Here is a 57,671-nt window from a genome sequence, read left to right on the forward strand (position 1 = left end):
CCATTCCTTTTTGGCCTCGGTTTCCCATACGTCTTCATACTGTCCCCACTTCCAGTACGGCATCCAGGAGCCGTCCTCCTGCTGACTGGCGACCTCGTAATCGAGGTTTTTCAGGACGTGCCGCTCCAGCATGCAGGCAAACGGGGAGTCCGGAGCCGGCGCAAACAAGAGCGGTTTGGCACAGTACCCGCCCCATTTGGAAGGATCGGTCGTAACGGTGGCGCGGATATGCGGGCGAAGAGCATCGAGAATGTGGCTTTTTCCGGGCTCGGGCATCAGGTCGGCAAGACGGAGGAAACAGAGCGCCTCGTGCATCTCAAGAGGACCTGATCCTTCAAGGTACGTAAATACCTGCTCGTGCCAGATCGGGAAAAGATCCGATTCAAGCACCTGTGGATAGCAGTGAAAGTAGCCGATAATTTCCGCACCGGGATTCGCTTCAAACGTCTCCGCCTTTTTCTCGAAATGCCACCACTCTGCATGGGGCGCCTCGTTCATTTCCCTGATTTTAAGAGGCCAGAAACCATACTCACTGTATACGGAGGTGAGATATCCCATCGCTTTCTGGATGAACGGATGCCGCCACGATGCACCAGCAGCTCTGGCATACTGAAGCGCCACAGAGGTGGAAATCGGGTTTGAGACTTTCGTCTGAATATCCGGCTCAATCCCGTGAGCCACGCCTCCGTCCTCATTTTGGTAGGGAGTAAGGGCTTCAAGGACGGCTTCAGCCGGCCCGTTGTAAAAGTAGTATTCGAATAGACGCTGATCGACCAGCCGTGCGTGCGTCGAGATAAAGTCGGCAGCCCGCCTGTAACGCTGCAGTGGTAGTTTTTTCATTGCTTCTGCTCCCTTTCGAAAAACGGCCGGGCACTGGGGTGCCCGCACAGAATATACTTTTAAGGATATACCCTTTTTCAGGAAGTTTTAGTCCGGAAGTTTTATTTTCCTGGTTTCGGTAGTGATAAAAGTCCGTAAAAACGGCCGGCATCAGAGCCTTAGTATATAGGATGGAGATCGAGAATAAGAAAACGGGGGCACTAAGGGCTTCAATTTAAATTAATTCAACTATTCTCCGGGAGACAGCATTGTGCTGGATGACGTATAGAATAATTAAAACAATAGACAACCCGGCTCCTCCCAAAAAGTATAGTATAGATAATTTAGGGTGTGAGTCCCGGAAAAGGAAAGTCAAACCGGTAGATAATATGATATACATTAAAGTTAAGGCAGTATTTCTTAATAAATCTATTTCATTTGTCAGCAGGGCCTGATACAGGACATCAACCTGAGCACTATCCAGAAAAAGTGTCTGGGAATTTAAGAATCCGTGATGAATCAGCGTTCCCTGTTCCGTCTGCTCGTACGAATACATATAAGGGAACCAATTAAAAAAGAACAAAATCAATGGCAGGATTGCCAGGAAAACAAAACCTGCTGTGAGCCCCATTTTCTTTATCATTTCTCTCCTCCCAAAACTCAAAGGAACTTTAATTAAGTAATGCTACCCGTTAGCACAAGAAGAAATTTTTAAACCGTAGACTATTCTCCAACAAGAGAGGTTTCATCCGTAAGAAGACTATCTTTTACCATATTCACATGTTCAATCATATGACCAATGTTACCTTCGCCTGCATATAAAGACATATCAAAAAAGTCTTTATTCAATTCCGACCAGTATAATACATTTTCATCTCCTGAAACTTTCACATCTCTCTTCAATCTGCCAACATAAACTTCAACATAACAATTTTGCAGATAATATTTAAAGTCCATTAAATGATGAAGTTTAACATCCTCTTTAGAAATAGCAGTTTCTTCGAAAAGTTCTCTGTATGCAGATTCAATTCCTGACTCTCCGATTTCAATTTTCCCTCCAACTAAATTACTTAACCCTTTATATGGATTCTTTAATCGTTTACACATTAATAATTGATTCATATCATTGTTGTAAATCATCAAAACATTATATCCTTGCACAAAACTACCCCCTTGTTAAAACTCTATGCTCCGTTAGTTAAATAAAAAATAACATCCACTTGTTGAAGGATTCTCCCCGTTTGTTTAAGTACATTTTTTCACAAACTCATCATAAGCAGGTGGTGTTTGAATGTGCTGAATCGTTATGCTGTTCTTTCTATAAAGTCCCTTGTAAATTAAGGCTTCTATTCTCGAGCAACAGGGATTTAGAGCATTATTTACGCAAAATCTTCTCCATCGCTTTTCCCTTTGCCAGCTCATCGATCAGCTTATCCAGATAGCGGATTTCCTGCATGGTCGGTTCTTCAATGTCTTCCACTCGAACCCCGCAGACCACACCTTTAATTAACTGCCGTGAAGGGTTCAGCTGGGGAGCTTCCGCAAAGAAAGTCTCAAAGTCTGTCTGTTTTTCCAGTAGCGCTTCCAACTCTTCCTGGCTGTACCCTGTCAGCCAGCGGATGATCTCATCGACTTCTGTTTTCGTACGTCCTTTTTTCTCAGCTTTTGCAACATAATGGGGATAGACATTTGCCACACTCATTGTATAGATGCTGTGTTTGGTCACGATACATCCTTCCTTTCTGGTTGGGCTGTTTAATGACTTATTCTGGATTATCCAAAGAAATCCTCCAATCTCCTGGCAGCACGACGAATCGTCTGTTTCTGACAGCCTTGAACAGGAGCGGTGAGTGGGCCACAGAAAAAAGGCTCCTCTTCCATAAAGAAGAGAAGCCTGAGGCAAAACGCCGTTATTTTGCCTGTTCCTGTTTTTCCTCGCGCTCCCAGCACTCGGTGCCGGAAAGACCTTCAATGCGGTCGGCATAAAAGACCGGTTCTTTGCGCGCCTTGCGCTGCTCTCCGTAATCCTTAAGTACCGCAACGGCAATTTTACCGAGTATGGCAATGACGAGAAGGTTCATCACCGCCATGAGTCCCATAAACAGGTCAGCCATCATCCATACCGTGCTGAGCTCAGCTGTGGCCCCGAGAAGGACCATCCCCATCACGGCAAAGCGGTAGAAGTTGATGATAAAGCGGTTCTTGCGGACAAACTCCATGTTTGTCTCGCCGTAGTAGTAGTTTCCTACGATCGAACTGAAGGCAAACAGGAGAATAGCCAGGGCGAGAAACGAGATGGCCCAGTCGCCGATATGCTCACTGAGTGCCAGCTGGGTGATGGCGATTCCCTCTTCGCCGCTGCCGGTATAGGCGTCGGTAAGAAGGATCACAAACGCTGTCGCTGTACAGATAACGAGCGTGTCGACAAATACACCGAGGGACTGCACGAGTCCCTGTTTGGCAGGGTGTTTCACGTCGGCAGTCGCAGCTGCGTTCGGCACACTACCCATACCAGCTTCGTTGGAGAAGAGTCCGCGCCGGATCCCCTGCATAAGCGCAGCACCCATACCGCCACCGACAACTTCCTCAATACCGAAGGCGTGGGAAACGATCAGGCTGATGATCCCAGGTAATTCCGTAATGTTGACAATGGTGATACCAAGGGCAAACACAAGGTAAATGAGCGCCATAACCGGCACAATTACCTGTGTCACTTTCGCTACCCGCTGGACACCGCCAAAGAAGACGAGTCCCGCGAGAAGGGCAAGCACAATGCCTGTCCACCACGGATTGATGTCGTAGGCATTTTCAAATGCACCGGAAATCGTGTTCGCCTGCACCATATTAAAAATAAATCCGAAAGCAAGTGTAATCAGAATCGCAAACGAAACACCGAGCCAGCGTGCATTCAATGCTTTTTCCATATAGTATGCCGGGCCGCCGCGGAAGTTTTTTCCGTCCTTTACTTTATAAACCTGGGCGAGGGTACTTTCAATGAACGCAGTTGCCGCACCGAGGAGGGCAATCAGCCACATCCAGAAAACAGCACCCGGTCCACCGAGGGAAACGGCAAGGGCAACACCAGCCAGGTTACCAGTCCCAACACGTGAGGCTGTACTGATACAAAAGGCCTGGAAAGAGGAAACACCCTGTTTACCCTCCCTGGAAATTGTACTTTTTTCCGTTATCACTTTGAACATTTCGCCAAAGTAGCGGAACTGCACAAACTTTGTACTGATCGTAAACCAGAGGCCAAGACCGAGGAGGAGGCCAATCAGAATCCACGTCCATAAAAAATCATCAATAAACCATTCCAGTAATTCCATGACTCTCACACTCCTTTATATTAGATAGGATCAATATATTAAAATATCATAGATTGTAAGCGACAAATCAGATTATGTAATGATTTACATAGTCGCCCGTAAAAAAACACAGGAGGCTGCCTGTGCTAGGAAAGTACGATCACTGCCCCGGCAAAAAAGACAATCAGCAAAACGATGCCCGCAGCTGTTGTGCCGGCAACTGTGCTCCCGCTGCTTTCATCTTCATTTCCTTCCTCACGACTGATGGTGGTGAATTTACCGGGAGCGGACGTGCCGTAGATCTGTGGTTTTGGCATGTCCTTACGGGTAAAGACCTTCACGATGAGTGGAATAAAGGCCAGAGCGATGAGGACGATAAGAAAGAGAAGGAAGTTGGCCAGACCAATCGGTGTGAAGTAGGACAAGACACCTAAAACAGCGGCGGCTGCCAGTGCACAGGCACCACCCAGGATGGCAGGTTTCACAAAATCACTCCTTTCACGCCTTCTGATCGTTTTCATGGGCTGCCTGAACAGCCAGCTTGTCGATTTCCTCAAGCTGTGCTTCAATTTTGGCCCGGGCCTCGAGGTATTCGTCCTCAATGCGGGCCGATTCGAGGCGGATTTCGTCCCTTAAGTCCTCAAGCCGTTTGCGCTTTTCAGCGTACTTCACATAAAGCTCCCGGCGTACGTCATCACCCGGGCGCCTGGCAGTCAGTACAGCCGCAATCCCGCCGATAACCGATCCGGTGATAAATCCGGTAACGGCGATGCCTGCCTTAAATTCTCCTCCCATATCCGTCACACTCCTTATCAGGTGGTAAATCCTTGTGAAATGAAGAAAGATGGCCTTTAAGCATGCTCGCTTGTAAGACCACCTGGTGTATTATTCGGTAAGATATTAAACCTTCATATGTTCCCGCTGGAGTTCGGCTTCTGCAGGTGTCTGTTCCACTTCGACTGCTTCGTTGAAGTTACCGGCTTCCTGCTCCCGGCGGATCGCCTGTTTCCGCTCCCGGCGCTTTTTCGTTAAGTAGTAAACGAAAGAGGCGGTCCGCATCCAGCCGCGTACGTCTTTTTCGTCGATCCGCGCAGCATCCTGCTCCAGTTCGCCTTTCTGGCGCTTCGTAATCTTTACGATGGAGGAAGAAACGGTGTGCACCGATTCCCCGACGTCATTGACGATATGAAAAAGAGGGTCAAGCTGTGAAAGCTTGTGGTTCACATCTGCTATCGTTTCGTTCGTATTGTACAGGGTGAGTTTCGTTTCACTCGTAATGTCCCCGATCTGACCTTCCAGATTTTCCACCGTCTTTGCGGTATGGGTGAGAACTTCTTCTGTTTTCTTCAGCACTTTTGCCAGATAAACGACGAGTCCGGCAAATGCCAGTGCGAGAATAAATACGCCAATGCCCAGAAAATCCATGTTTTCATCTCCTCTTTACAGTAATTATGTCTCTGTCTCTGTCGTGCGGTTTTCCTGAATCATGTCGAGAAACTCAGCGAGATACTCGCCAAGAAACGGAATCGCCTGTGACCAGGTAAGGATGGCAATAAGGAGACCGATAAAAATCGCGGTTCCGATCGTCAGTCCGACACCCCTTGCAACCCCTGCAAGGAAGTTCACCTTGACCACTTCTTTTTTATTCGTGAAATGGTAGGCAATATCCTTCATGTGGCCTTTTGTCGATATTTCCTCCATTTTATCGATCAGCTGTTCCATTCTGTCGTTCTGGTCCTCCCGGCGTTCGTCCCTCTTGCGGCGGTGTTTGGCCGGGACTTTGCGCTCCTCCTGCTCCTTTGATAACGGCATAACGGTCTCCTCCTGCACAAACAAGTCTTTAAATCCGTTACCCTCTGCTTTCGTTTTGTAAACGTCTGGAAGAGGGTCAGTCGATAAAATCAGGCCTTGTTTTTTTCACCTGCAGGGCGTTGATCTGTCCACCAGTGAGGAGGACGAAACCGACGAGATAAAACCAGATCATCAGGACGATGACGCTTGACAGGGTGCCGTGGAGAAAGCTGAAATTCGCCACGTTTTTTACGTAAAAGGACAGGCCGAACGAGCTCATCTGCCAGCCGAATGTGGCAAAAAGTGCTCCAGGGGCCACCTGTTTGAATGTCAGATCCACATTCGGTCCGATCTTGTAGAGAAGAGCGAGAACCCCGAACACGGTTGCGGTGCTCACCGCCCAGACGAGCCACTCCCAGCGGGCGAGTGCCGCACCGGGAATCTGAAACGCCTGGGCGACAAAGTCGTCGAGAGTAACAATGAAAAACGGCAGCACAAGCTGAATAATGATGGCTGCGATAATGAGCAGGGCAAACAGGAGCGACAGGGCCCTTGTATGTAAAAACGGCCGTTTTTCCTCCGCATCGTGGGCAAGGTTGAGAGCCCGGATGGTGGCGTGGAGGCTGTTTGTAGTTGCAAAAACGGCTACAAGAAGACCAAAGGACAGAAATCCGCCGTGTCTGACACCGAGGAGCATGTCCTCATTCCGTGTGATAATCTGATCGACCTCACCCGGGGTAACCGCCGCCGTGTACTCGAGCAGGAGCTGCCCGTCTATGGGAAAAAAACTGAGCAGTGCCAGGCTGAAAAGGAGGAACGGAACGAACATAAGGAGAAAATAAAAGGCCAGCTGGGCAGAAAGATCGAATACGTGCCCGTCTTTAATCTGGTTGATGAAGCGGACAATCCATAGCTGCACGGAAGTTCCTCCTTTCATTTTGCGGTTCCGGTGTTCTTAGGATGACCGGAAAAAGCCGAAATATGGCGGTGAATTTTTCTTGAAATTGTGACGGTTTCCAGTATCATGAAATCAGGTGGAGAGGAGAGGGAGAATGAACAATTTACGGTTGTTTGCAGCAGTGGTGTTTGCAGGGTGCCTGGTGCTTGGGATCGGCCTGTCGTTTCTGACCGGCGGGGGGACGCAGGTGGCAACTTCACAGGCAAATGAGAATGGAACGATCGGAACACTTGAGCCTCTGAGAGACCAGGGCGACAGCGAATGGATGCTCGATGTCACCAGTCAGCTCCGGTTCGGGGCCAGGCTTCAGATGAATGACAGTGCGTTTGAAGGGGCGGTAACGATGGTGACGGATATATACGAAGAGGGCGAGCACGTCGCTTTTTACTCTTCTGCTGTTTCCATTTATGATAAGGCTTTTCCACTGGAAAACGCGGTGAATCTGCTGTCTCTGCTTCCTGCGGAAAGACCTGAAGAGGAGCGTGAACGCTGGACCCAGGTAGTTGGGAGCGCTAATGACTACGGTACCAGCTGGCTTGATACGGAGACAGATTTCCGCTCTGAGGGTTATTCGTGGTCCAACCTGGAGGAACGGGTGCGGGTTCTCGACGGTGTGCCCCAGCCTTTCGGTGCCATCAGTACGACGGGGCGTTCGGTCTGGCTTGATCCGGAGGCGGATTTCGCTGAGGAAAGCCAAAGCGGGACAATCATTGTATTCAGTGCGTACGCATCGACTTCAGAGGACGAGGGGAATCTGAGTTATTGGGATGAGCGGGAAGAGTAGGGAACAGGAAAAACCCCGGAACTGCTGTTCATTACAGCAGCTCCGGGGTCATTTAGTTTATTACGGCTTTAAAAAAAGTAACCGAGGAACAGAAAGAACGCGCTGAACGAGACGACGCCCCAAAGGAAACTCCTTGCCTTATTGCCTTTTTTCCCGTCCTCAATGGAAGAGAGAAGCATCATCGTCCCAACCAGGAAAAGGGCCAGAGGCATAACATTGCCGTCTTCATCAAAAAAGAGAACGTAAAACGCGATGAGTAAGGTAACGACAGAGAGGCCGAGGCGGAAATATTTATACATAGCTGAGGTTTTGCTCCTTTCGTCATGGGCTGCTGGTTTTACCGTACCATATCAGTCGGAGTCTTACGAGGGATTGTATACAGGGCTGGGGAAATTACCTGTATCGGGGGGCAATATGGAAACGAATCTAGCCTGTTGGCGTTCATCCAGCGGTCTGAGCCTGACATATCGCCTTTAAAATCAGCACAGGGAAGGCCGTATCGGGGAGCGATATGGAGATTTGCTATATACGTGGGCGGGGAGGAAGTCTTCCGTGCAGGCCGTATCGCTTATGAAAGCTGCAATGAAGCGGTCTATCGGTTGCCCGGAAGATGCCGTATCGCGTGGCGATACACAGCAGATCGCCCCTGATATTTCGGAAATCGATCAAACCAGTTAGCTCGCTTCGACTATTTCCCCACAGTTTCGAGCATTTCCGGGGAAATATTTCAGCAGATTTCCCGGGCATGTATTTATAATGGAACCGATTTGAAGCGATTAAATTTGTATTTAGAGCGATTAATGCGCGCTTTACGGTGTTCAAATCCTGCTTTGGAGCGATTAGGTGACCACTTGGAGCGATTAGCCCATTCCGCAGCATACTCACAAACACAAATATCAGCAGCGAGATTCCAGCGCCGCTCCACATTAAGCCCCTCTCAAAACCAGAAGACGCGGAAATCCCGCGCCTTCATCGACTCCCTATTCGTAAACCATCGCCTGCTCGAGAAGCGAAGCCATCTCATCGAGGTGAGCCACCGTCGAAATATCCTCCTCCAGAAGAGGCAGGCGCAGCTGTGGGAGTCCCGCAAACACCGCATCCACCTGAGCGAGATACTTTTCCTGCTGCTGTTTCCGCTTCACAAAAAACTGCCCGTCCACGTCAGATGGAATCACTTTGTTCACCACAACGCCTTCAACCGGAATGTCATGACGGCGAAGCGTCTCCACGCCGCGGCGAGCTTCCTCGATCGGCAGCCGCTCCGGGTTCATGACGAACAGGAATCCGGTCACGCTCCCGTCGAGAAATATTTCACGGACCGATTCAAACTTCCGCCTCCGCTCCTGAAGTGTATCAAATATCGGATCGTCCACAGGCTCTCCGTCGTTTAACAGCTGGGTGTAGTGCTCGTTCGTTTTCCTGCGCCGCTCAAGCATCCCGTCCATCCAGACGCCCATCATTTCCGGGAGGCTCATGAGCCGCAAAGTGTGACCCGTAGGCGCCGTATCAAAGATAATCTGATCGAAGTGCGCCCGCTCGTCCAGTAATATAGAAACAATTCGGTCAAACATGGCTGCTTCATCGGCACCCGGTGACGACTTGGCCATATCCATCTGGCGGTGGACTTCATCGATCATCGTCGCTTTCACGTGCCCCTGAATATTCGATTTTACCTGCTCAATATAGCGCTCGCTTTCTTTTTCCGGATCGAGCTCCATTACCCACAGATCGCTCCGCACCTCCACAGGCTCATCGCCGAGCCGGGTGTGAAACAGGTCCCCCAGGTTGTGCGCCGGATCGGTGGAGATGAGTAGCGTCCTCAAACCGCGCCGGCTCGCGCTGACCGCAAGCGCCGCCGCGGTCGTGGATTTTCCCACTCCGCCCTTGCCGCCCACAAACAGCACCGGCTTCATCTGTGTAAAATCATGCATCTCTGTCACGTCCTTTCAGAAGCCTCAGCAGCACCGGAACCCGTTGATGGGCGATTTGTCCATCCCCATCCGCAGGTGCCACTCGTGGAACCGTTCAAGCATGTGGGGGTAGAGTTCGAGCGTATAGTAAAACGCCGGATTCGGAATGCCGAGCATGTCCGAATAGCAGAGAATAAAAAACAGATCGTCTTCGTCCCGGAGCTCCCGGGCGATTTCCGTCCGGTGCCCCTGGCGGAGCACCGCGTCGTACATCTCAATAATCTTTTTGAAATCCATCGCTGCCTACAACTCCCCGAAGTAAAAATTCCGACAAAACCTCAAATCCCGAAACCTACATCGAAGCATCCTGATCCCGCGGCGGCTGCTGTCCGTCCCTGCGCATCGCCTTATACGCCTCAAGGCAGATCCAGCAGGCAAACACGAAAATTATAGAACCGAGCAGGAACAGAAGCAGGTTCATTTCCGCGCCTCCAAGGCCCGACCAGTCAAAGATCACCTGACGCCCCATTGCCCAGAGAGTCATGGACAGGACAAACACCATCGGAATGAACGTCACCAGGTAGTTCCGTCCCTGGCGCTTCAGCCACAGCGTCACAAGTAACAGGGTAATCCCGGCAAGGAGCTGGTTCGACGTTCCGAACAGCGGCCAGAGGAGATACCCTCCGGAACCGAATCCCTGCGGTCCCTGGGGAAGAAGCGCAAGTGCGGCGGAAGAACCGACGGCAACTGTGGTAGCCACGTGCTTCTTCGTCAGCTTCTGCACTTTGTACTCGGCACCGAGCTCCGAGATGATGTAGCGCATGAGGCGCACAGCCGTATCGAGGCTCGTTGCCGCAAAACTTACGACAATAACAGCCACGATCGTCGTGGCAATATCCGGCGGAATAAAGATCCCGCCTGCAAGCTGGCCGGCACCCTGGATGAACGTACCGAGACCGATGTCACCGGCAGCCCCGAAGCTTGAGTAGCTCGAGAGAAAGTCACCCTGCGTGGCAAAGAACGTACCAACAGCGATGATCGTCAGAAGCGCCAGCAGTCCTTCACCGACAGCACCCAGGTAACCGACAAACCGGGCATCCGTCTCCTTGTTCAGCTGCTTACTGGAGGTTCCGGAGGCCACGAGCCCGTGGAAGCCGGAAATAGCCCCGCACGCAATCGTAATGAAGAGGAGGGGGAACCACGGCGTCGTCGCATCCGCGTTGTACATCGGCGCCGTCATCTCCCGGCTTCCCATGAAAAACAGTCCTAGATACAGAATGACAAGACCTAAAATCAGCTGGTGGGAGTTGATGTAATCCCGCGGCTGAAGAAGTTTCCACACCGGCAGGGTGGATGCGATGTACACGTAAATCATCAGAATCACGATCCAGACGAAGAACGCCATCGCCACACCGTTCAGACCGAACGCCACGATATTTTCCTCACCGCCGAAATAGCGGGGGAGGTCGATCTGAAGCGCCGGCACACGTGAGGCAATAATGGCCGCGATGTACATCGTGGCAAGGGCTGCAATCGACGGCAGCAGCATGTTTTTGCTTTTCCGGTACACGAGGTAGCCGATCCAGATCGCCAGCGGAATCTGAATGAACACCGACAGCACCGCTGACGGGAACAGAATGAACAGGTTCGCAATGACCCACGCAAAAACTGCATTAACCATAAGTACGAGAATCAGAATGATAAATAAGAACAGAATTTTTGCCCGCTGGCCGATAATTTTGTTCGCGAGCGTCCCGACCGACTGTCCCTTGTTCCGCACCGACAGGACGAGCGCACCGAAGTCATGCACACCGGCTGCGAACACCGTACCGAGCACAACCCAGACAAACGCAGGCCCCCAGCCCCAGTAAATCGCAATAGCCGGACCAACAATCGGTGCCGCACCGGCAACCGAGGTAAAGTGGTGACCCCAGAGGACAAACTTGTTCGTCGGCACAAAGTCGACGCCGTCCTTGTACTTGTGCGCCGGCGTTACGTAATCCGGGTCGAGCCTGTAAATCCGCTCAGCCACAAACTTCGAGTAGAACCGGTACCCGAGGAAGAACACGAACATCCCTGCGATAGCTAAAATAAATCCTTGCATGACCAATCCCCTTTCTCTTTTTTCTGTACGGGCTTGTCCGATGTCTGAAGTCCCACAGTCAGTAAACGCTTACAAACCTTCACCCTCTATTATTTTCTATTTATTCAAAATAATCAAACCATAATAATTTCCATGGGTAAAAAAAGCATTACCGGCACACACTAACAGAGAAATTATGGCAAAGGAGAGTGATTATGGTGGGACAAACGAAACGCAGCAAAGGACGTTGGATGACATGGAGAGGATTTCTTGTCGTAGCCGGAACCCTGTCAATGAGCACAGGGCTCATGGTGCTGTTCCCGGAAGGCGAGCACATGCACCGCATCACCGGCTGCATCCTTCTCGCCGGATTCTCCTCGATCAGCCTCCCCGGCGCCGTAAAGGAAGTCCGCCCGCGCCTCTACAAAGGCTGGATCAAACGCTACGGCGACTGGCTCGAAGGACCCCGGCCGCAGAACAAAGATCTTGAAGCCTGATCTTAAACTTTGGCTCTGTTAAAGTCTGTTGTTGATTTCCGCTCCCTGCGCTCCCTTTCCGCGGGCACCGCTTCAGCCTCCTCGGGAAGAGCACCCTGCGGGGTCTTCAGCCGGCGCTGTTCCCGCAGGAGTGTCGCGCGTTCGCTATAATCAACGATAGAAATATCAACATCAAGCTTTAACAGAGCCTAAACTTTAGCACACCGGAAAGCAGCCCAGTGAGGCTGCTTTCTTCATGTACTGCCGGAACATACATATAGACATCCCCGTACCACATAAAATGGAGAAAAAGGAGGGAGAGAAATGAGCGAACGGAACGAACCGGGATGCTACAGAATGGAAGTCGTCTACGACTGGGTCCAGCGAGCCGTCACACTCCCCCTGCAAAAAGAAATCCCCATCCAGTCAGCCCCCCTGAGCGAGCAGATCCACTCCAGGTTCCACGTCACCACTCCCGAACCGTTCGCAGAAATCGACACTACCCCCACGTTCCTGGAAAAAAATCAGATCCGTTTTGAAACCGAAGTCACCTGCAGGGAAGTCCCACAGGCATCCCCGCAGCAGATCGTTCTGCCGGTGCACGGAAGCGAAGTGCCGCTCGAAAAAAGATTCTTCTATAAAGAAGGCACTCTCACCGTCACCTGGGAGCATGACGGAGACTGCCAGACAGCTGATATTCCATTTCGTCTTCTTGAGAAATTCTATCTGTACGCCCCTGAAGGGACAATGGTCTCCTGCAGCGCCGAAGTCGTAGCGGCCGACGTGTTCGTCAGAAAGGAAAGCGGCCGCTATATCGTGATGGCCGAACTGATCATCTGCCAGGAAGTTATGGTCACAGCACTTTCTGTTGTACAGCTGAAAGGAGTTTTCTGCTATCCGAGAGCCGATGTGGAGTACGTCGAGCCATGCCCTGACCCGCCATTTGCCCCGTAATTTTTGATGGCGGCCTAACTGTTCCCGCAATGTTGGGAACTGTATGATAATATGGTATTAGGAAAAAGCAGGGAGGGATTGCTTGAGTAAAAAAACATATTTTATCGCCTTCTTTGCAGGGATGTTTATTGCGTTGTTTGTTGAGCCGGTTTTATCCTGGTTCGGGATCCCCACGTACAGGGATTTACTCCATTATATGTTCGGGGATCCTGCCGAAGCTGATGTCTGGAACGGTGTGGTCTTTCCACTTTTGTTTACTGCTGCTGTTGTGGGATTAATTTTGTACATAATCTACCGGTTTAAAGGCAGGGGGAAACGCACTCGGGCGGAGGAAAAGTAGAGGCAGGAGGTACAGCCAGTAACCCGGCTCTTGGGAGCAGGTGTTTCCTGTGCTAATTTGAGTTTACTTGTCCTTATTTGGTTTTACTTGTCCTTATTCAGATTTACTTGTACTTAATCGTATTTACTTGTACTTAGCCATCCACGACAAAAAACCTCCGTTACCATGACGGAGGTTTTGCTGTACCAGTTACTACTAAATCTGCGCAAGTTCCTTCAGCTGCTTGTACTTCGCCGACACCGTGCCCGGTGAAACGCCGTACTTATCAGCTACTTTCTTCTGACTCAGCTTCATTCCTTCCACATCGGTCTCCTGGCGCACGTAGTATTCAAGCGCTGCGGAGAACACTTCCTGCTTCGTAATCCGCGGCTGCTTTTTTTCCACGAACTCGGTCCAGACGAGTCGGGCCCAAAGCAGCTCGGAGTACGGAAGCGGCTCGCCTTTCATGCCGGCCACGAAATCATCATAGATCTCCCAGTCGGTAAGGCTCAGCTCGTCGTCGGAGATGAGCTGTACTTTATCCGTAAGAATGCCGCTCAGAATGTGAAGGGCAGCCGGGTAGTGCTCTGTCAGCACGTCCCGCATCGATTTCCTGCCTTCCTCGCAGTAGTACACCCAGAACCGCTCCCACTCGTCAAAGAAGAGTGCCTCGAAGCTGTCGGGAATAATCATCACGTCGGAGCCGAGGGCGTAGCCGGACAGGGTCGGATACAGGTAGCCGATGACCACATCGCCCTCGCTCAGCTGCTTGGCCGCACCCGTCATATCGATGCGGATTTCCGCCTTGTCGAACTGCTCGACGATCGTCATCGTGCTGCCGGCGATCCGCTCGGCCCGGTAGATTCCCGGGCGGATCCGCTCCCACTGGGTGAGAAACGTCTGGAACGCCTCGGAATACTCGTGCTTGTGTTCATCGATAAACGCCTGGACGATCGTCCGCTCATCCACGATCGGCACGTTGAACAGGCTCCACAGGCTCAGACTCTGGACAAACGCCTGCTGGTCGCTTTTTCCGAGTACCCGCAACTCGCTCACATCGTTCCAGATCCGGTTCTGAAGTTCTTCTTCATAGGGCTTGCTAAATTCCACAACCCGGGGAAGGAACTGCTGAAAGTCCTTTTCGTCACGGATCGTCGTTGATGCTGCAGCCGCCTGGCGGTTCATGCAGCACTTCTTGTATTTCTTCCCGCTCCCGCACGGACACGGGTCATTACGCTTTACATTTGCCATCCTTAACATCCACCTCATACGTTCTGTAAAAATACCACCCCTTATCATACCACGGTGAAGTGATACGGTAAAACGAACCTCGTTCAGGAGGGTGACCGGGTAGGTCTTTAAGACTATTTTAGCAGAAGTTTTTTTGTATAGACATGTAAATCTTTCGTATTTTTCGCAAAAAACGAGCAACTTTTGAAACCGTTGCCGTAAAAACATCAAAGAGTGATGTTAAAAATATCCAATGTTGATTACAGCCGGTAAAACCCGCCCCAAACAGTGGTTTTGGCGATTTTGAATGATTCTGGAAGTGTGCTACGGTAGAAAACGTTGTGCCGGAAAGGGGACGCGCTGCTGAGAGTGGCTCATTCCAGTTAGACGTCTGACCACTCACCACACACCACCAGGTGAGCAGCGCCCCGGTTCGCCGCAGCGACAAAACATCAGGAGCTGATTTTTGTAATGGAACTACAACACGATCCCACATTACTCTGGTTTATTGCCGCCTACGCGGTCGTAATGATTGGAATCGGAATCTTCACGTCCAGGAAGGTTTCGGGAAGCGAGGACTTCGTACTGGCGGGTAAAACACTCGGTCCGTTCGTTCTCATGGGAACCCTTCTTGCAACCTGGACAGGCAGTGGAAGTATTTCCGGAGGCGAGACCTCCATGGCGTTCAGCTACGGGATATACCCGGCGCTTCTGCTCATGCTGCCGACTCTGATCGGAATTATCGTATTATTCGTGATTGCCCCGAAAATCCGTGAATACGGAAAATTCACCGTGGCAGGGATCCTCGAAGCCAAGTACGGCACCACATCCAGGAACTTGGCCAGCGTAATTATTGTTTTAGCCTACGTGGGCATTGTATCGTACCAGATGCAGGGCCTCGGTTTTATACTCAATCTGACGACAGGAATGGCGGTGGAGACCGGAACGATCATCGGTGCTGTTATGATCATCTTTCTTGCTATGATCGGCGGTCTCCGCTCGGTTTCCCAGACGGACGCTATCAGCGGCTTTCTCATGGTCGGAGGCCTCATCATCGCTGTGCCGACGATCCTCATCGCCGCCGGCGGCTGGGAGCAGATCACTGCAAACGTGCCGGAAGCCCACATGAGTGCTACAGGCGGCCTGACTGCCCTGCACCTGATCGGGTACCTTCTGCCGTCACTGTTTTTACTTCTCGGTGACCAGAACATGTACCAGCGTCTCGCTTCATCAAAAGGCGATCGCTCCGCCAAGCGCGGCCAGATCGGCTGGTTCGTGGCGATGCTCGTCATCTCACCATCCATCGCGTTCATCGCGTTTGCGTCCCGCTCGATTTTCCCGGACATCGACCCGGGGATGGCGCTCATGGCAACGACTCTCGTTATGCCGGTTGCTGTAAGCGGTCTGCTTCTCGCAGCGGCAGCGTCGTTTATCATTACGACAGGGAACTCGTTCCTCCTGTCTGCGGCCACAAACGTGACGTACGACGTGTACAAGAACTATATCAACAAAGATGCCAGCGACAAACGTCAGCTGTGGATGACGCGAATCTTCATCGTCGTTCTCGGTGCGCTGTCGTTTGTGATCATCAGCTACTTCCCGACCGTGCTGAGCGTGCAGATGTACGCTTACACCGTTTACGGAGCCGGGGTTACACCAGCGGTACTTGCCGTGTTCTTCTGGAAAAAGGTCAACGCAGCGGGCGGGATCTCGTCCATGGTGGCCGGTGTGGCCACGACGCTCATCTGGGAGATCGTTCTTTCCCAGCCGTTTGATCTCAACGCCGCAGTCATCGCGGTTCCAGTGGCGTTTATCGTTCTCATCGCTGTGACCCTCATGACGCAGAAACCGGGTCAGAACGACGGCGCCAAGCCGGCAGCTTCGTAAAACACTATTTAATAGGAAGAAAGTTCTTCAGCCCTGTGGACGAACCCGTTCACAGGGCTTTGTTTATGAGGCAGTTTTTCTGTTAACGCAGGATAGGACACTGGTACCGGTTTGCTTGTTCCAAAACCAGGGAAATAACACAAAAGGGAAAAGTACCCAAAATTTAGTTTTGACTGCTTAGCTGAAAAGCCTGTTTTGAGAGGATGGGTACTTGATCCTTCTATACCGTTACCATAGAGGAGGGTGCTGTATGAAAAAAGCTGTACTTACCGCTGCACTCAGCTCCACTCTCGTGCTGGCTGCGTGCGGAGACGACGAACCAGCCGGCGTGACAACCGAGGATAACGGTGCTGATGTGCTGGAGGACGAGGAAGAGGAACCGGTTGATGTGGAGGATGAAGACGAAGAAGACGCGCAGGATGGCGATGCAGGCGAAGAGGACGACGAGGAAGATGCGGACGCTGAGGACGACAGCGGGGCAGATGACTCTGAAGCCGGTATCGCTGAAGATGAGGAGCAAGACGAACAGGACGATCTGGACGCAGAGGAATGGGAAACCCAGGTAGGGGAAACGGTTGAGAACGAAGGCGGCTCGTTTACCCTCGTGAATCGCCTGGACGGCATTGAACCGATGGAATCAGGCCCAATCATCCTCAACATTGACCAGATCAACGTCACCTCCGCCCAGTTCGAAGGCGACTTGGCTGATTTCATGGAAACGGACGAAGCCGACTACATCCAGGTGGACATGCGGGTTGAAAATACATCCGATGAGGATCTCACCTTCTATGCCTCTCAGGCGACCCTCGTCACCAATACGGGCGAGCAGCTCGAATCAGACATGTGGATGTCCGACCATATCCCGGGAGACATCATGTCCGGTGTCACGGCTTCCGGTAGCGTCTTTTACGTGCTGGAAAACTCGGACGCTGAAGACATCGAGTGGGTCCGTCTCGTTTGGTCTGCCCCTTTCGATGAAGACTGGGAGGATGTTGGGGAGGAAATCGACGAGCAGTTTGAACTGGATTAGTCCGATTTTCAGTGAGAAACCGGAATAAATCAGTCCGAGACCCAGTGGTTAAAAACGAGCCGCTGGGTTATTTGTGTTTTTTAGTGACTGAGTACATGGAGGGGGCTGTTCTACTTAGGAACTCCAGGGGCAAATGCCAAATTAATGGCATAGCATATCATAATTTCTTATTAAGAAGGTGGAAAAATGTATTATTTCCCATACCGTCAAGAATGGTCCCCAGTATTGGAACAGTTAAACCAGAGCCTGTATGGTGAAGGAATGGTTTGTTCCATGACTACACAATTGTTTTATATTCCGGCTACTGCGGAATTAGAGGGAAATCCCGAACTGCACCAGCACCTTATACCGGCTTCTTATCATCGTGTAACTGCTGTCGGTTCTGTTTACCGGCTGCAGAACGGAGAATTGGATGAGTCCATTATTCAGACGCTGACTTCATGTGTGAACAAAGGCCTGCAGGAGGATCAGGAAGTTATGAAATGGTTACAGGTAATGAGAGACAATGCACCTGAAGGATTTGAATCATTTATCGATAACGTTATCAATTGGCAGCAGCGAACGGAACAAACTCTATCCGCTGCCAGGCAGCTGATTGGGCAAATGGGGTATGATACTGAAGATCAGAATGATTATGTCTCCTATTAAAAACAGAATTACCAGCATGCATAAGAGTGATAAGTCTGGTTAGAAGAAAGAGAGCCTCATCTACTGAGGCTCTCTCTGCGGAAAGAGGACTGTTTAGAAAAAACCTCTGCGTCTTCGGCTTAATAGGAAAATGGAGGTGATTAAGAAAAACGGAATAAAGATTCTTCTTAACGGGGAAGTGCGAAGAAACATTCCTCTTCTTTGGTTAACCCCGTCTGCAATTCCTCGAAAAACCTGCCCGTTGCGATCTCTTACTTCCACCAGATCTCCCTGATAGGCCATGGCCAAGCGCTGCATAATATCTTCCTTTCCTGTTTAAAAGTTTATTTGGAATGACTCCCTGGTAAAAGTCTATGTGTTTCTGTAAAAATATGTATGGACAAACCGGAAAGTAATTTGATGAAAACTACTGATAAAAGGTGGGAGATCCGGCTCTTGGGGCTTTTGAAGGGGGAATATGGTAAAAAATGTGCTGATGCCGTCTCTTTGAAAGTTTATATGACAGCCGCCATCCATTTTAAAAGACCGCCCTTTTCTGTCTCACGCCCGTTTGTGGTACAATCATTGGCAGACTAATGTGAGCGGAAGGGATCGAAGAACGATGACGAAACAGGCACCAGTAACGAAAAATGAAACCGTGACCCTCTCTTTTGAGGACCTCACCCACGACGGCGCCGGCGTGGCCAAACTCGACGGCTACCCGGTGTTCGTGCCCCGGGCCCTGCCGGGGGAGACAGGTACGGTGAAAGTGGTCAAAGTGAAGAAGAACTTCGCCATCGGACGCCTGATGGAACTATCAGAGGAAAGCACGAACCGCGCCGAGCCCCCATGCCCGATCTTCAAGCGCTGCGGCGGCTGTCAGCTCCAGCACCTCGACTACGAAGGCCAGCTGGCATACAAGACGAAGCACGTAACCGACGTTCTCGCCCGGATCGGGAAAATGGATGACGTCACCGTCCACCCGGCACTCGGGATGGAGGAGCCGTGGCGCTACCGGAACAAAGCCCAGGTGCCCGTAGGTGAACAGAACGGGGAAATTGTCGCCGGTTTCTACGCTAAGAGCAGCCACGAAATCGTCGACATGCCGAGCTGTGTGATCCAGAACGAAGAAAACGACCGGGTCGTCCAGATCGTGAAGGGCCTGGCCAAAAAGTACGGCATCCGCGCCTACGACGAAAAGAAGCACAAAGGTACGCTCCGCCACATCGTCACCCGCCACGGCAAAACGACCGGCGAGCTCATGGTCGTGCTCGTGACCCGCGGCAAGGAGCTGCCGAACAAAAAGAACATCGTGGAAGAGATCCGCGAAAACCTCCCCGATGTGAAGTCGATCGTCCAGAACATCAATCCGAAGCGCACGAACGTCATCTTCGGGGACAAAACGGAAGTACTCTGGGGCGAGGAAGTGATCTACGACTACATTGGCGACATCAAGTTCGCCATCTCCGCCCGCTCGTTTTACCAGGTGAACCCGGTCCAGACGAAGGTGCTCTACGATAAAGCGCTCGAGTATGCGGACTTAAGCGGGGACGAAACCGTCATCGACGCCTACTGCGGCATCGGCACGATCAGCCTGTTTTTAGCCCAGAAAGCAAAGCAGGTACTCGGCGTTGAGATCGTCCCGGAAGCGATCACCGACGCGAAAAACAACGCCCGTCTCAACGGCCTTACCAACACCGAGTTCGCCGTCGGGGAAGCGGAAAAAGTGATGCCGTGGTGGTACGCCCAGGGCGTGCGCCCCGACGTCATCGTCGTCGATCCGCCGAGAAAAGGCTGCGACGAAGCGCTTCTCGACGCGATCGCCGATATGAAACCGAAGCGCGTGGTGTACGTATCGTGCAACCCGGCAACGCTGGCCCGGGACCTGAAGTATCTCGAGGAGAAAGGCTACAAGACGCAGGAAGTGCAGCCGGTGGATATGTTTCCGCAGACGACGCACTGCGAGGCAGTTGCTAAAATTGAACTGAAGTAATGTAAATATGTAATATTCTCAGACCGCTTTTTATTAAGTGGTCTGTTTTAGTAAGCAAATGAACAGATTGTGTGGAAATTTAAGAAGAAAGAAATTCCAAGCCGGTAACAAATTTTCAGTTGACTTTAATACCGTTAATAACAGTGTCTATGGCTTTTTTATATAAATCCTCTCTCGCTTCCTGGGTGTTAAACGCTAACAATGCTGTATCGAATAACCCGGAAATTAGTGCTAACAGAATGACACTCACTTCTTCAACATTTATGTCCGGATTAAACTCCCCTCTATGCATACCATCTTTAATAATCTCCGAAAGGACATCCATTTCAGGTTTATACAGTTCTATGGCAAAAGATTTTTCTTTCTTTGTTGAGAGTATATATTCTGAAACTGTTTTAATTAATGGATTGTGGAACTCTAAACTGCATAAACGGGCCCACAAATATAATTTATCAGTAGCCCCTTCCTCTTTTATCATGAGTTTTTCCCATTCGTTAATAAACCTGTTTAATGCTTGTTTTATACAATATAAATAAAGTTCTTCCTTATTTTTGAAGTGGTAATAAATCGTTCCTTTGCTTAATTGAGTTTCTGTTTTTATATCCGCCATAGAGGTAGCTGCGTAGCCTTTAATTTCGAACAATTTGGTTGCTCTATCCTCAATTAACTTTTTGGTATCTTCACTGTTAATTCCAATTGGTCTGCTCATAAATCCTCCTACTTGCTTAAGAGTATTGCTAAATCAATGTATAACAATAATTTTAAACAACTTTTTTTTAATATCAAGCACAACTGTAAAATTAATTGACCGATCGTCCGAATAAATGGTAGTATATTTTACGAAAGCTCATTCATTGCATTTTTACCGACAGGTATAAAAAAGGAGTGTTTAATGTGAATGAAAAAGTAATAATTATAGGGGCCGGTGCAGGTGGTCTTGCGACAGCCATTTTTTTAAAGAAAGCTGGAATAGAGAGTGTCGTATTTGAAGGAGCTCCAATGGAAAGAGAGAGTGGAGCAGGGTTTGTACTCACACCAAATGGCCTGAATGTTCTTGAAACACTTGGTATAACTGAAATTGCACAATATAGTTTTCCTCTGGAATCTGAGACCACGTATACCAGTAACGATAAAGAACTGGCCAGTCTTACTGCTGCAGGAAATGATTTCTTTAGTAAAACCTTTATAACGATCAGTAGACAAAATTTAATGAAACTGCTTTTGGAAAAAGCTGAGGAATATAAAATACCAGTACATTACAATAAAAAACTGGTTAATCTGGAAGAGAACTCTGACAGCATTACAGCTGTCTTCTCTGATGATTCTAAAGTTAAGGGAGAATTATTAGTCGGGGCTGATGGCATTCACTCAAGAACAAGAGAGATCGTATTTCCTCAAGCTAAACCTGTCTATACTGGTTACTATGGCATTCACGGGCTCGTTTCTTCTGCTAACGTGAAGCAATCATTTGATACTATGGGAAAGGCGTACATTGATTTTGACAATGCTATAGGAACTTTTGTAAGTAAATGTTCACCTGCCTCAAATACAGATTTGTTATGGCAATTTATTGGTAAAGAAGAGAGGAAGATTCCTGCTACAGAATTAGAGTTAGCTGACAATCAATTTATCAAGGATTGGCTGAACGAAAAAATCAGTGGTTGGAACAATCCATTTAGTGAACTTCTAAACAATACAGAAAATATTACTTCCAGAAATATCTTTGAGTTGGAAGAATTACCACATTGGTATCATGGACGCGTCACTTTTGTAGGGGATGCTCTTCATGCCACCAACCCTATGCTGGGAATTGGCGCATCATGGGCTTTAGAGGATGGGATGTATTTAGCAAAAATGTTAAGAGAGCATGGATATAGAGACGCCTTTTATTATTTTGAGAATGACCGTAAGCCGCTTGTTGAACCTGCAAGAAAAGCTGCCACTGAAGCTTTTGATAAAATAATTGAACTAAGGGAAATGATGAGAACCATTTATGACAATCGTATTGATTGGTAAAGTATAATGTGCGTAGCCGCCTTTTCTTTACAGAAGATGAACAGCCGATGGCGGCGCACATCTGGGGAGACAAACCCGAGTATTTCTGCGAGATGAGTAAAGGTATGGCGGAGATGGGCTTTAAAGGCATCGATATTAACATGGGCTGCCCTGTACCGAACGTGGCCTCGAGCGGGAAAGGGAGCGGACTGATTCGTCGTCCTGATACTGCCGCAGACCTCATCCAGGCTGCAAAAGCCGGCGGGCTGCCTGTAAGCGTGAAAACACGCCTCGGCTTTACGGAAGTGAACGAGTGCTGATTCCGGAAATCAAGGAGCTGATTGACAAGATCGCTCCACAAACGCTATTAACCATCAATGGCGACATTCCTGATCGTCAGGTTGGCCTCAAGCTTGCTGAAAAATATGAGATCGATGGCGTGATGATCGGGCGTGGGATCTTTAAAAATCCGTTTTGAAAAAGAGCCAAAAGAGCACACGAGCAAAGAATACCTTGATCTTCTGAGACTGCAGCTGGATCTTCAAGTCACTATGCAAAAGAAGTGCCGCGTCCCATCACCAAGCTTCACCGCTTTTTCAAAATTTATGTCAAAGGCTTCCGCGGGGCCAGTGCTTTAAGAAATGAGCTCATGAAGACGAAATCAACAGACGAAGTGCGTGCATTGCTTGATGAGTTTGAACAGGAAAATTAGATAGGAAAGAGGATGGTGAAATATCTTTCTCCATCCCCTTTCGTCACGTTATCTACGCATGTTGAAAGTGTTGCAAAAATAATTAGAGCATAAGCAGCGAAACCCTTGAAAACGACTTCAAGGGTTTTCGTATACATATTAAGAGCTAAGTTGGATTTTTGGTAACAAATAACAAGCACAAAGTTATCCAAATGTTGCTTAGAGATATAGGGCCTCAGAATGACATCCCCCAACGTTTATGTATAACTCAAGGTGCCTAACTTACCTTAAAGAGGAAATTCAGTTTATTGTGAATGTAATGACGTGCGGCCTATACTTCTGTAAAATATAGTAGAAAGGTGAACCGAGGTTCAAAGCACTTGGTCCTTGTGTACTATGAATAAAGGAAAACGCCTTAATTTTAATGCGAGGAGATTCTTAAATGCTTCAACAAAGCAAGTTTCATTATTTGTTTAATTCGTATACATTGTATTGTCTATTGGAATTCAATGTCTCAAAAAAAATGATTGATCAACTTGTAGCAGATGATTTTGTGGTTAACGACTTTTTAACGGAGTCTAACAAGGTTGTCCAATTACAGGCCGCTAAAAAGGCAATGACAAGAAAAGTAATGAACGCCGCAGCTTTATTAAGTATTGAAGCGTATGAGCAGTCTGTATATAAATTGGGTGCTGCAGGATTGTCACCGTCAAATATTCGCTTACTAGTGGATCATGACATTACATACCATCAACTTAAATCTATGACATACGATATTTTTTTCGAACGGATCGGTCGGAAGAACAAGAAAGCCATTTTTGAACGCATAATGGAAGCGTTTAGATCTTGTGAAGATTTATTTCAGGCTGATGTTACTGAGAAGACCTATCATTTTTATTTACATAAGTACTGCGAACAGCTGCCACCGCGCCATTATGTCACCAAGGAAACTCTGTCTAAGGAGTTAAGTATACAGCTTAACATGCCCGAAACAGGAATAGATGTAGAGAGCATTGAACTTTTTTTGCACAAGAAAACGACGGAAAACTACTTGACGTTTGCCCCTGATCTTGGTTTCAAAAGAAATGTAAAAACGGTAAAACGATTACTAGCAGATGATTTTAAAGATAAAGAAATATTGATCCGTCGCATGAACGGGGAGTCCCTTCAACAGATCGGTGAGAGTTTCAATTTGTCACGTGAACGTGTCCGGCAAAGGGAAGCAAAGCTGCTCAGCAGGTTACCTGAACTTGAGGAACTTACTGTTTATAAGGACGTGTTCGAGACATACGACTGGGATGAGGAACTATTTTCAGCAGTCTACGGGGAAATGGCTGAAGTGTACCAGCTTCTAAATGTAAAGCTGGTACGGGGAGAACGAAGTGTATTAGACTCAATGGGTGAACTTTCCCTGACAGAGAAGCAGCAGGAACTGGTTTTAGCCCATTGCAATTGCTACATTAACTATGAAAAAAAGGTTGTTTCCTACAATAACAAATTAGCTTTTTTTGAACACCTGATGTTTCACTTAGGGCAAACAGCAGTTAGCAATGAGGAATTTAATGAGGTAGCTAACGAGTATATAAAGGAGTACCGTTTGGATCCGTCCCTGCACTTTACAGAACGAAGTGCAATGGGATTGATTGATCGGTCCCGAAAGATTATACGCACAAAAAGCAACAGCTTTCGATTTTACGATGTGGACAAAGTTGAGCCTGAAAGGATGAACCACTTAAAAGAGCTTCTGGATCTTGATCCAGGTGTGTATCACATGGCGAAGATATTCAATGAAAACGAAGCTTTAATGGTCGAGTTAAATATCGATTCAGGGCACGAACTGCACAATTTATACAAAAGATACATTGAAGTAGATGGCGTCACATTTACGAAAATGCCGGAATTTTGTGTGCAGACGAGCAAAAAGGAGTTCTTAAAAAGTCTGTTTTACGAATTGGCTCCGATCTCAATTGAGGATTTTTTAGCTTATGTGGAGAACAACTATGGTTTACGACAGGATTCCCTATACAGCTTGCTGTACAGCAAGGAGTATTTGCCTTACATCCACAATCATTTTATTAAAGTGAGTTATGCGGAGGTGAGTGAGGAAGAGTATACCCTGGTTGATTCACTTCTGAAAAACGATCTTTATACTGTTCAGGAGTTGATTAAACTCGGCTCTGAGCATATTAAGGATTTTAAAGAGAAGTTTGTTAACAATCAGGCCCTAATGAAACTGAATTATAGTTTAAAGGGCGTGTTCGTTCTGAGCCGGAAGTACAGCTCGATTGATCAGTATTTTACTAGCCTCATTCTGAAAAACGATATGTTTCGAAATACGCGATCACACCACTTTAAAACGAATCATTTTTTAAGTGCACTATACGATTTGGAGAAAAACCTGGATGTTGTGAAAGTGGCGCCGGATGTGTATTTGACAAGTAGAAAGATTGAGGGTGCAGGAATCACAAAGGACGAATTGGCAGCATACAGGGATGCAGCTTACAATTTCTCCGATTCACCTTATTTCACTTATTATTCGTTAAAACAGGAAGGGTTCGAGCAGGAGCTGGAAGACTATGGATTTGATGCTGTTTTCCACGAGCGTATCATCTGGACTCACCCGAAGCTCCGGGCACTGAATACGAAAAACTGTACGATCTTCTCAAAAACAGGTGATGAATTTACCCTGAAGGAATTTCTTGTCTGGGTGATCAGTAAGGACAGCGAGCCACTTGACCTTGACGTTTTGAATACAAGGCTGAAGAGTGAATTTGGCATTGATCTTAATAAAGATAAACTGGTTCGCACCATACAGAACACAGCGTTTTATTACTCAAGAGAAATGAATAAGGTTTACCAGGATAAAGAACGATTCTACGAAACTATTTACAGTGGAGAGAGGTAATGAAAATGCAAAATTTAAGAGAACACATCGGACAATCAATTATGGAGACCGAGGAAACTCGCCCGCTTACGATAAAAAATAAAGAAAAGATGTACAAAGTGTTAATCATCCCCCTCGAGCTGTGCCATTACAACGAAAAAAACGGCCGGATTTCGACCTATATCAGTCAGTATCTATCAAGTGGTAATGAAATACAAAAAGGCGATATTGAGGCGTACAATAAAGTATTGGAAGAGTTTATCTACCAATCGAATCCGAATGCGCTGGAGAAGACGAAAAAGAACATCAGCCTCCTCGGCCAGCTTGAACCTGGTGTCGTTCTCAATGACGGCCGGATCATTGATGGAAACCGTCGCTTTACCGCGCTGCGCAAGCTAAAAGCAGAGGGGGAGGGTGATATATTTTTTAAAGCCATTTTACTCGATCAATCAGAGGGCATAGACGCTAAGGACATTAAAAAGCTGGAGCTGCAGCTGCAGCACGGAAAAGAAAAACCGATAGAGTATAATCCGATTGATAACCTAGTGGACATCTACCAGGATATTATTGAAAATAAGCTATTTTCAATCGAAGAGTACAGCAACTACGTTAACAAATCGGTGAGTGATGTGAAGAAAATGGTCAAACGTGCGGTACTCATGAATCAATTTCTCGAGTACATTAACGCAGAAAAGCAGTATTACATTGCCCGTGACTGGGAATTCGATACGATTCTGCAGGATATGTTGACGATTATTGAACGCCAGATAAAAGGCATAGATGTCATTACAATACTGGAAAATAAGGACGACAAACAAGATGTGCAGGAGTATATGAGCATCCGCGATACCTTGTTTACGGTGGCACTGACAGGCCGAATGCAAAAAACCCATGACCTGTCCCGAAACATGCGCGATATCGGCAGGCATGTTATCAATTCCGATGAAAAGGAAGACTTTTTGGAGGACTTAGAAGATCAGGTTGAGGACATTTACGAGACACTTCATGAGTACGATCAAGTTGACTTAGAAACACTTAGCAAAGTGAGTAAGGAGATTGACGAGGCTCAGCAGGAAGTCCTGCAAAAAGGCGAAGAGTATATTGAGAGCGGCAGACAGAAGGATGTTCAGACTAAGCCGGTAACCATTATGAACAAAGTAATTAAAGATATGGAGAAACTGGATATGGTTCAGTTAAAACATATGGACGATGAAACCGAACAGGATTTTCTTACTCATTACAAAAAGCTTGAGACAGAAATGAAAAAAATCGCAGAGGCCTTACGTGTATAAAACACTCAAGCTGCAGCCCTCCTACTTTTCAGACGAAGTGGATATTAAAAGCGCTTTTTATGTTCCTGTTCTGGAGAAGTCTGTCGCATACGACCGGGTAAGTGCCTACTTCAGCTTCAAAGCACTAGCTGCCTACGCAAAGGGAATCGAAGGCATGATTCGTCAAAACGGAAAAATGCGTTTTATCATTTCCCATGAGATCAGTAAGGAAGATTACGATATACTCAAAGCCGGCTACGAGATCAAGAAAACCATTGTTCCGGAGCTGTCAAACGAAGATTTCAGGCAACTCAGCCTGGAAGATCAGAGGAATGTCTGTAATTTCGCCCATTTAATCGCCAAAGGCATTATTGAGTTTAAGATGGGGTTTACGCACAGTGGCCTGTTTCACAGTAAATATGGCATTTGCCATGATGCAGAGGGAAACTGCATTTACTTTAGTGGCTCGAATAACGAAACAGCTGCAGCCATTGCGAGAAACTATGAGGCATTTGATGTTACAGCCTCGTGGAAAAGCGCCCCATTCGACCAGCAACGGATTTCAAGGGCTATTACCGAGTTTGAAAAGCTCTGGAGTACCGGCTCAAGCAACGGATTTGTTTTTGTGAAAGAAATCGATGAAATTATTAAACAGAAACTGATTCAATATGATAAGGGGAAAGTTATTGTGAATTCTACTTTTTTATCACCCAATTCGCTTATTTTGGATCACGTGGATGACCAGCTGGTTGTCCACAACAATGTAACTTCATATACGATCCTGGGAACAGAACGGGTCTTTCAGTCAAAATTACTGGCTTACTTAGACGGCGATTTCCCGCACTTCCAAAAAGAGCTGACGCACCTTGACCTGCAGGATATTATTAAACATTTAAGGAAGTTTGCAAAACGAAAGAAATTTGAAGTTGTGGTAACCGAAGCCCTGCAGCAGTTTATCTCTCAAGAGGCATATTTTATTAAAGAACGAGCGGATTATGGAACAGCCATCAAGTTTTATCAGGAAGATTTGGACCCGGCTGTTGCTAAACGATTCGAGGCGTTTAAAGAGACTGCCACAAAGGCACTTGCACGGCCACCCCGGGAGGTGCAGCTGTGGTGCGGCTTCTATATGAATGAAATGCAGCGAGCATCGAATTTTTCTGTGCCCGGTGCCGGAAAGACGACAATGTCGTATCTGGTTTATTCTTACTTAACAGCCCCTGAAGTTGACCTGGTTGATAAGATCGTCATGATCGGACCGAAGAGCTCATTTTTGGCATGGAAGAAAGAGTTTTATGAGAACTTCAAAGAAAATAAGAAGCTGCGCGTGCTGGATGTTCAGCGGAACAAGTATTCCCCGACAGAATTTGTAACTGAAGCAGGGAAGTGCAATGTTATTTTGGTCAATTATGAGTCGGTTGGAAAATATCAGGACGTTCTAAGCAGTGTCATCGATGAGCGAACGATGCTCATTTTAGATGAAGTGCATAAAATTAAAGGTATTCAAAGTACTCGTGCGCAATCGGTAATGGCTGTTACCAAACGGGCAAAGTTTAAATTTGCGCTGACAGGAACACCAATCCCCAACTCGTATGAGGATATTTATAATCTGTTAAAGATTTTATACGATGAGGAGTATGGTTTGTACTTTAATTTCAGAAAGGATCAACTGAAAAATCCGAATTCGGTTATGGTTGAACGGATCAATGATCTGCTGTATCCATTCTTCTGGCGTACAACCAAAGCTCAGCTCCAGGTACCGCCGGCAAATGAAAATGAATTGCTTCACGTAATGGCTAATGAACAGGAGCAGCAGCTTCTGAATCTGCTGTATCGAAAATACGGACACTCTGTTTTTCATCTCTATATCCGTCTGATTCAGGCATCGGTTAATCCTCTACTATTGCTGAACAGTATCGATTACACCGAAATGTACGGTGAGGATGCTAATAACAGTGATACCCCCTGGAACTCGATCGATTCAGATCAAATCCAGTTTACAAAGGAAGAAATAGAGTTGATCCGCAATGTCCCGAAGACGTCAAAATACTATAAAGCCGTCAACTTGGCACGTTCCCTGTATGAGGAAAAAAAGCAATCAATAATCTGGTGTATTTTTGTTGATACGATGCTCACCCTTAAAGACGATTTACGCCAAAAGGGCATTAATGCAGAAGTGATTTACGGTGATACGAGTCAGGAAGACCGTGATGCCATTATCGAAAGATTCTTGAACCGGGAAATTGATATTCTGATAACCAACCCGCACACATTGGGGGAGTCGGTTTCCCTCCACCATACTTGTCACGATGCTATCTACTTGGAATACTCTTTTAATCTAACCCATCTTCTCCAATCCCGAGACCGAATTCATCGTCTGGGCTTAAAAGAAGGGGATTATACCCAGTATTACTTTCTGATGCTTCAGGGCCAGGAAGGTGAGCGTAATTCCATAGATGAACGCATTTATTACCGGTTAATGGACAAGGAAGAACGTATGCTCTCCGCCATTGAACGTGGTGTACTGGTGCCGGATCCCAAAGTGGACTTAGCTGAGATTATTGCTTTGTTTGAATAATCGGTTAAGGTGAAGTGCATAACGTTTCCGAGACGACGCACTGCGAGGCAGTTGCCAGAATTGAATTAATATAAAGGAAAGAGCCTGATCCTTTGGTGGATGAGGCTCTTTAAATGGGGAAATACCAGGACTGTAATATTACTGGAAACAGGCTCGCAGTATTTCTTTCAGAGCCGATTTTCGTTAAAATAGATAGTGTTGATTTTTCCTTTGATTATTTGGTATGAAGTATGTTAATAGATAGAAGAATTGGAGCATATCAATTCGGATGCCTGTCAGCAAGAGGAGTTGATCTATAATGAAAGAAAATTTCTGGCGTGAACTGCCACGTCCGTTTTTCATATTAGCACCAATGGAAGATGTGACAGACGTTGTGTTTCGTCACGTCGTAAGTAAAGCCGCGCGGCCGGATGTGTTTTTCACGGAATTCACAAACTCGGACAGCTACTGCCACACCGAAGGCAGGGACAGTGTGCGCGGCCGCCTTCTCTTTACAGAAGATGAACAGCCGATGGTAGCGCACATCTGGGGAGATAAACCCGAGTATTTCCGCGAAATGAGTAAAGGCATGGCGGAGATGGGTTTTAAAGGGATCGATATTAACATGGGCTGCCCTGTACCGAACGTGGCCTCGAGCGGGAAAGGGAGCGGCCTGATTCGTCGCCCGGATACGGCGGCAGATCTGGTCCAGGCAGCAAAAACGGGCGGGCTGCCTGTAAGCGTGAAAACACGCCTCGGCTTTACGGAAGTGAACGAGTGGAAGGAATGGCTCAAGCATATTTTTGAGCAGGATATTGCGAACCTTTCCATTCATTTACGTACAAGAGAGGAAATGAGCGCAGTGGATGCCCACTGGGAGCTGATTCCGGAAATCAAGAAGATGCGCGACGACATCGCACCACAGACGCTGCTTACGATCAACGGTGATATTCCTGACAGGCAAGTCGGTCTCGAGCTGGCTGAAAAATACGAGATCGACGGCGTTATGATCGGACGGGGGATCTTTAAAAATCCTTTTGCCTTTGAAAAAGTGCCAAAAGAGCACACGAGTCAGGAATACCTTGATCTGTTAAGACTGCAGCTCGATCTTCAGGACCATTATGCAGAACAGGTGCCGCGTCCCATCACCAAGCTTCACCGCTTTTTCAAGATTTACGTCAAAGGGTTCCGCGGGGCCAGCGCATTAAGAAATGAGCTAATGAAGACGAAATCGACGGATGAAGTGCGTGCGCTGCTTGATGAATTTGAAAAGGAAAGTTGATAGGAGAGGGACGGTGAAATGGTTTTATTTTCACCGTCCCTTTTATTGTTACGCACTCCACACATGTGGAGGTTGTGTCGCAGACAATTAGCGTGGATAACTAAACCAATTTATCGAACAGGGAGAACCGGTAAATCACCGTTGGTTCTCCCTTTTTGCTGACTTCAATCCGCTCGACAAAGTACTGAAGCATCGGAGAAGTCACCTCTTCAAACGGCTCGAAGCGGGCGAAGAGGTCCTTTAGCCGGTCCAGTTCGTTATTTAGAGGGTCTTCCTTCAGGGCTTCCTGAAGTTCAAGTTGCTTTCGCTTCAGTTCTTTAACCCTAAATTCCGCCTCATCCGATACTTCCCTGTACTCAGAGTGGCTGATAATATCGTCAGCGAGCATTTCGATGTATTTTTTTCGTTTGTTTTTTAGGGTTTCAAGTTCTTCTAAAACCCCTGTCATGGCGGACTTATTCGCTTCCCTGCGTTCTTCTTCACCTTGCCTGATTTTGTTCAGGTACTCTTGGTCTAAAACGAACTCATGAGCTTTTTTTATATCTAAAAGTACCTTTTTTATAAGCACATCTTCCTTCACAGCGTGAGAGGTACAGGCAACTTTACCGTGACGGCCATAACTGCCGCAGATGTAACCCGCCCGGTTCTGGCGGTACCACATGCCCGAGCCGCAATCGGCGCAGTAAAGAAGATTGGTGAAGAGATGGAGCTGAACTTTGGTCCGGTTCCGCTTTCTGGTTTTCATCAGTTCCTGCACAGCCTGGAAGTCAGAGCGGCTGACGAGTGGAGGATGAGCATCCTTTTTGATGAGATGTTTCTCTTCAGGCACGCTCTCCCGCGCATCGGATGTTACACTTCTGGTCGTTTCCCTGTGCTGGACGAGGTCGCCGGTGTAGTGAGGGTTGGTCAATATCTTGCGGATGGTTGACCCTTGCCAGAACCGACCTGCATTCCTCTTCCCCGCTTCCTTGGCAGGTGTGGGAAGACCTTCATTGGATAAGGTGCGGGCAATTGAATCGAACCCCATTCCGGAGAGGTACATCCTGAAGATGCGTCTGACTACTTCCGACTTATGGTCATTGGCTGGGACAAGCGTTTTACTGACCACCTGATAGCCATAAGGGGGATTGGCCCCCATAAACTCGCCCTTTCTTGCTCCGGAGATGAGTGCTGCCTTTATCCGTTCGGACGTCCGCTGGGATTCCTGTTCGTAAACCCAGGCGTAAAGCCCGAACATGTGGATGTTGCCTTCGATGGAATTAATGGCATTATCGTACGTGACGATGTGGACGCCATTGTTCTCGGCAACATCCTTGATTTCATACGACAGCTTCCCGTTCCGGGCAAGCCTGGACAATTCCTTTGAGATGATGACATCGAAGAGGCCCGCTTTGGCATCTTCAATCATCTGCTTCAGGTTCTTCCGCTTCTTATCCTTCGTACCGCTCTCCACGTCAATGTAGAACTGATGCAAAATCCACCCCTTATCCGCAATAATGTTGTAAAAATAACGCTGCTGATTCACCAGAGACGACTTCTGTTCTTCACGGTCCGTCGACACCCTGATGTAAACGGCGCATTTCAAATCCCCTCAACTCCGTTCCGTTGAGGTGTAGTGGGTTTGCCTGATTATATTTTTGGCAAGTTGTTTAGCAAATAAACTGAAGACAAGATTCGAGTAGGTTAATTTCTGTACCAAGGGGCTGGGACATAAGAAAAGTGTGGAGGTGAGAATCCGAACAATAAGCTGACAAGCGGATGAAATATCACGGCCTCTTGCAGACGGAAAAGGAGGGCACTGATAAAGTTTGGTTTTTAACTTTTTCGGTGGCTGTGAGGCAATGAGTATAACGGTACTTAGAAAGCCTGTTCCGATTGGGTTTCTTGTAACAGGCGCGCAGCCGATAAAGCCATTGTGGCTTGAATGAAGGCTACTGAAAAAGTTGATTGGGACTTTTTCAGTGGCCTCAGGAAAAGAGCAAGTGAGACCCACAAGTACGCAAAGGCTCAGCGCTTCTCTCGGAAAGCGGCGTAAATTTCAGGAGAGTATTACCTGCACCGCATATTGATTGTTCAGATTTTCGTCTGTAAACACATCCTCTATTTTTTCTCCCATCTTTGGATAAGTGTTTCCATATCCGCATTATGCCATTTCTTTTGCCATTCTTGTAGATACGCAATGTCATTCGATGATGGTTGTGGTTCACATCTATCTATAGAAACTAATGAAGGCATAATAATAGAGTCACCAATAATTATTGCCTCACCTTCTTTTAATGTGGAAAGAGAATCTGTAATCGGTCCAACCACATCCGGTAAGAGACGTTTTACATAATTTTGGTCATCAGGGTTAGTCAATCTCATGGAGATAAAGTTGCTACATTGCGAAAATATAGTCTCAGAAATTTCTGAGGGTCTTTGACTAACTATCATGGCGGTAACTCCATACTTTCTTCCTTCCTTGGCAATTCGCTCAATAGATGTCCTAGAAGCATTAAATTTTGCAGAGGTAACTTTAGGAACATATTTATGAGCTTCTTCGTAAACCAAAAGTAATGGGTTGGCTGTAGAGTCAGGGTTTTCACTGATGTGTTTTTTGTAAAAGTAACCGTACTCAAATAGAATCCTTGATATGAGTGAAACAGTGATGCTTAAAACTTCAAAAGGTACCCCACTTAAATCAATAATTGTAATATTTGCCTCGTTGTCAGCTTTATATCCAATGAGATTGCGTAGTATTTGTTCAAATGAACTATCCTCTGTTGTGGAACTAAATAAAAACCCTAAACGTTTATCATATACTTTATTGTTAATTCTGGAGATGAATTTTTCTAATGTACCATCGTTATAAGTCCCTTTACTAATTGATTGAGATTTAACTTCTAAAAATGTGTACTCCTCTTTGAAATAATAATCGAACTTTTCATTGTCGTTGGTAAATTCGATGCCATCTTCTTCATGCGCTAGACAAATGATATTTGGCTTTTTAGCTTTTCTGGTTTCTCTAGACAGGTTACTTATACAATTTATTACTTCGATTATCGAGAATGGCACTGGAGAGTCAAAGGTGAGGTCCAAATCGTTTCCGTTATGCATTTGTTTATTCCTGGTGATTACTCTTCTTAACAGAGATGATTGATTATAAGATTGGTTCTCTCCAGATTCTACAAATAGTTCTTCTAGCTCTTCGCCATTCATTAACCAGAAGGGAAGCAGGAGGTTATCGACATTAATAGAATTTCCTTCAGGAAAAGCAGATTCGTATTCAGAGTGAATATCAAATAACACAATGTGAGAATTATTAAGACCCTCATAACTAGAATTTTTCTTTCCGATTGCTTCTTGGAGTACTTTTGTAACAGTGTGAGATTTACCTGAACCGGTTGAACCTACTATTGCAATGTGCTTATTAAAGAATTTGTCCCCGTTAACTGGTACAGTTATTTGATTATCTTGAGAAAGTGTTGAAAAACAAAAATGGCTTTCTTCTGATACTACATCGTATATTTTTTGAATTTCGTTCTTTCTTGCTAAATCTACGTCCGTGGGAGGAATAGCGATATTGTTCCCCCCTCTTGTGAATTTTCCTTCATCATCAAGAAATCCTATTGGAGCAGCCTCAAGTATGTAATTACTTTCTTTATCTTCTTTTTTTTCTATTGTGAAATTCTCAATTACACTGAGGAGAGCACAATCATCACTGTCCGAAACTCTAAGGTAGGAACCCACCGTGAATTTCTCATTTTCAAGCTTGAATTTTTCTATATCAGATACTTCAATCTTAATTTTATTTGGTAAGACAGAAACTACTTTAGCAACTTTTTGTGTAACCTCACTCATCGTAACCACTCCTAAGATATGATATTGATAGCTTGCTTAATATCATCAATTTCAACACTAATATCTTTACTAGCATTTGAGGAGAAATCTAATCGGTTCTGCGAGAAAAATTGATAGACTTTATCTAAGGGAAAAGAGTCAGTTAACTCGGGTAAGAAGTCTTCTTTAATAAATCTAACTGGCACCTGCTGGTTACGTTCAATAAAGTCGCGCATTCTAAATTTATCGTCGTCAAAGTATGTGCCGTCAAAAAATTGTTCGTTTTTATCTGCCATACTCTTCTTTAACTCGGTAATTACTGAATCCCTTATGTTTCTAAAGCAAATTATTGGAGATGGCGATTTATCCTTCCTATAATACTTGTTCCTTATTTTGTAAGTCAATTCTGCTAATTCTGTACGCGAAGAATACTTGGATGCATCAATAATAAACAATCTTTCGAAGTTATGAAGGTTTAACCCTTTAATTGTAAAGAACTGTTTTTTCATGAATTGTTCATATGAGTGTGAATCCATAGAATTCTTATAAACCGCATAAAATATAACTTGTTCGTGATTCTCAATTATATTATCAAGCTCTTTTTTTGAGAGTGCACGATGCTTTTTTTCCTTAATCACTAGTCGAAAAATTTCTGACCTTATTATCGAGTGTTGAATAATAGCTAAATTCCTATCAGCTATTCCGTATGCTTTTCCTATTAAATCTAATGTATAACGAAAAGTTTCTTCGTAATCTTCTGTAAACTCTAGTGCAAATGAATCAATAAACTTTTCAAGCAGTTCCCTGTTAAACTCTTCTGTGTCTTTTCCTAGTATTTCATTTAGTTGGTCAATTGAAATTATAGATGTCTGCGGGGATTTATCTTTAAAGAAGCAATACAAGTAATATGTTTTAGTTTTATCTTGTTCAAACAATTTAATAAGTTGTTTAATTGGGCGCCGTATTTTACTAGGAGAGTAGTTTTGTGCCTCTTTATGTTTAACTTGGATAACTGTGTTCTTGTAATCAATATCTTGAACGTTTTCAAAACTAACAGTTTTATCGGGATTCTCCAGTATCTCAATAATCGTTTTATCAAATTGATATAGAAATCCCTTTATTGCATAATAACCTCCATCTTTATCATCTTGGGATAAGAATCCTTCGCTTTTTTCCTCTATTACTTCCAAAATACCACCTCTATTTCCTTTTATTCTCTTATAATATAACACACTGAATATCTTTTTTTTTTGAATTTTGATACCCACTTATCAGTTGTTTTGACTAAGTGTTCTTCTGCGTAGTGGCATGTTATCAATAGATTATTTGAGCTTTTGAAATGTATGGTACAATTTTACTATATAAGGAAAGGGAGGAATTTTTGTGGGGAATATTGGGTGTTTAGGAGTAGCTATTGTCTTTGCAGTATTAACTTTCAGTATAAGTCCCTGGCTTAGTTTAATTATTTTTGGTGTTGCTATTGCTGGTGTAGTCTTTGAAACTAAGGAAGAAAAAAGAATTGAAGAAAGTGAAACCTCAAATAGAATAAATAGAACTCAGGGTATTAATAAAGTAGAAAGAGAAACAGATTTCCAGGCCTCTTTAACTTTTGAAGGTAACCCTCATGTATCTCAAGTAATTGCTGTTGATGAGAAGGGTATGAAGGTAGCTCTTATAGATGGAGAGAGATTTAACGAAAGTTATCAAGTTGTTGATTACAGAGATATTTTGTCGTCGGAAGTACTAGTAGATGGTAAAGAACTGATATCTACATCGAGAAGTAGTCAAATTGGAGGCGCATTATTAGGCGGTATCCTAGCTGGTGGAGTGGGTGCAATTATTGGAGGGCTGTCCGGAACTAAGTCCAAGGGGAAGGATATTTCAAGAATTGATTTTCATATAATAATTAACGATACAGCGAATCCTGCTTTTTTATTGAATTTTTACGATAAAAATAATTCGAAATCCGGTATGGCACTACCAGAAAATCTTTTAAAAGCTGAACTTGATAGTGCAAATCAAATACATCAAGTAGTTAGTGTACTTATCCATCAAGCCGATAAAATTGACCAGCAAGAACAAAATAGTAATGAGAAATTTCAAATCAATGACATTCAGTCAACCGATAATTCAACCAGTTTGATAGCAGATGAAATTAGAAAGCTTTCACAGTTAAAAGAGGAGGGAGTATTAACTGAAGAAGAATACGAGAAGCAAAAGCTGAAATTATTAGCATAGGAACAAGGAACATTTGTATACTCAGTTAATTTAAATCTAATTGGAGGGTCATTTGATGAGTATTTCATTTAAGCAACTAGCATACAAAGTTATAAAAGAAACCCGAAAACCAATGACACCAACAGAGATATGGGAGTACGCTAAACAAAATAACTACGAAAATTTGGTTTCCTCTAAAGGCAAGACTCCCGACAGGACAATTGCTGCTCGTATTTACGTTGACATGAACAATAACCCGGATACAAAGTTCATTAAAATTGAAGAAGCGAAGCCGAGGAAGTTTTTCCTCAAGGAATTGGCTAGTGAAGGAGAGATGACTAGAATCCGGGAGAAGGAAAAAGAAGTCGTGGAGGAACCAGAAGGCAACACTAAGTATTCTGAGCGGGATTTACATCCGTTCCTCACCTATTTTGCTGATACGTTTATGAATATACATACAAAGACCATTTATCATGAGCGTTCTACAAAAAGCAGTTATGCACAATGGCTGCACCCAGATATCGTAGGTGTTAACTTCCCTATTGATGAATGGCACAAAGAAGTACTGGAGTTTGGCATGCAGTTTGGTAGCCAGTTAGTAAAGATTTACTCCTTTGAACTAAAGAAGGAATTGACCTTCTCCAATCTCAGAGAATCTTTTTTCCAAACGGTTTCAAACTCCAGTTGGGCTAATGAAGGATATTTGGTGGCAGCAAAAGTATCCAGAGATGATGAGTTTTTAAATGAACTAAAGCGTCTGTCCACTGCTTTTGGGATAGGCATTATCGAGCTGGATATAGAAGACCCTGATTCTTCTTCTGTTCTGTTCCCGGCCAGATACAAACCAGACCTTGATTGGGAAACCATAAATAAGATAACGGTTCAGAATCCGGATTTCAGAAAGTTTATCAGAAGAGTAAAGAATGATTTGAATAGCCACGAAGTCATTAAGCAAATGTACGATAAAGTTTACGAAGCAGAAGTTTTGAGTGACCTTATAAAGAAGTGAGAATCCGACTGACAAATCTGGAAAAATTGAGTGAAGGACTTCTTGTTATTTCATTGAATCATTTAAAGAGGAAACATTTGTATTTTATTGTACTTTAACGAATTTACCGGAAGCTATAGTGACTATTATTTTTACTTAATCAAAACTATTCAAAAAAAAGAAGGAGATTCTTATGAACATTTCTTGGGTTCTCGGATTCGGGTGGATTTCGCTACTTTTCTGGTTCGGCCTATTAGCTGTTTCATTAGTTACAGAAGGAATAATTAGCTACATTTTTTGGTTTCTTTTCCTAATTTGGTCCTTTATTTTGATTGCAAGATTTTATAATTTTAATGGTAAGCCGTGGAGAAGAGTTCACTTTAGAGGAATGAGATTATATTCTGGTGCTCTAGGAAAAGAATATTCTAAATCAAAGGAAGAAGATAGAGAGATTAGTATATTTAATTGTTGTAAATTATTTGCAGCAAACCTTGGTGGCGGGCATCCTGAAAAATATGAAAGTTATGTTATGGAACTTGATGAAACCAAGGGTACTTATTTTGCCTCAATTGTAGAAAAAACCAGAAACGATGTATTTGAAGATTTGTCAAACCAGAGTGTAGAGGAACTATGTGAGCACCTTAGAATAAACACTAAATTAGGACCTCATATAATCCTCGCTAAGATAATCGAAGAAAAATATGGAGTTCATGAAGTAGGTCAGTATATAGCAGCCATATTAAAGAAAGAGGCTACATAAAAGTTATCCTGTGGGAGGATGCAAATTGGATATAAAGAAGACATTTAAATCTTTATATAATGATTATGAACGTAAAAAAATCGATGAGTCTGATGGATTATTAAACAATTACAAGGAAGATAACTCCACTAGTATAGGCAGTTATTATCTTCCTAAAAAGAAATTCAGTGCTTGGCCTGTCGTTGCAATTATTTCAGTTATTGTAAATTTAATCTTACTGCTCCTTTTATTATTATCTGAAGAAGCCTTATCCAAAGAAGATTACAACGAATTAGAAAGCAGTTCGGTTGTGCTAGAAGAAAGACTGTCTGTTGCCTTAGAGGAGTTTGATGAACTTGCAGCCACTAATGTCCATTTAGATAAATATATCTTAGCTTTACAGGAAGATTACGACCAATTACTAAATGATTATAATGATTTAATCAAACAGGAAGCAGATGGAAATGCTATGAATACATCCACTCAAAGCTCTACTAGTGAACAGGAAGTTCAGGGTACAAGAAAGTTATTTCACACTGGGGTCACCAGAAGAGGAAGTTAGAGATGTAATGGGAGCCCCAACTGGAATAAACGGCACTCTTGGCATTTGGAGTTATGATTATTCTACAGTGAATTTTGACAACGGTGAAGTGACTGGTTGGTATGATAGTGGTAGTAACTTATTAGTTAACATTGAGAAAGTTGATTCAAATAAGAATATATTTAGCATTGGAAGCACTTATCAAGATGTAGTAGATGTTATGGGTACACCTACTGGAATCAATGGAACACTGGGAATTTGGAATTATGATTACTCCACAGTTAATTTTGATAATGGTGATGTGTCCGGCTGGTCTGATACTAGCAATAATTTAATGGTGCATTAATACAGCGCCAATTATATCAAAGCCACGGTTGTAATCAGAATGGTCTAAATTCCTATGAAGAACAAAAGCTACAAAATGAATAGCAAGGAGAAAATTAGCTTTTAGACGAATTAAGAGCTAATACCTATTTAAAAAGGATGCTTTATAAAGTACCTACTCTCTCTGAACCCGTTTCTTGTGCAAATGAAATAATACAAAGTAATAGAAGATAGTAGATGTAATAATAATTAATATTGGAGGTGGGAAAAATCAAGTGGGAAATATTTCTTGAAATGTACGAAAAGCAATTATCAGAAGCTATAGGCCTCATTGATTTTGGGAAGAACGCTGGGGGACCAACATGGTTCCATAATAATGATAAAGCCCCTCTTGTATTTGAACATTATTTACAAATTGGGTTGTTGTCTCAAGTAGCTATATGGGCTGATAATCATTTAACCGTAGAAGATTATAATAAATACAAAAGGTGGAACGAAGAGCAATTAAACAACCTTGTATTTGAGGACCCTAAAGAACTTGTTAACTTAATAACCGAGACATTTTTAGAAAGTTTAGAACAAGAAAAAGAAATATATACCTTAGAAGCAAGATTAAAAAGAGAATATTATTTTTTGGCACAATGGATAGTAAATAATACAGGATATTTTATTGGAGTTAGTGAAAGAGAAATAGAGAAAAGTCGTAAAGCTTTGAAGCACATAGCACAAGTCAGTGAAAACACTGTTGTGTTTGAGCAGGCAATATCAACTGCAATCTATAATTTATTCAGCCCTTTTCATAAGAGTTCTCATAATCTAAATACTAAGGAAAATAGTGCTCGACCAAATGTAAAACAGGAAGGTGGCTATAGAGACAAAGCTTGGGTTAAAGGCGCCGTTTGGGTAGGAGGCTTTGGTGGGGCTTATATACTCTTCAGTATATTAATCTCTTTAATTTCAGGCAACTGATTTTTTGAAGAAGTACAACATTAATTAGACCTCCTCTGTTTATATAAGTGGAGGTTTTTAATATCAACGGAGTGTAATATAAATAAGAAAGGATATAAATGGAGGTATGTTTGTTATGAAACTTCGCAAAAGCAAGTTGTCACCGAGAACGATGGAAGAGAGGGAACAGCTAGACAAGAAATGTATTGAGAAATGGAACAAAGCCGTTAAAGAAGGCAAGATTAGAAAGATTAATGACAAAGAGTTTTATTATGGGTTTGATGAAAGTGACCAGAAAGGTAATTAAACGCCGACCTTTTATGGTCCAACATCCGTCGGGTTCAGAACATGCTCGGCAAAGTCCTTCTTATAGGGGCAAGCTCCCTGAAGTATTTCTTCAGCTGCTTTCTCGGTGTCGTATACAGTTACTTTAAGTTTCATATCACCATCAATCAAAAGCCAGCAGGCACCGTTTGCTTTACTCTGTAAACCAACGCTTCCTGCGTTGACGATTCTCTTTCCAGCCACTGAACGGTCGAACTGGATGTGAGTGTGGCCGCATACTATGATATCTTCCCGTGTGTCTTTAATCATTTCTTCTATTTCACTTTCCTCGGTTTGAACTCTGATTGCTTCCTCATCACTTCGAGGGGAACCATGGATGAACAAGATGTTTCCGAGACCTTTAACAGAGATGCGTTTGGATTCAGGTAATTGTTTCAGGAAGTTGACCTGATTTTCAGTGAGCTGGTCAGCACACCAGGCGTTCATTTCAGCAACGAACTCCGGGCAACCTTCTTCAGTGCTGTGGCGATGAACGACTTCCCTATCCGCGTTCCCCATTATATAGAAGAAACCTGCTCCATCTTGCATGAGTGTCTCCATCACTTCCCGAGGCTGAGGTCCCCAGACTACATCGCCGCCAACTACAACAACATCCGCACCCTCTTTCCTAATTTCCCTTAGTACAGCTTGAAGTGCAAAGTTATTACCGTGAATGTCGTATATGGCTGCAATCTTCATAAAAGTCCCTCCCTTTCTAGACTCACGGGTGAAATCTTATAGCTTATTAAATACTAACATAATTATCCAAGTTCTACTTAAGATAAGGTTTTAGCCACCGAGAACACTCCATTGTACACAACAATATACCCTCTGTAAGCAAAACTCCCATTTATTTTCTCTAAAATGAATTTCTTTGGAAATCTCCAAAAATAAATCGAGAAATTTAACAAAAGCCTATGAGCGGGGTTTATTATAGTCATTGTTGAGCCCGGGGAACCGGACACCAGCAAACGCATTTGTGAGGCGTCGGAGATTTTCAAAAAAACTTGACCCGTTTAAGAAATTAAATCCGGTTTTTTAACAAATACACGATTTTGTCCTTTAAGATGTGAATGCGAGCTCGGGAAACAGTGAGTAGCGAACGCATTTGTATTGTGCCGAGAGATTTTTCAAAAAAACTTGACCGTTTGAGAAAATAAATCGGATTTTTTAACAAATGCACGATTTTGTCCTTTAAGATGTGAATGCAAGCTCAAGGAACAGTGAGCAGCAAACGCATTTGTGATGCGCCGAGAGGTTTTCAAAAAAACTTGACCGTTTGAGAAAAATAAATCGGAAATTTTAACAAAAGCGTGATTCTGTCCTATAAGATGTGAATGCAAGCTCAGAACAGAAAGCAGCGAAAGCATTTGTGATACGCCGGAGAATTTTCAAAAAAACTTGACCGTTTGAGAAAAATAAATCGGAAATTTTAACAAAAGCGCGATTTTGTCCTTTAAGATGTGAATGTGAGCTCGAGAAACAGTGAGCAGCAAACGCATTTGTGATGCGCCGAGAGGTTTTTCAAAAAAACTTGACCGTTTTAGAAAAATAAATCGGATTTTTTAACAAATGCGGGAAAATGCTCTATAAGATATGAATACGAGCTCCGGGGAACCGGCTGCCGGCAAATTGATTTGTGGGACACTGGATGATTTCAATAAAACCTGACCGTTGAGAAATAGTCTTATATTTTCACATTTACGAGAGCTTGTGCAGTAGGAACTTAACGAGCGTGACGATTCAGTCAACAGCAAATGTACTTATGATAATCCGGAAGATTTCAATAAAATCTGACCATTTGAGAAAAGGCTGCCGATGATTTTATAAGTATTGACCTATAAGTGAAACATCTGAGGCTGGGGAACCAACCGGCTAACGGGAAGAGATGCCTTCTGTAGTCGGAATATTGGCAAAACTATTGAGGCGGTAGAAAAATTTATTTTCGATTTTTTAACAAATACGAGAAACACCAACCTAAAATATGATTACTGAGCTCGGCGAAGTATTCGAAAGAGAGGTTACACGATGTACAGCTTACATAATCATCCGGCTGAAAAAGTCCGGACCAATACAGAGAGAAGAATACAATCAGTTGCCGGCGGGTTCCGCGGAAGCCAGAGAAGTGAGGTGAGAAGCCATGGAAGAGCACATTCATTCACTTAAGCGACAGCAACTGGAGAGGTCTTTCAGAAAACATGGTGTTTCATCTGAAGTACTTGACCGATTCTGGAACATGAATAAACAGAGAGGCAGGGATTTAGGATGAGTGATATTTTAGACCGGCTGGGAGTACCAGGCAGACAAACATACCGTGCAGTGATTAAGCGCGATGACGTGGACACTGAAAAAAACAGCCATCAAATTAAACTCAACTTTGAGTCTAAGGAAGAAGAGTAAAGTATATCACCCTCGCTTCCGGGCAATTATGTTGTTAAAACCCGGAGGTGGCTCGAATGGAATTCAAAGTACGGAAGTTAACAGTAGTAGAAGAGGATAATGAGCTGGGTAATAAGTGGATTGAGAGACTGGTAGAAAAGCAGATACTCCATTTGCTTAATCTCCCCATGGAACAACAGGCGTTACTGACAAACACACAACTTAAGGAAAAGGATGAGTTCAATGAGATGGATGAAACCAGGGAAGAAACATAAGCTGACCGTATTTTTAAGAAGGGTAAGCAGTGAGCAGCAGAATCTGGACATGCAGATAGCAGCTGATAAAAAGTATCGTGAGAAACTTCATGAGGAAGATTATGTCGTCCTTAACGAAGAAGGGGTATCAGCAAACAAACTCAGTATTCCGGACCGTGAAGAAATGGTTAAGCTGATTGGCATGATTAAATCAAATCAGGTTGAAAGGCTGTATGTGTACGATAGAACCCGATTGACCCGTAAATTTTTCGAGTACCTTGAACTAATAGACATGTTCAGGGAGCACAATGTTAAAGTAACGTTTACCACCGAGGATGCGGGTTATATGCCGTTCAATAACGACCTGTTGATTGAAGGATTCAGTGCCATCCTGATTGAGGAAGAAGGGCAAGGAATTGCACGACGGTCCAGAGACAGACACCGCAAGTTTCCCTCGAGGAAATATGGTTTTGAGGTACACAAAGACGACAATGGACATAAGAGTTACACAGCAAAAACGGAGGAAAAAGTAAAACTTCAAGCTCTTTTCTCTGAAGCACAGGAAGTCGAAGGACACAGAGACTACGCGGAACTCCTTATCAATCAGGCCTCTTTATTAAAGAAGGGGGCTGAAGATGTGGCACGCATTCTTTTTGACCCCTTCTACTGCGGTTGTGAAATGTATGGGGAACACTTTAATCGACTCAGTCATGTCGAGCAGATAGTAACCATCGAAGACTTTCAGAAAGCACACGAAGTGATTGATTCCTTTCAAAGCGTTATTAGAGAAAACCTCGATGCCCGTAAGGACGAAGTCATTCTGAAGCCGAAGTGCGGTTACTGCCGGGATGAAATGAAATACAAGAGGAGTAAGGTTGGTGACAGCGGGATATTTTCCTGTTCCTGCAAGAGTCAGAAGGTTGAATTAGGAGTGGATGATTATAACAGGATGCTTCTCCATAATGCTCAGCTGATGGTGGATTCCTTGCAGCTTGGAAAGATTAAGAATAAGGCATACAAGCTTATCGATAAGAAGAGTGAGCATCATGAAAACCTGATTCATGAAATCAGCAAGACAATTGAAACCCTTCAATACGAAATCGCTGCTTTATCTCCTGAAGAAGCATTGGCTTCCAGGAACCGTAGAAACAGTGCACTTGCAAAGCTGATGGATGCGAAAGACAGACGAAAAGACATTCGGGATGAACTTCTTTTACTCGAGAATCACAAGGTTAACCTTCAATACATTGTTAAGAAAGTGTCCAATCTTGTGAGTAAGGAAGAAGTCGTGTTTATGGTCTCCCATCTCATAAAGGACTGCTACATGTTTCACGAAGTTGCAGAGATGGACTTTTATTACAATGAGTTTCTGGATATTCAGGAGTTGGAAAGGAAGATTCTACATGACAACCAATCAACAGAACAGCAAGGAGCCTAAAAAAATTGGCGTGGCGTGCCTGCGACGTTCCAAGGACTCTTCCCAGGATGATAGTGACTCACTAAAAACGCAGGCACTCGCAATCAAGGACTTTGCTTCCAGGAACGGATTTGAAATTCCGGAAGCATACTTCTTCAGTGACGATGGTGTGAGTGCTTACAAAAAGAAAGCCGGAAAAAGGTCAGGCCTTCAGAAAATGAAAAAAGTAATTCTTGAAAACGAGGTTGACGGCGTCTTCTTCTACGATACTTCAAGAATGGACAGAACAGGATATTCGTTTGTGACGGAATTTTACAACGATGTTTTTGCCAAAAAGCCGGACATGAAGTTTTATGTCACTACGCAAATGGATGAGTGGAACCCCCATGACTTAAAAGTCAAACTAGAATTGATTGTTGCTAACTCAGATTCGGGAATGAAATCAAGACGGTCAATTGATTTACAGATTACCGACTTGAACAACGGTGTCTATCCCGGTTCCAGAGCGCCATTTGGTTACAAACTGGTGAAAAAAGACCTGATACCTACAGAGAAGGCGGAAATTGTGAGGCTCATTTACTTCCTGTTTTCCTGGGGACATGGTGTTGCTACGATTACGAAAGTATTGAATGATGCAGGTATTCCCTCTTCTTCAAACAAGAAATGGAAGGAAAGCTCTGTACACAAAATACTGGACAATGACATTTATAAAGGCGACGAGTTCAAGTGGTCATTTGAGAAACGACCGGATGAAGACAGCAGGAGAAAAGGCAGACACCAAGGAATCGTACCCAAAGCTCTGAACCGCATCAACAAAGTCATCCTTGAGATGAAAAAGAAGAAATACACCAAGATGGAAACTCCATTTATTTTCAGCAATCTTCTTAAATGCGGGAAATGTGGGAACCGCCTAAAGCAGCGTAACGGTTCGACGAAAGGCTTCAAGTATCTTTATTACCAATGCACATCGTGTTCATACAAACTCGATATGAATCGTGTAAATGAGGTACTTTTAAACAAAGTCGGCAAACAGATGTCGCTATCCTTAAAGCTTAATGAGCACCAGGTGCAGCAGCAACTCCAGAATTACTATGATGAATTAAACAAGAGGAAACATTCTCTGGAACTTGAAATCAAGCGAATTGAGATAAACCAGGAAATCGTCTGCAAGGAAGATAAAACACTTTCCTTCATATATGATGGTGCACTCAATAACCTTGTTGAAAAAGTAAAAGAACTGGAACAGTGTAAAAGTGATATTCAGGCACTGTTACACCCGGAAGAGATTCAATCTTTCGTGACCCTCTTCAGGAACTTGAAACTGAACGAGTTTGCCCGGGCCGAGCAACGGGTTCTCATGTTGACGTTCCTGAGGGACATTGTTGTTACCCAGGTGAATCAGGAAGAATTTACTGCGGACGTTACTTTTAAGGTGAATCCCGTCCAGGCTGTAACGGCACCAACTGGATAAACAATCGAAAAGTGCTGAAATCAAATGGACAAACAATCGAACTTGAAGAATCCGGTTCCAGTTTCTGAGGAAAATTCAAGTCCTGAAATCGACTAAAAGCCTTGAAATCAAAGGCTTTCCTTTCATCACCACTTCGATTTTTTATCCAATATGCCATGGGATAATGGATAAACAATCGAAACTTTATTATCCATAATGGACAAAAAATCGAACTTTTAATCAATACATACATAAGAATTACGGGGGAGAAACAGATGAGAACACAGAGACATTACAGGCAGGGAAGCGACACTTTTGAGGATGTATTTAAACATCTGGTTGATACAAAACTGGATGACTTTATCAAAGAGAAGACCAAACAGCAGAGAGCGGGGAACGGTATCCATGAGCTATAGAGTAGGGGCATTCGTAAGGGTTTCAACCGACAGAGTAGAGCAGCGGGCATCGTTGCAAAATCAGAAGGAAATGGTGCAGGACTATATTGAAGAGAAGGGATGGAATCTTGAAAAGCTGTACACTGGCCCGGAATCCGGGACGAAACTGAACTCTTCCATGAAAGAGCTTCTGGAGGATATCGAAAACAAGAACATCGATGTTCTCCTTGTGAAAGACCTTTATCGTCTGGCTAGAAATGCAGAACTGTCACACCGGGTTAAGAACCTTGCAGATGAAAACGGTGTGCATATTGTAACGCTCAACGATATGGTCAATACAATGGAAGGGAAAGATGAGTGGTACGGCTTGTATGCTATCTTTGCACAGATGGAAGCAGAGAACACGAGCCGAAACATTAAACAGATTCTTAAGAAGAAAATGGAGGATGGAAAGTACCTTAACTCCAATCCCCCATACGGCTACCGCATCGAGAACCAAAAGCTCGTTGTAAAAGACGATTACACACCGAGTGTCGTGCGCCGCATTTTCCATGACTACCTAGATGGAAAAAGTCCTGATGGTATGGCAAAGGAACTAACTCTTGAAGGGGTTCCTACTCCAGCACAGGTAAACAACAGAAAAAATGCAGGCTTGAGATGGCACGAGAAGACGGTTAAAGGTATCCTTACAAACAGACACTACATAGGAATGCTTGTTCAGAGACAAACGACTACCATCAGCATTACCACAACCAAGAGAAAATCTATGCCGGAAGAGGAGCAGATTGTTTTTGATGATGTTCATGAGCCGATTGTCTCGAAGGAACTGTTTCAGCAAGTAAAGAAGATGATGGAGAAACGGCAGCGGAACCGAACAGCTCCAACTCATCATCCCTTTTCCAATCTGCTCGTCTGTAAAGACTGCGGGAGCGGCATGAACTACAAGAAAAACCGGAAAGGATACGTGTGTGGTCGTTATGCCAAGTATGGAGTGAATTGCTGCAAGTCTCACCTTATTAAAGAAGCCGTACTCATGGATATTGTGAAGAGGGACTTTATGAGCGGGATGAGTCAGATGGATAAAGAGGTTATGAAAAGAGATTTCTACAATAAGGTGTCTTACTACTCCAAAAGAAATGAGCGGGAAATTGAAAATGTCGAAGGCCGTATCGAAGTCCTTAAGCGCAGAAAAAAGAACCTGGTCACAATGATGGCGGACGGGGAACTGGACAGGGAAAGTTGCCAGGAATCAATTAAAGACGCTGACAAAGAAAAAGCAATCCTTGAAGAAGATTTAAAGAGATTGCAAAATGACCAGGAACAGAACAAACTGGACAAAGCAAATATCGAGGATAATTTTGCCGAGTACCTCTTTTCCGGTTCAACCGCGATTGAAATCATCCATCGGGTAGTAGACAAAGTGTACATTTTCGAGGATGGTACCCAGGATATTCATTACGGCTTCTCGGAACCGGAACTGCATAATGCATCATAGAACACGGGCTGAGGCTCGTGTTTTTGTTTTGCGCACCTTGGTCCTTCCTTACTCATGGCAGTGATACTCTCTGCCCGAAATGGTGTACAGATTTACGAGAGTATATGGATATTTATGTTAAAATAATTGTAGGGGATAGTCAGACTTTGTGATGTATTTAAACTATTGAGGGGGACATATTTTCACACTAAATGCAGAAATGATGAATAAGTAATTAATGTTTTTAAAGAGGATGAGGATAAAGTGAACCATATTAATGAATCACCTTTAATATCCAATGAAAGCTTAAATATACTCACAGCTATAGTTGGTAAACATTTATATAACATTCTAAGTCCTGATATTGTCTTCGAAATCGGGGAAGATTTCTATGAAACTTTATATTCGCCATCCTTGCAACTTGAAGAAGGCTTCATTGTAATTACTAATAATATTATCAGAGATTATGAAAAAAGGTGTTACGCTAATTTTATTATAAAGACTCAAAAATCCCCAGAGAAAGTAGGCTTCAGAAAAGGCTTTTATGATGAAGACTTAAAATATACATTTCCTGCCATCGTAATGACTACTGATAAAAACATGGACATCTGTATAACCTCAAGTAAAAGCGGCCCTGAAGGTATAAGTGTAACATGCAACAAAGAATTGATAAAAAGACTGGCTAACCAATATACACCTATTCATGTTTCCGAATAACAACGCTAATAACTTTTCTTTATTTTCCTTTCTTCAACTAAAGGGAAGCGTTAGTCCAATAAGCTAGCTGTCTTAGTACCTAATTTCTATCTAATAAACCTGCAACAATCAGGCGCGAATATGTAATATGAATTAAGCCCTTTTTATGTAATAGGACTAGATTGTCAAGGGTGCTAGAAGTATGCAGTAATCGATTTTTTAGGGGGGGTTTGATGAAAGAACATCTAACTATTTTGTATATAGTAATGATGGTACTAGCTTCGGTTATTTTTATGATAAGTTTATTTAGTAAAGCTCCGAAACATTCATATAACCGAACAGTAACGTCCTTTATTCTGGCATATGTCTCTGAAATAATACTAGCTTCGGCTATAATATCAATGATAATTTCCTTTATTTTTAATAATACTTTTAACTATTTACCAAGTGATAATCATATTGAGACTTTTGCTCAGAGTTATGCTATTTATCAAATCTTAATTATTGTTATATTACAAGTTAGAAACAATCAAAAAAAAGAAGCCATATATATTCTGAAAAACAATCTAGAAAAAGTTAAATTAGCTGTTAATCTTAAAAGAAAATCAGAAGCTTTTCAGAAGTTGAGTGGCCTCTCTATAAGTGCAGAAAAGCATTCAACGTCTTATAAAGTAATGCTTCCCAATGATGTATATAAGGAATATACAAAGCTGTTAGCTCTGTGTGAGAATTTAAAGGAAGTGTTTGAGTCAGGAAGTGAAGATGAAATTAACGTTATCAAAGACAAAGTAAATTTCGATATTGAAAAGTATTTAATGGATACTGAAACTGATATAGCTACAAGTGGATTGATATGGTCTTCATCATTGCTTCTTTACTTTAAGAAAAGAGGGATTAGTTTAAACATAAGTAGTAAGAAATACTATGGAAGTAAACCGCCTTTCAACTATCGATGTTAAAAGAATTCATACAGACCATTCACAAAATAATCGTATTCACTATTGGTGATTATTCGGCTGCCGTAACCTTTGAAGAACAATGTATTGTCCTCTTCATTCTGGAACGCATATGGTTTTGGTCTAACCGCTAAAGCGGTATCATATCTGGGGTCACCGTAAGCTCCCCCAGACCAGTCAATAACACCTGAAATGGCTCCGTTGTGTACCAGAACATTATCAATCGTATAGTCACCCTAAATGAGATTCCTTATGAACTAAAAGAATTTATAGGTGACATTGAATCCTTAACGTTCCCCCGTCAAGGGTGGACATCTGATGTTGGTATTTTAGAAACGACATCCGGAGCCTTTTACGCATTAAAGCGAACAAAAGAGACCTTATATAATACTTGGCTCGAAAAAGAAGTCGATGTCTTACATACTTTATGTCCCGAAACAAAACTACCGGTCCCTCAAGTATGGAAGTTCCTGGCGGAGAGCAGCAAGAACCAGTCATGGGCCTTAATGGACTTCTTAGAGGGAGAAACCCTAAGAACAGCGCTATTTAATGAAACAAACCGAAAAAAAAGAAGAGAGCTTATCTTAATTGGAGACAAAACGGGAACACCTCCCAAGGATTCTTACAAGGGTAATAACTTCTGAACGTTTTTCGAGATATAATTTCTTACTGCTGCAAGTTCACCTTGCTTAAATTGATAATGAAGATTACCACTTGAGTAGCTATCCGTCGCTTTTTTGATAGTAGTTCGATACTCTTGTGGCAACGCTTTTAATCCCCATTGACCAGCTTCCAGTTTTGAAGAGATTTCACCTTCCTTTAAATACCAGAATACTCTAATTAAATTCAGTATACAGTAGATAGGGTCTACTTCAATATTTTCCAGACAGTCAGAGAAATCACTCATTATTGACGAGATATAATCATCCCGGGGAATTGAAGGAAAGACTTTATGAACCGGTTTGCCTGTCAGACAAATTCCTTTTTCGTGCAAGATTGTGATATGAGCAGCTAAATCTGCATCAGTGTTTATATCTTCGTTCAAATAAATATATGTATCCTCTAATAAATCATCTTCATATCGTTCTCTCCAAAATTCACTATAATGAAAATCAAACGGGCAAGGATGAACCCAATTTTTTAATTGAGCTTCACTTAGAAAGCTGATTTCGATTGGATATGGAGAATTAGAATACTTCAATAATAACGCTGCTAACTGCCTTTTCATATCCACTGTTATTGTTTCTTCCATTAAAACCAATATATCAATATCACTGCTTTTAGGATTAAATCCGCCCATTGCTAAAGAACCGTGAAGATAAAAACCAAGCAAATTATCATTGATTATTTTTGTAATCTCATCCTGCAGAGTAGAAACCAAACTCTGTACGTAGGGAGTACAGGATTCCCATTTAAAATTCATGTACTTTTCCCCTTCCCACTAACTTGTTCAAAAATGAGGTCATGAAGGTTATCAATGAATTATCATTCTCCCAGGTAGATTGTTCTAATTTCATCTTCAACGACTTGATTACCTTCACACTTAACGGTATATGCTTTGGCCATTGGTCGGGAACTGATTGATGAGAATAGCGTTTCATTAATAAAATGAAGAGCACCGCCGTCATCCGCTGCATATCCTTCTATTATTTTCCCTTCTGATAGTAACTGGTGATAGGCCGGTTTTCTTTTGTTCTCGCCATCATAGTGAGGACAGTTGCTGCCCTTGAGGAAACCTAAACAGTCTAACTTATATAACGGAGCATTTAACGGGTCCGTTAATCCCTCTTCAAACCAGCAGATTGAGCCTGCACTTAGCCCGGTAAGTAAAATCCCTTCTGCGTAAGCTTTTTTCAATAAGGTGTCTAGACCCCATTCTTTCCAGAGCAGCAGCATGTTCTTCGTATTACCACCTCCCACATAAATGACATCCTGTTCTAGAGTAAAACTCTCTGTGTCTGTCACTTCCGGTTCAAATAGTGACAGGTGGGAAGGCTGGCAGGGAAGTGTCTGAAATGCCTTATAAAATCGTTCGATATAATTTGTCTGGTCTCCACTGGCGGTGGGAACGAAGCAAACCTTAGGTGCATCGCTTTTGACCTGACTTAGTATGTAGTTATCAAGTAAAAGGTTTTTTGGCTCCATGGAGAACCCGCCGCCACCCATTGCGATAATCTGTCTCAATCCATCATTCCTCCAGTGGGCAATTATATTCCATTTTAAGAAACTCAAATGTACTTCCATTAGTATCTTGCATGAAAGCATCTACCTCTTTAAAAGAAGGCCGTATCGAGGTCCTTAAGCGCAGAAAAAAGAACCTGGTCACAATGATGGCAGATGGGGAACTGGACAGAGAAAGCTACCTGGAATCCATCAAAGACTGATAAAGAGAAAACAATTCTTGAAGAAGATATAATAAGATTACATAATGACCAGGAACAGAACACGCTGGACAAAGCAAACATCGAGCAAAACTTCGCCGAATTCCTCTTCTCAGGGTCAAACACGATTGAAATCATCCATCGGGTAGTTGACAAAGTGTACATTTTTTGAGGATGGCTCTCCGGAGATTCATTACGGCTTCTCGGAACGAGAACTAGAACTGCATAATGCATCTTAAAACACGGGCTGGGGCTCGGGTTTTTGTTTTGACAGCTTGGGCCTTTGCGTTTATACAGTTATTTCTTTACGAAGTAGAAGTTAAATTTACCAGATTGAATGGTTATTTATGTTAAAGTAATATGAGAAGATGACGCGACTTTGTTCAATCTGCATTTAACCAACAGATAACCGGAATTCGAATTGAGGAGGTTAATAACAATGAGATTGACGAAAGATGTAATAAAACAACTCTTAGATATAAATGAGGGGTTTGCGAAAACTACTAATTTCGTAGATAGAAATTTCAAAGAAACTAACCACTACTTAATTAAAGGTGGAAAATTACTCATACGCTCTACTGGTAAGACATCTTGGGCTGATAGCCGTTTTGATAACAAGACCATTGCGGATGTAGACCAAACCAGAAGATTTTTAAGAAAAGTTATTGAAGAGCTAAAAACTGACGGAATCAAGTAGGCATATTCCAATTTATCGTTAGTTAACTCGTAGTTTTCTCATTAAAAAGAGGCTGTAAATAATGACTTAAACTATAGGAGCGTTTGTTACAGAAAAAAATAAATTTACTAAGAGAAAAGCACCTGAAAATGTTCAGGTGCTTTACATTGTTTGAGATAAATGTAATTTTATTTTCATTTGCTATGCGGAATTATTTTCCGGAACCGTTAGGCCCCTTATGTTCTTGTTTATAATTTATATCCAGTAAGTTTTTCATTTGTATGTGCTACAAAACAAGATTCATTGGGAAATGCTTCGATTGGTCGGTGATAGCTTTCTTTATTGAATGACTGACTGTTGATGACCTTACCTTCTTCTGATAGGGTGGCAACAATCGTTTCTAGGTTACTTGAAGCAACCCAGAGTACCTTGTTGTCTGCGGGAGACCAGTAAACGCCTGTTGTGTTGACCTTTGGTATAGTACTGTAGCGCCAGAGCAGTTCGCCGTTATATGAATAACCTCTTATTTCTTTCTTTGTAAGGATAATGATGCGATTAGAGCTCAAGGTAATGGACTGAATATTTTCCTCTTCCTTTAACTCTAACTTTTTCTCTAAATGACTATTAAAAATTTGAACTATTCGTGTACCAATACGCATAGCGAAATCCTTGTTCTCTGATTCAACAGCCTCATAAATAGCTGCTTGAAGCTTTAGTTCTTCGGTTTTTTCATCGCTTGAGAGGCTATATATTTTCTTATCCGTTCTTACCAATTCAAAGTTATTCGTTTTGATTTCATTTAGACCAGCCCCAAAAGGTTTATTTAGCTTCTCTTGCCCCGTTTCATCAAATACTAGCGTCCATTTTCCTTTTTGGTTTCTTTCGAAGTAACCGTTAAACGGCTTTTCTCCTCTATCTACTGTAAAACGAACGTAAGCTTTGTCGTTTGATAGAAATTCGAGCTGAAATCCTTGTGATTTCGATTTAAACTTATGAAGTAGTGTCCCGTCTTTTGAGTAAACTAGGATATCACCTGGTTCATATGTAATTTCATCTTTTTTTGGTTTACTAGTGAAGATGTATTCCCCGTCAGGCGATAAGAATAATGACCACATGCTGGAGTAAATGTGTTCTCTCCATAATTCTTGTTTGTTCGTGTCATAACATACAAGGTAATGACTGCTAAACTCCTTTCTTCTTTGGGCATCCGTCAATTTAGCACGTTCTTCTATAGATTTTTCAGGCGCTTTTTCAACAACATATATAAGGTCATTTTTAGGGTCTACTAAACGATTCCCAAACCACTTATCCTCGCTTTTTAACTCCCATGACTTTTTAAATGGGGTTGTTGCTGCAATTTCAGGTGCGACACCACTTTGTACGTCGAATTCTTCTATATCTTCTATTGTTCTCGCTTCAAAGTGCTTCCACTGGTGATTTTCTGGTGCAAGCCAAAAATAACCTTGTCCATTCCCTTTTCCGTCAAAAAAGATAGAGTGGTTTGATACTACAAATAGTGACATACCAGGATGCCCTTCAGAACCTTTAATTAATTTACCGGTTTCTTTCTGTAATTCATATAAACGGTTATCCTGAGAAACGATGAGGTAAGAGTCTGAGCTTGGAATAAGGTCGATGGTGGAGGCTTCTTTTGGCAACTTGGCTCCGAATATAAATTTCCCATCGTCGTTTAGCCAAAATGTTTCTCCTTCCACAAAGGAAATGATTAATTTATCATCCAACCAAGTGATAAACCTTCCCTCGTTTTTAAATGTGTTAATCCAAAGGAGGTTGCCTTTCTTATCCCAGGCAGAGACGCGTCCTTCGCGTTCCATCAGAAATAGATAACCTGTCTTCGGGTCATGTGTAAAGCCTACAAAAGGAGAGTTGACAGACGCTTTTTCAAAACCTATAGAAAATTGAGCAGCTAGTTTTGTAGCAAATTGACTAATCGCTTCATCTTCCGTTTTCGGTGGTACCGATAAAGAACGTTCTAGTTCAGCATATTTTTTTTGAAGGTCTTTTTTCTTTAGTTCTGAAATTGCGATTCTTGTCTTTAGGGAGGTATTTTGAGGGTCGATTCGATATATTCTATCCATGCTACCGGCAAAAATATCATTCGTTTCCTTACAAACGGAAAGTAAATAAGATGTAAACTTTACTTCTCCGAACATGGAAGCCATGCTTTCTTTAAAAGCCACCCCCCATCTTTGTGTGCCATTTATTTCAAAACAATATAATTCACCAGGACCGTCATATGTTTCTCGTGTTCCTACTAACCAATAATCCTCCCCCATTGCAAAAGAAAAAGGCATCCAGTCGAATTCAAAAAGGTATGCTTCTTGAGATAAGAAATTAATAAAGGCTACTGTTCCTTTATTTTGCAAGATAATCCCTTGTTCAGTTGTTGTTATTGGAGTCATTTTCTCTAGTTTTGTATCTTTCAAAGTGAATTGTTTAATTATGTCCTTTGAGACAATTTCAATGGACCCCGCAGCTTCTGTAATGATTATGTTCTCATTATGAAAAAGGTGGCGGAATTTTCTTCTGGAACGATTTTCAAAACCGGGAAGGGTAGGATTTTCTTTTTCAACGGAAAAGAAAGAAGACCATTCTTTTTTTTCTTCCATCGTGATGGGGATAATCTCTATTTTCTTGTGACGAGGTTTCCTGACACTCACGTAACATTGATTTTGTGACATTTTTGTCTGCTGGAATTTTTCTTTTAACGCTGGGGATGTTTCTTTGGCTTGTTCGGTGGGAGGATTAAAAATACTTTTGATTTTACTAATAATACCCATAATCATGCCTCCTATAATCTTTGATGTTTCAATTGTAACATATGGAAAAAAAGTAAAAATAATAATTCAATCGCAGCCGGTCTTTATGGATGGCGCTATCCCTGTGTTAAAAGAAGCGACCAGAAAAGGTTATGCCATTATCATCATCACTAATCAGTACATCATTGACGAAGGTTGTATTACAGTGGACCAATACCACGATATAAACAGACAAATGGTCGAGCAGCAGACTGTCTGTGATAATGTTCATGAACCAATTATACCGAAGGAACCGTTTTACCAAGTAAAAGAAAATGATGGAGAAACGTCAGAGGCATGAACTATTAGAAATAATAGAAAGGGTATGTATGTGGTCGTTGTGCCAAGTAGGGAGCGAAGTGCTACAAGTCGCATCTTATAAAAGAAGCCGTTCTCATGGAGATTGTGAAGACGGACTTTTATGAGGGGGATGAGTCAGATGGATAAAGAAGTAATGAAAAGAGATTTCCACAAGAAGGTGACTAACTACTCCAAATGAAATGAGCGCGAAATTGAGAATGTAGAAGGCCGCATCGAAGTCCTCAAGCGTAGAAAAAAGGGCCTGGGCACGATGATGGCAGACGGGGAACTGGACAGGGAAAGCTGCCAAATATCCATTAAAGATGCTGACAAAGAAAAAGCAATCCTTGAAGAAGATTTGGAGAGATTTCAGAATGAACAGGAACAGAACACGCTGGACAAAGCAAACATCGAGGAGAATTTTGCCGACTACCTTTTTTCGGGTTAAACAGTGATTGAAATCATCCATCGGGTAGTAGACAAACATCTTCGTGGATGGAACTCCGGATATTTATTACGGATTCTCGGAACTGGAACTGCATATGGCATCTAAAACACGGGCTGAGGCTCGTGTTTTTTTGAGGAACATTTTTGGAACTATCTAAGTGTTTTTAAAAGCTTCACTTCTTAGCAACCGCCCAGCATTGGGGATAAATGATAATATATGGATTTTTATGCTAGGATATAGGGAGAATGCATTTTTAACAAAACTAGATTAATAAATACATTAAGGCTAAGGAGAAATAAAAATGTCTATCCAAGATAAGAAAAATAAAATAAGAAGATTCATTAAACAAGAAAAGTGTATTGATTCACCATTAGGTCCAATAACAGTAGAGGAGAGGATTGGTGAAGGGGGTAATGCCTTAGTCTATAGTAGTAAATTGGGGACCAAACAAGTTGCTCTTAAAATCCTTGCTGAAGATAACAAATCATCCAAATATAAAAGATTCATTACAGAGTTTAGAGAAATTGTTCAACTAGCTGATACTGGAGCAGTAGTTCCAATATACTATTTAGGTCATATTAAAGTTAATGATACAGATTACCCCTATATGCTTATGAGAAAATATCCATTTACATTAGAATCATGGAAAGAAAAGAATGAAATCTCAAATTTTGGTGATATAAAAGGGCTAATTATTCAATTATTTAATATTGTCGCCACCCTGCATAGTAAAGGTATTGTACACCGAGACTTGAAACCTGAGAACATACTCATGACTGAAGATAATCAAATGGTACTGGCCGATTTTGGTATATCTTGGTTCGACCCAGCTATTTATCACCGGTTCGTTGAGACAAGGCGAGGCGATAGAATGGCGAACTTTGACTTTTCCGCTCCTGAGCAATTCGTCAAAGGAAGTGTGGCTCACCCCACTATGGACATCTTCGCTTTAGGACAAATAATCACATGGTTAATTACCGGTGGTGTTGCAAGAGGAAACAGAGAACCCTTAGATAGAGTTGATAATTCTTTCAGTTCGATTGAACCAATGGTAAGTACTATGTTAAATCGCGAAATAGAACAACGACCGCAAAGCATTGATGATGCGAAAGCTATTTGGGATAAGATAATCATTCAGAACGAGCAAAATTATAATCTTCAACAGCAAATGAATAAAGTTATAGTAGACTTAGAAAAGTTTAATGAAGTCTTACTCAATTGTTTTCCTGGAAAAAGAGGACTGATAGACACAACTGACTCAACTAAGATAGATATGGTCT

Annotated in this window: 56 protein-coding genes and 2 pseudogenes (2 of these 58 cut by a window edge); 34 read left to right on the forward strand and 24 right to left on the reverse strand. The window is 43.5% G+C overall.

Features of this window, described 5'->3' with window-relative positions:
* From FGB90_RS14285 to FGB90_RS14330, 10 genes are all read right to left on the reverse strand, one after another.
* A protein-coding gene (locus FGB90_RS14285; RefSeq protein WP_138811519.1) for a hypothetical protein crosses the window boundary here: on the reverse strand, window positions 1-840 show its 5' portion. It extends 81 nt beyond the left edge of the window; 840 of the gene's 921 nt are visible here — the first part of the coding sequence; it begins with the start codon at window positions 838-840; the stop codon falls past the left edge of the window.
* A gap of 214 nt (window positions 841-1,054) precedes the next feature.
* On the reverse strand, window positions 1,055-1,462 hold the full coding sequence (locus tag FGB90_RS14290) for a hypothetical protein (RefSeq protein ID WP_138811520.1): 408 nt from the start codon (window positions 1,460-1,462) through the stop codon (window positions 1,055-1,057).
* A gap of 80 nt (window positions 1,463-1,542) precedes the next feature.
* Window positions 1,543-1,980, reverse strand: a complete 438-nt coding sequence (locus tag FGB90_RS14295; RefSeq protein ID WP_138811521.1) for an NUDIX hydrolase — start codon at window positions 1,978-1,980, stop codon at window positions 1,543-1,545.
* A gap of 214 nt (window positions 1,981-2,194) precedes the next feature.
* A complete protein-coding gene (locus FGB90_RS14300; RefSeq protein WP_138811522.1) occupies window positions 2,195-2,545 on the reverse strand; it encodes a DUF2200 domain-containing protein in 351 nt (116 codons plus the stop codon).
* A 184-nt stretch (window positions 2,546-2,729) separates the two neighbouring features.
* Entirely contained in the window at window positions 2,730-4,145 is a 1,416-nt protein-coding gene (locus FGB90_RS14305; RefSeq protein ID WP_171051841.1) for an alanine/glycine:cation symporter family protein, read from the reverse strand.
* 125 nt (window positions 4,146-4,270) lie between these two features.
* Window positions 4,271-4,609, reverse strand: a complete 339-nt coding sequence (locus FGB90_RS14310) for a hypothetical protein (RefSeq protein WP_138811524.1) — start codon at window positions 4,607-4,609, stop codon at window positions 4,271-4,273.
* 13 nt (window positions 4,610-4,622) lie between these two features.
* A complete protein-coding gene (locus FGB90_RS14315; RefSeq protein ID WP_138811525.1) occupies window positions 4,623-4,919 on the reverse strand; it encodes a YtxH domain-containing protein in 297 nt (98 codons plus the stop codon).
* A 105-nt stretch (window positions 4,920-5,024) separates the two neighbouring features.
* Window positions 5,025-5,549 (reverse strand): DUF948 domain-containing protein, encoded by a 525-nt coding sequence (locus tag FGB90_RS14320; RefSeq protein ID WP_138811526.1) that lies wholly within the window; start codon window positions 5,547-5,549, stop codon window positions 5,025-5,027.
* A 24-nt stretch (window positions 5,550-5,573) separates the two neighbouring features.
* Entirely contained in the window at window positions 5,574-5,936 is a 363-nt protein-coding gene (locus tag FGB90_RS14325) for a DUF5665 domain-containing protein (RefSeq protein ID WP_138811527.1), read from the reverse strand.
* 76 nt (window positions 5,937-6,012) lie between these two features.
* Complete coding sequence (locus tag FGB90_RS14330) at window positions 6,013-6,834, reverse strand: YihY/virulence factor BrkB family protein (RefSeq protein WP_171051842.1); 822 nt, start codon at window positions 6,832-6,834, stop codon at window positions 6,013-6,015.
* A 133-nt stretch (window positions 6,835-6,967) separates the two neighbouring features.
* Here FGB90_RS14330 and FGB90_RS14335 point away from each other — a divergent pair, with 133 nt between their 5' ends.
* Window positions 6,968-7,657 (forward strand): hypothetical protein, encoded by a 690-nt coding sequence (locus tag FGB90_RS14335; RefSeq protein ID WP_138811529.1) that lies wholly within the window; start codon window positions 6,968-6,970, stop codon window positions 7,655-7,657.
* 68 nt (window positions 7,658-7,725) lie between these two features.
* On the opposite strand, the gene FGB90_RS14340 is transcribed toward FGB90_RS14335, so the two are convergent.
* The 4 genes from FGB90_RS14340 to FGB90_RS14355 all read right to left on the reverse strand — a co-directional run bounded on the left by FGB90_RS14340 (window position 7,726) and on the right by FGB90_RS14355 (window position 11,671).
* A complete protein-coding gene (locus FGB90_RS14340; protein ID WP_138811530.1) occupies window positions 7,726-7,956 on the reverse strand; it encodes a hypothetical protein in 231 nt (76 codons plus the stop codon).
* Between the two features lie 681 nt (window positions 7,957-8,637).
* Complete coding sequence (locus tag FGB90_RS14345; protein WP_138811531.1) at window positions 8,638-9,588, reverse strand: ArsA family ATPase; 951 nt, start codon at window positions 9,586-9,588, stop codon at window positions 8,638-8,640.
* 24 nt (window positions 9,589-9,612) lie between these two features.
* Entirely contained in the window at window positions 9,613-9,864 is a 252-nt protein-coding gene (locus FGB90_RS14350) for a cory-CC-star protein (RefSeq protein WP_138811532.1), read from the reverse strand.
* Window positions 9,865-9,919: 55 nt separating this feature from the next.
* Entirely contained in the window at window positions 9,920-11,671 is a 1,752-nt protein-coding gene (locus FGB90_RS14355) for a carbon starvation CstA family protein (protein WP_138811533.1), read from the reverse strand.
* 194 nt (window positions 11,672-11,865) lie between these two features.
* Between FGB90_RS14355 and FGB90_RS14360 the strand changes: the two genes are divergently transcribed.
* From FGB90_RS14360 to FGB90_RS14370, 3 genes are all read left to right on the forward strand, one after another.
* Window positions 11,866-12,147, forward strand: coding sequence for a hypothetical protein (locus FGB90_RS14360; protein WP_138811534.1), 282 nt, complete (start codon window positions 11,866-11,868; stop codon window positions 12,145-12,147).
* A gap of 303 nt (window positions 12,148-12,450) precedes the next feature.
* Window positions 12,451-13,080 carry a BMQ_0737 family morphogenetic spore coat protein gene (locus FGB90_RS14365; protein ID WP_138811535.1) on the forward strand — a complete coding sequence of 210 codons (630 nt, stop codon included), beginning with the start codon at window positions 12,451-12,453 and terminating at the stop codon, window positions 13,078-13,080.
* 82 nt (window positions 13,081-13,162) lie between these two features.
* Window positions 13,163-13,420, forward strand: a complete 258-nt coding sequence (locus FGB90_RS14370) for a hypothetical protein (RefSeq protein ID WP_138811536.1) — start codon at window positions 13,163-13,165, stop codon at window positions 13,418-13,420.
* Window positions 13,421-13,615: 195 nt separating this feature from the next.
* Here FGB90_RS14370 and FGB90_RS14375 read toward each other — a convergent pair whose 3' ends face one another.
* A complete protein-coding gene (locus FGB90_RS14375) occupies window positions 13,616-14,650 on the reverse strand; it encodes an SEC-C domain-containing protein (RefSeq protein WP_210237244.1) in 1,035 nt (344 codons plus the stop codon).
* 450 nt (window positions 14,651-15,100) lie between these two features.
* Here FGB90_RS14375 and FGB90_RS14380 point away from each other — a divergent pair, with 450 nt between their 5' ends.
* The 4 genes from FGB90_RS14380 to rlmD all read left to right on the forward strand — a co-directional run bounded on the left by FGB90_RS14380 (window position 15,101) and on the right by rlmD (window position 20,166).
* A complete protein-coding gene (locus FGB90_RS14380) occupies window positions 15,101-16,516 on the forward strand; it encodes a sodium:solute symporter family protein (RefSeq protein WP_138811538.1) in 1,416 nt (471 codons plus the stop codon).
* Window positions 16,517-16,766: 250 nt separating this feature from the next.
* A complete protein-coding gene (locus FGB90_RS14385) occupies window positions 16,767-17,546 on the forward strand; it encodes a DUF4352 domain-containing protein (RefSeq protein WP_138811539.1) in 780 nt (259 codons plus the stop codon).
* A gap of 273 nt (window positions 17,547-17,819) precedes the next feature.
* Window positions 17,820-18,194: a hypothetical protein gene (locus tag FGB90_RS14390; RefSeq protein ID WP_246056189.1), complete on the forward strand. Its 375-nt coding sequence runs from the start codon at window positions 17,820-17,822 to the stop codon at window positions 18,192-18,194.
* 601 nt (window positions 18,195-18,795) lie between these two features.
* Entirely contained in the window at window positions 18,796-20,166 is a 1,371-nt protein-coding gene (rlmD, locus tag FGB90_RS14400) for a 23S rRNA (uracil(1939)-C(5))-methyltransferase RlmD (RefSeq protein WP_138811542.1), read from the forward strand.
* 115 nt (window positions 20,167-20,281) lie between these two features.
* On the opposite strand, the gene FGB90_RS14405 is transcribed toward rlmD, so the two are convergent.
* Window positions 20,282-20,875 (reverse strand): TetR/AcrR family transcriptional regulator, encoded by a 594-nt coding sequence (locus FGB90_RS14405; RefSeq protein ID WP_138811543.1) that lies wholly within the window; start codon window positions 20,873-20,875, stop codon window positions 20,282-20,284.
* Between the two features lie 185 nt (window positions 20,876-21,060).
* Here FGB90_RS14405 and FGB90_RS14410 point away from each other — a divergent pair, with 185 nt between their 5' ends.
* The 6 genes and pseudogenes from FGB90_RS14410 (at window position 21,061) to FGB90_RS14435 (ending at window position 30,846) form a co-directional block, all read left to right on the forward strand.
* Entirely contained in the window at window positions 21,061-22,182 is a 1,122-nt protein-coding gene (locus FGB90_RS14410) for an FAD-dependent monooxygenase (protein ID WP_171051844.1), read from the forward strand.
* Window positions 22,182-22,873 (forward strand): annotated as a pseudogene (locus tag FGB90_RS14415) (tRNA dihydrouridine synthase); the annotation flags it as partial. The gene FGB90_RS14410 and the pseudogene FGB90_RS14415, both read left to right, overlap by 1 nt.
* Before the next feature lie 421 nt (window positions 22,874-23,294).
* Window positions 23,295-25,757, forward strand: a complete 2,463-nt coding sequence (locus FGB90_RS14420) for a sigma factor-like helix-turn-helix DNA-binding protein (RefSeq protein WP_138811545.1) — start codon at window positions 23,295-23,297, stop codon at window positions 25,755-25,757.
* Between the two features lie 5 nt (window positions 25,758-25,762).
* Window positions 25,763-27,028, forward strand: coding sequence for a ParB/RepB/Spo0J family partition protein (locus FGB90_RS14425; RefSeq protein ID WP_246056190.1), 1,266 nt, complete (start codon window positions 25,763-25,765; stop codon window positions 27,026-27,028).
* Window positions 27,021-29,585 carry an SNF2-related protein gene (locus FGB90_RS14430; protein WP_138811547.1) on the forward strand — a complete coding sequence of 855 codons (2,565 nt, stop codon included), beginning with the start codon at window positions 27,021-27,023 and terminating at the stop codon, window positions 29,583-29,585. Before FGB90_RS14425 ends, FGB90_RS14430 begins: the two co-directional genes overlap by 8 nt.
* 298 nt (window positions 29,586-29,883) lie before the next feature.
* The gene (locus FGB90_RS14435) at window positions 29,884-30,846 is read left to right on the forward strand and encodes a tRNA dihydrouridine synthase (RefSeq protein ID WP_138811548.1); all 963 of its coding nucleotides are present in this window, start codon (window positions 29,884-29,886) and stop codon (window positions 30,844-30,846) included.
* Between the two features lie 100 nt (window positions 30,847-30,946).
* On the opposite strand, the gene FGB90_RS14440 is transcribed toward FGB90_RS14435, so the two are convergent.
* The 3 genes from FGB90_RS14440 to FGB90_RS14450 all read right to left on the reverse strand — a co-directional run bounded on the left by FGB90_RS14440 (window position 30,947) and on the right by FGB90_RS14450 (window position 35,855).
* Window positions 30,947-32,431, reverse strand: a complete 1,485-nt coding sequence (locus FGB90_RS14440; RefSeq protein ID WP_138811549.1) for a recombinase family protein — start codon at window positions 32,429-32,431, stop codon at window positions 30,947-30,949.
* A gap of 515 nt (window positions 32,432-32,946) precedes the next feature.
* The gene (locus FGB90_RS14445) at window positions 32,947-34,686 is read right to left on the reverse strand and encodes an ATP-binding protein (protein ID WP_138811550.1); all 1,740 of its coding nucleotides are present in this window, start codon (window positions 34,684-34,686) and stop codon (window positions 32,947-32,949) included.
* An 11-nt stretch (window positions 34,687-34,697) separates the two neighbouring features.
* Window positions 34,698-35,855, reverse strand: a complete 1,158-nt coding sequence (locus FGB90_RS14450; protein WP_138811551.1) for a hypothetical protein — start codon at window positions 35,853-35,855, stop codon at window positions 34,698-34,700.
* 193 nt (window positions 35,856-36,048) lie between these two features.
* Here FGB90_RS14450 and FGB90_RS14455 point away from each other — a divergent pair, with 193 nt between their 5' ends.
* The 7 genes from FGB90_RS14455 to FGB90_RS19745 all read left to right on the forward strand — a co-directional run bounded on the left by FGB90_RS14455 (window position 36,049) and on the right by FGB90_RS19745 (window position 40,729).
* On the forward strand, window positions 36,049-36,903 hold the full coding sequence (locus FGB90_RS14455; protein ID WP_138811552.1) for an SHOCT domain-containing protein: 855 nt from the start codon (window positions 36,049-36,051) through the stop codon (window positions 36,901-36,903).
* Window positions 36,904-36,958: 55 nt separating this feature from the next.
* On the forward strand, window positions 36,959-37,891 hold the full coding sequence (locus tag FGB90_RS14460) for a COG2958 family protein (protein ID WP_246056191.1): 933 nt from the start codon (window positions 36,959-36,961) through the stop codon (window positions 37,889-37,891).
* A gap of 172 nt (window positions 37,892-38,063) precedes the next feature.
* Window positions 38,064-38,630, forward strand: coding sequence for a hypothetical protein (locus FGB90_RS14465; protein WP_138811553.1), 567 nt, complete (start codon window positions 38,064-38,066; stop codon window positions 38,628-38,630).
* 25 nt (window positions 38,631-38,655) lie between these two features.
* Window positions 38,656-39,171 (forward strand): hypothetical protein, encoded by a 516-nt coding sequence (locus FGB90_RS14470; RefSeq protein WP_138811554.1) that lies wholly within the window; start codon window positions 38,656-38,658, stop codon window positions 39,169-39,171.
* A 7-nt stretch (window positions 39,172-39,178) separates the two neighbouring features.
* Window positions 39,179-39,496, forward strand: a complete 318-nt coding sequence (locus FGB90_RS14475) for a hypothetical protein (RefSeq protein ID WP_138811555.1) — start codon at window positions 39,179-39,181, stop codon at window positions 39,494-39,496.
* A gap of 272 nt (window positions 39,497-39,768) precedes the next feature.
* Window positions 39,769-40,443, forward strand: coding sequence for a hypothetical protein (locus FGB90_RS14480; protein ID WP_138811556.1), 675 nt, complete (start codon window positions 39,769-39,771; stop codon window positions 40,441-40,443).
* A 115-nt stretch (window positions 40,444-40,558) separates the two neighbouring features.
* On the forward strand, window positions 40,559-40,729 hold the full coding sequence (locus FGB90_RS19745) for a hypothetical protein (RefSeq protein WP_171051845.1): 171 nt from the start codon (window positions 40,559-40,561) through the stop codon (window positions 40,727-40,729).
* An 11-nt stretch (window positions 40,730-40,740) separates the two neighbouring features.
* On the opposite strand, the gene FGB90_RS14485 is transcribed toward FGB90_RS19745, so the two are convergent.
* Window positions 40,741-41,445, reverse strand: coding sequence for a metallophosphoesterase family protein (locus FGB90_RS14485; protein WP_138811557.1), 705 nt, complete (start codon window positions 41,443-41,445; stop codon window positions 40,741-40,743).
* A 1,566-nt stretch (window positions 41,446-43,011) separates the two neighbouring features.
* On the opposite strand from FGB90_RS14485, the gene FGB90_RS20145 reads away from it, so the two are divergent.
* From FGB90_RS20145 to FGB90_RS14515, 8 genes are all read left to right on the forward strand, one after another.
* Window positions 43,012-43,146, forward strand: a complete 135-nt coding sequence (locus FGB90_RS20145; RefSeq protein ID WP_281280057.1) for a hypothetical protein — start codon at window positions 43,012-43,014, stop codon at window positions 43,144-43,146.
* Window positions 43,147-43,202: 56 nt separating this feature from the next.
* On the forward strand, window positions 43,203-43,400 hold the full coding sequence (locus FGB90_RS14490) for a hypothetical protein (protein WP_138811558.1): 198 nt from the start codon (window positions 43,203-43,205) through the stop codon (window positions 43,398-43,400).
* On the forward strand, window positions 43,369-44,817 hold the full coding sequence (locus FGB90_RS14495) for a recombinase family protein (RefSeq protein ID WP_171051846.1): 1,449 nt from the start codon (window positions 43,369-43,371) through the stop codon (window positions 44,815-44,817). Before FGB90_RS14490 ends, FGB90_RS14495 begins: the two co-directional genes overlap by 32 nt.
* Window positions 44,783-46,267 (forward strand): recombinase family protein, encoded by a 1,485-nt coding sequence (locus FGB90_RS14500; protein ID WP_171051847.1) that lies wholly within the window; start codon window positions 44,783-44,785, stop codon window positions 46,265-46,267. The genes FGB90_RS14495 and FGB90_RS14500 overlap by 35 nt, the downstream gene beginning before the upstream one ends.
* A gap of 254 nt (window positions 46,268-46,521) precedes the next feature.
* Window positions 46,522-46,662 (forward strand): hypothetical protein, encoded by a 141-nt coding sequence (locus tag FGB90_RS19750; protein WP_171051848.1) that lies wholly within the window; start codon window positions 46,522-46,524, stop codon window positions 46,660-46,662.
* Window positions 46,652-48,136 (forward strand): recombinase family protein, encoded by a 1,485-nt coding sequence (locus tag FGB90_RS14505; protein WP_171051849.1) that lies wholly within the window; start codon window positions 46,652-46,654, stop codon window positions 48,134-48,136. The genes FGB90_RS19750 and FGB90_RS14505 overlap by 11 nt, the downstream gene beginning before the upstream one ends.
* Window positions 48,137-48,379: 243 nt before the next feature.
* Window positions 48,380-48,832 carry a hypothetical protein gene (locus FGB90_RS14510; RefSeq protein WP_138811562.1) on the forward strand — a complete coding sequence of 151 codons (453 nt, stop codon included), beginning with the start codon at window positions 48,380-48,382 and terminating at the stop codon, window positions 48,830-48,832.
* A 212-nt stretch (window positions 48,833-49,044) separates the two neighbouring features.
* Window positions 49,045-49,770, forward strand: a complete 726-nt coding sequence (locus FGB90_RS14515) for a hypothetical protein (protein ID WP_138811563.1) — start codon at window positions 49,045-49,047, stop codon at window positions 49,768-49,770.
* Here FGB90_RS14515 and FGB90_RS14520 read toward each other — a convergent pair.
* Window positions 49,767-50,003: pseudogene (locus tag FGB90_RS14520) on the reverse strand (phosphotransferase family protein); the annotation flags it as partial. The gene FGB90_RS14515 and the pseudogene FGB90_RS14520 overlap by 4 nt on opposite strands.
* On the opposite strand from FGB90_RS14520, the gene FGB90_RS14525 reads away from it, so the two are divergent.
* On the forward strand, window positions 49,971-50,411 hold the full coding sequence (locus tag FGB90_RS14525; protein WP_138811564.1) for a phosphotransferase family protein: 441 nt from the start codon (window positions 49,971-49,973) through the stop codon (window positions 50,409-50,411). The pseudogene FGB90_RS14520 and the gene FGB90_RS14525 sit on opposite strands and share 33 nt — an antisense overlap.
* Here FGB90_RS14525 and FGB90_RS14530 read toward each other — a convergent pair.
* Both FGB90_RS14530 and FGB90_RS14535 read right to left on the reverse strand, forming a co-directional pair.
* Window positions 50,390-51,190, reverse strand: a complete 801-nt coding sequence (locus FGB90_RS14530) for an aminoglycoside adenylyltransferase domain-containing protein (protein WP_138811565.1) — start codon at window positions 51,188-51,190, stop codon at window positions 50,390-50,392. The genes FGB90_RS14525 and FGB90_RS14530 overlap by 22 nt on opposite strands.
* A 62-nt stretch (window positions 51,191-51,252) precedes the next feature.
* The gene (locus FGB90_RS14535; protein ID WP_246056192.1) at window positions 51,253-51,951 is read right to left on the reverse strand and encodes a Type 1 glutamine amidotransferase-like domain-containing protein; all 699 of its coding nucleotides are present in this window, start codon (window positions 51,949-51,951) and stop codon (window positions 51,253-51,255) included.
* Between the two features lie 636 nt (window positions 51,952-52,587).
* Here FGB90_RS14535 and FGB90_RS14540 point away from each other — a divergent pair.
* Complete coding sequence (locus FGB90_RS14540; protein WP_138811567.1) at window positions 52,588-52,845, forward strand: hypothetical protein; 258 nt, start codon at window positions 52,588-52,590, stop codon at window positions 52,843-52,845.
* 227 nt (window positions 52,846-53,072) lie between these two features.
* Here the strand turns inward: FGB90_RS14540 and FGB90_RS14545 are convergent, their stop codons facing one another.
* Window positions 53,073-55,625, reverse strand: a complete 2,553-nt coding sequence (locus FGB90_RS14545) for a PQQ-binding-like beta-propeller repeat protein (protein ID WP_138811568.1) — start codon at window positions 55,623-55,625, stop codon at window positions 53,073-53,075.
* On the opposite strand from FGB90_RS14545, the gene FGB90_RS14550 reads away from it, so the two are divergent.
* From FGB90_RS14550 to FGB90_RS14555, 3 genes are all read left to right on the forward strand, one after another.
* Window positions 55,603-55,944 carry a hypothetical protein gene (locus FGB90_RS14550; protein WP_138811569.1) on the forward strand — a complete coding sequence of 114 codons (342 nt, stop codon included), beginning with the start codon at window positions 55,603-55,605 and terminating at the stop codon, window positions 55,942-55,944. The genes FGB90_RS14545 and FGB90_RS14550 overlap by 23 nt on opposite strands.
* A 270-nt stretch (window positions 55,945-56,214) precedes the next feature.
* Window positions 56,215-56,391, forward strand: a complete 177-nt coding sequence (locus FGB90_RS19755) for a hypothetical protein (protein ID WP_171051850.1) — start codon at window positions 56,215-56,217, stop codon at window positions 56,389-56,391.
* 301 nt (window positions 56,392-56,692) lie between these two features.
* Window positions 56,693-57,671 carry the 5' portion of a serine/threonine-protein kinase gene (locus FGB90_RS14555; RefSeq protein ID WP_138811570.1) on the forward strand. 545 nt of this gene lie beyond the right edge of the window, so 979 of the gene's 1,524 nt are visible here — the first part of the coding sequence; it begins with the start codon at window positions 56,693-56,695; its stop codon lies off the right edge, out of view.

Source organism: Alteribacter natronophilus, assembly GCF_006007885.1.
In the GTDB taxonomy this organism is placed as follows: Bacteria; Bacillota; Bacilli; order Bacillales; family Salisediminibacteriaceae; genus Alteribacter; species Alteribacter natronophilus.

Excerpts from the sequence above, each read along its gene's own strand:
- FGB90_RS14290 (WP_138811520.1), bottom strand. The coding sequence starts at position 1,462 with ATGATAAAGAAAATGGGGCTCACAGCAGGTTTTGTTTTCCTGGCAATC.
- FGB90_RS14305 (WP_171051841.1), bottom strand. The coding sequence starts at position 4,145 with ATGGAATTACTGGAATGGTTTATTGATGATTTTTTATGGACGTGGATT.
- FGB90_RS14315 (WP_138811525.1), bottom strand. The coding sequence starts at position 4,919 with ATGGGAGGAGAATTTAAGGCAGGCATCGCCGTTACCGGATTTATCACC.
- FGB90_RS14320 (WP_138811526.1), bottom strand. The coding sequence starts at position 5,549 with ATGGATTTTCTGGGCATTGGCGTATTTATTCTCGCACTGGCATTTGCC.
- FGB90_RS14325 (WP_138811527.1), bottom strand. The coding sequence starts at position 5,936 with ATGCCGTTATCAAAGGAGCAGGAGGAGCGCAAAGTCCCGGCCAAACAC.
- FGB90_RS14335 (WP_138811529.1), top strand. The coding sequence starts at position 6,968 with ATGAACAATTTACGGTTGTTTGCAGCAGTGGTGTTTGCAGGGTGCCTG.
- FGB90_RS14340 (WP_138811530.1), bottom strand. The coding sequence starts at position 7,956 with ATGTATAAATATTTCCGCCTCGGCCTCTCTGTCGTTACCTTACTCATC.
- FGB90_RS14345 (WP_138811531.1), bottom strand. The coding sequence starts at position 9,588 with ATGCATGATTTTACACAGATGAAGCCGGTGCTGTTTGTGGGCGGCAAG.
- FGB90_RS14350 (WP_138811532.1), bottom strand. The coding sequence starts at position 9,864 with ATGGATTTCAAAAAGATTATTGAGATGTACGACGCGGTGCTCCGCCAG.
- FGB90_RS14355 (WP_138811533.1), bottom strand. The coding sequence starts at position 11,671 with ATGCAAGGATTTATTTTAGCTATCGCAGGGATGTTCGTGTTCTTCCTC.
- FGB90_RS14360 (WP_138811534.1), top strand. The coding sequence starts at position 11,866 with ATGGTGGGACAAACGAAACGCAGCAAAGGACGTTGGATGACATGGAGA.
- FGB90_RS14365 (WP_138811535.1), top strand. The coding sequence starts at position 12,451 with ATGAGCGAACGGAACGAACCGGGATGCTACAGAATGGAAGTCGTCTAC.
- FGB90_RS14375 (WP_210237244.1), bottom strand. The coding sequence starts at position 14,650 with ATGGCAAATGTAAAGCGTAATGACCCGTGTCCGTGCGGGAGCGGGAAG.
- FGB90_RS14380 (WP_138811538.1), top strand. The coding sequence starts at position 15,101 with ATGGAACTACAACACGATCCCACATTACTCTGGTTTATTGCCGCCTAC.
- FGB90_RS14385 (WP_138811539.1), top strand. The coding sequence starts at position 16,767 with ATGAAAAAAGCTGTACTTACCGCTGCACTCAGCTCCACTCTCGTGCTG.
- FGB90_RS14390 (WP_246056189.1), top strand. The coding sequence starts at position 17,820 with ATGACTACACAATTGTTTTATATTCCGGCTACTGCGGAATTAGAGGGA.
- rlmD (WP_138811542.1), top strand. The coding sequence starts at position 18,796 with ATGACGAAACAGGCACCAGTAACGAAAAATGAAACCGTGACCCTCTCT.
- FGB90_RS14405 (WP_138811543.1), bottom strand. The coding sequence starts at position 20,875 with ATGAGCAGACCAATTGGAATTAACAGTGAAGATACCAAAAAGTTAATT.
- FGB90_RS14420 (WP_138811545.1), top strand. The coding sequence starts at position 23,295 with ATGCTTCAACAAAGCAAGTTTCATTATTTGTTTAATTCGTATACATTG.
- FGB90_RS14425 (WP_246056190.1), top strand. The coding sequence starts at position 25,763 with ATGCAAAATTTAAGAGAACACATCGGACAATCAATTATGGAGACCGAG.
- FGB90_RS14435 (WP_138811548.1), top strand. The coding sequence starts at position 29,884 with ATGAAAGAAAATTTCTGGCGTGAACTGCCACGTCCGTTTTTCATATTA.
- FGB90_RS14445 (WP_138811550.1), bottom strand. The coding sequence starts at position 34,686 with ATGAGTGAGGTTACACAAAAAGTTGCTAAAGTAGTTTCTGTCTTACCA.
- FGB90_RS14460 (WP_246056191.1), top strand. The coding sequence starts at position 36,959 with ATGAGTATTTCATTTAAGCAACTAGCATACAAAGTTATAAAAGAAACC.
- FGB90_RS14465 (WP_138811553.1), top strand. The coding sequence starts at position 38,064 with ATGAACATTTCTTGGGTTCTCGGATTCGGGTGGATTTCGCTACTTTTC.
- FGB90_RS14475 (WP_138811555.1), top strand. The coding sequence starts at position 39,179 with ATGGGAGCCCCAACTGGAATAAACGGCACTCTTGGCATTTGGAGTTAT.
- FGB90_RS14480 (WP_138811556.1), top strand. The coding sequence starts at position 39,769 with ATGTACGAAAAGCAATTATCAGAAGCTATAGGCCTCATTGATTTTGGG.
- FGB90_RS19745 (WP_171051845.1), top strand. The coding sequence starts at position 40,559 with ATGAAACTTCGCAAAAGCAAGTTGTCACCGAGAACGATGGAAGAGAGG.
- FGB90_RS14485 (WP_138811557.1), bottom strand. The coding sequence starts at position 41,445 with ATGAAGATTGCAGCCATATACGACATTCACGGTAATAACTTTGCACTT.
- FGB90_RS20145 (WP_281280057.1), top strand. The coding sequence starts at position 43,012 with ATGAGTGATATTTTAGACCGGCTGGGAGTACCAGGCAGACAAACATAC.
- FGB90_RS14490 (WP_138811558.1), top strand. The coding sequence starts at position 43,203 with ATGGAATTCAAAGTACGGAAGTTAACAGTAGTAGAAGAGGATAATGAG.
- FGB90_RS14495 (WP_171051846.1), top strand. The coding sequence starts at position 43,369 with ATGAGATGGATGAAACCAGGGAAGAAACATAAGCTGACCGTATTTTTA.
- FGB90_RS14500 (WP_171051847.1), top strand. The coding sequence starts at position 44,783 with ATGACAACCAATCAACAGAACAGCAAGGAGCCTAAAAAAATTGGCGTG.
- FGB90_RS19750 (WP_171051848.1), top strand. The coding sequence starts at position 46,522 with ATGAGAACACAGAGACATTACAGGCAGGGAAGCGACACTTTTGAGGAT.
- FGB90_RS14505 (WP_171051849.1), top strand. The coding sequence starts at position 46,652 with ATGAGCTATAGAGTAGGGGCATTCGTAAGGGTTTCAACCGACAGAGTA.
- FGB90_RS14515 (WP_138811563.1), top strand. The coding sequence starts at position 49,045 with ATGAAAGAACATCTAACTATTTTGTATATAGTAATGATGGTACTAGCT.
- FGB90_RS14530 (WP_138811565.1), bottom strand. The coding sequence starts at position 51,190 with ATGAATTTTAAATGGGAATCCTGTACTCCCTACGTACAGAGTTTGGTT.
- FGB90_RS14540 (WP_138811567.1), top strand. The coding sequence starts at position 52,588 with ATGAGATTGACGAAAGATGTAATAAAACAACTCTTAGATATAAATGAG.
- FGB90_RS14545 (WP_138811568.1), bottom strand. The coding sequence starts at position 55,625 with ATGGGTATTATTAGTAAAATCAAAAGTATTTTTAATCCTCCCACCGAA.
- FGB90_RS19755 (WP_171051850.1), top strand. The coding sequence starts at position 56,215 with ATGATGGCAGACGGGGAACTGGACAGGGAAAGCTGCCAAATATCCATT.